Below are 56,517 nucleotides of genomic sequence, written 5' to 3' on the forward strand. Positions count from 1 at the left end.
GACAGCAACTATTCTATTGTTGGCTATCAAATTGGGAAAACACTATCTGACTTTGGATCTGTATCTCGTGGGGTTTGCAAAACCAATGATGCTGGATTCCTTGAAGAGATTACTGAACGTACTCAGGTTTATAAAAAAGATGGTGGAATTGTATATGAAGAAAATGGTTCTGAATATCCTTTAGAATATAACACCCCGGTTTCAATGAACTTCTGGGGCTTTACTCCAGCTGTTTTTAAATTAACTGAAGACTTATTTAGAGTATTTGCTTTAGAAAATAAAGACAAACCAAAAGCTGAGTTCTTTATCCCTTTGATTGGCGAAAATCTTGTAAAAAGTGGTGCAGCCTCTTTCAAAGTTATACCTACAGATAGCCAGTGGTTTGGAGTAACTTATAAAGAAGATAAGCCTTTTGTACAGGAATGTATAGATCAGTTAGTAAAAGATGGGACTTATCCTGAGAATCTTTGGAACTAGCTAAGCAATAAAAAAGCCCCTTGATAAATTATCAAGGGGCTTTTTATTGCTTAAAAGACTATTTTTTATCGTCTTTTACTTCTTCAAAATCAACATCAGTAACGTTATCGCCACCATCAGCTGACTGAGCGCCATCCTGAGCTTGAGCTCCTTCAGGTTGTGCACCGTCTTGTCCTGATTTATACATCTCTTCTGAAGCTGCATTCCACGCATTTTGCAATTCTGCTTGTGCTGTGTCAATATCAGCAAAGTTTCTTGCAGCATGTGCATCTTTAAGTTTTTTCAAACCTTCTTCAATAGGAGCTTTTTTATCAGCAGATAGTTTTTCTCCAAATTCTTTTAATTGTTTCTCAGTTGAGAAAATTAAAGCATCAGCACCGTTGATTTTTTCTGCTTCTTCTTTAGCAGTTTTATCAGCTTCTGCATTTTTCTCAGCTTCATCTTTCATTCTTTTGATCTCTTCATCAGTTAAACCTGAAGAAGCCTCAATACGAATCTTTTGCTCTTTACCGGTTGCTTTATCTTTAGCACTTACATGCAAGATACCATTTGCATCAATATCAAATGCTACTTCAACTTGAGGAACTCCACGAGGTGCTGGCGGAATACCATCTAATATAAAACGACCAATAGTACGGTTTTGAGCTGCCATAGGACGCTCTCCTTGTAAAATATGGATCTCTACTGAAGGTTGATTATCAGCTGCTGTAGAGAAAGTTTCTGCTTTTTTAGAAGGTATGGTTGTGTTAGCTTCAATTAATTTAGTCATTACACCACCCATTGTTTCAATACCTAAAGAAAGAGGTGTTACATCTAATAACAATACATCTTTAACTTCTCCGGTTAAAACACCACCTTGAATTGCAGCACCAATAGCTACTACCTCATCAGGGTTTACACCTTTAGATGGTTCTTTACCAAAGAAAGCTTTTACTGCTTCCTGGATAGCTGGAATACGTGTAGAACCACCAACTAATATAATCTCATCGATATCACTTGTTTTTAAACCTGCATTTTTCAAAGCTGATTTACAAGGATCAATTGTACGTTTAATTAAATCACCAGCCAATTGCTCGAATTTAGCACGGGTTAATGTTCTTACCAAGTGCTTAGGTCCTGTTGCATCAGCAGTGATGTATGGCAAGTTGATCTCAGTTGAAGTTGTGCTTGAAAGCTCAATTTTGGCTTTTTCAGCAGCTTCTTTAAGACGTTGTAAAGCCATTGGATCCTGGTGAAGATCCATGCCGTTTTCATTTTTAAATTCAGCAGCTAACCACTCGATAATGATATGATCAAAGTCATCACCACCTAGGTGAGTATCACCATCTGTAGATTTTACTTCAAATACACCATCACCTAATTCTAATACAGAAACGTCATGAGTACCACCACCGCAGTCAAACACAACAATTTTCATATCCTTGTGTGCTTTATCTAATCCATAAGCTAAAGCAGCTGCAGTTGGCTCGTTAATAATACGTTTAACAGTTAAACCTGCAATTTCTCCAGCTTCTTTTGTTGCCTGACGTTGAGCGTCATTAAAATAAGCAGGAACAGTAATAACCGCTTCAGTTACTTCATGACCTAAGAAATCTTCTGCAGTTTTTTTCATTTTCTGCAAAATCATCGCAGAAATTTCTTGTGGTGTATATTTACGGTCGTCAATTTCAACCCTTGGAGTATTGTTATCACCTTTAACTACCTTATAAGGTACACGTGATGATTCTTTAGAAACTTCAGCAAAGCTGCTTCCCATAAAGCGCTTTATTGAAGATATTGTTTTTGTTGGGTTAGTAATTGCCTGACGCTTTGCCGGCTCGCCTACTTTACGCTCACCATTTTCTGCAAAAGCAACAATRGAAGGTGTAGTGCGTTTACCCTCGCTGTTGGCTATAACTACAGGTTCGTTACCTTCCATTACGGCTACGCAAGAGTTTGTTGTTCCTAAGTCTATACCAATAATTTTTGACATGCTATTTTATCTATGTTTATGTTTATGAATCTTATTATTTACATCTGTTCAACAAGCAATGTGCCAATAGGGTTTTGGCAGAAAAAATAGTTTTTCTGTAAGATTTTCAATATAAAATTGTCCGAATTACATCATAAAAATGTGACAGTATGACAGAATGCTGTTACATTTCGTCTTTCAAGAGTCTTTCCAAATGATGGTAACCAATTCCGAAATAACTCTTAGTCTGCTGTATCTGAGCTAGTATTTCGGTTTTTCTACTCTTAGCAATCTCTCCTTTTATACCAACAACCAAAACATTTTTTGGAGTATGAACATCCGAAATGAATTCGAATATTTTAGTTTTATAACCAAAATACTCCAGTACCAGTGCCCTGATCCCGTCAGTTATCATTTCTGCCTGGCGCTCCATGAATATTCCATATTTAGTTAAAAAAGAAACATCGTTTTTAGTTTTACCTTTTTCCATTTCTCTTCTGATCTGCTTATGACAGCAAGGTGCAACAACAATTAATTCTGCATTAGTCTTAATTCCTTTATAGATCGCATCATCAGTAGCCGTATCACAAGCATGTAAGGCAATTAACAAATCAATTGAATCAGTATTATAATTATCAATGGTGCCCTCTACAAACCGCAATTGATTAAAGTTCGATTTTTCAGCAATGCTATTGCAGAGCTGTACCATGTCTTCTCTAAATTCAACGCCTACCATATTCACATTTTGATTAAGTACATTATGTAAATAATCATAAAGGGCAAAAGTAAGATACCCCTTACCCGACCCCATGTCCACAACATTTCGGACCTTAGCATCTGGCAGTTCTTTAATCAAAGAACTTAAAATTTCAATATACTGATTAATCTGTCTGTACTTATCCTGAGAATTTTTGAATACATTCCCCTCCTGATCAGTAACCTTTAGCTCTTGTAAATAAGTTTTTCCTGCTGGCTTTATAATTCTCTTCTTCTCTTTATCATGAGACAAACTCGGTTTAATATTAGAAGCATTTTGTCTTTCTCTTAAAGAAATGGTTCCCTTTTTCCCATGCTCTATAATTACTTCTTTATTTGTGGTGAAAAGGGTGCAGATTCTAAAATCATTACTAATCAAATTCTTAATTAGATCAGTGCCATCCTGTATGCTTAGGTTCTTAAATATATCACGGGTTTTATAACGATAATTAAAAGAAAGCATCTCAACTCGCTTAATCTTTACTCTTCGAACATAGATATTCTTAAGTTCTTTTTCATTTCCATGGTAATTCCCTAAAGACGCTTTTAGAAATAGATTTAATGAAATACTTTCTGATAATTGATCCAGAAATAGCTGGATACTAAGTTGATTCGACATGAAATATTATTACAGTACAAAGATAGGTTTTGAAAAGCAAAAAAAAAGTCGGCTCAAATTGAACCGACTCTTATATTCTGACTAGGGAATATTATTCTCCTTTATCTTCTTTTGTTTCTTCAGCAGCTGGTGCTTCTTCTACAACTTCTTCGGCCTTAACCTCTTCGGCTTTAACTTCTTCTGTTTTTGCTGCAGGAGCATCAGATTTTTTAGCTTTGCTTCTACCACGACGAGTAGTTTTCTTTTCAGCTGAATCTGCTTCTTTACCGTACACTTCGTTATAATCAACTAGTTCGATTAACGCCATTTCAGCRTTATCACCTARACGRTTGTTTAAYTTAATGATMCKAGTGTAACCACCTGGACGGYTWGCAACTTTAGCCGCAACATCACGGAACAATTCAGTAACAGTTTCTTTATCTTGTAAGTAACCGAAAACAATACGACGAGAGTGCGTAGTATCAGTTTTTGATTTTGTAATAAGAGGTTCAACATACATACGCAAAGCTTTTGCTTTTGCTAAAGTTGTCGAGATTCTCTTATGTTTAATTAACGATGAAGCCATGTTAGCCAACATCGCCTTACGATGTGAATCTGTTCTTCCTAAGTGATTTACTTTTCTACCGTGTCTCATTTTTAAATTTATTCAGTGTATACCGTCTCTATGAAATTAATCTGAGGGAATTATACACTATTAACAATATATAATTTATGCTTTTAGCTTATTATTCCTCGTCCAATTTGAACTTAGACAAGTTCATTCCAAAAGATAAACTCTTAGATTTAACAAGCTCTTGTATCTCTGTTAAAGATTTTTTACCGAAGTTTCTGAATTTTAACATATCAGCAACATCATAAGAAACCAAATCAGCTAAAGTACGAATATCAGCTGCTTTTAAGCAGTTCAATGCACGAACTGATAAGTCTAAATCAACTAATTCAGTTTTCAGGATCTTACGCATATGCAAGATTTCCTCATCAACTTCTTTAGTTTCTTCTTTAGCTTGAGATTCTAATACYAAATTCTCATCAGAGAACAACATAAAGTGCTGGATTAAAATCTTAGCAGCTTCTTTTAGCGCCTCTTCAGGATGGATAGATCCATCAGTAGAGATATCTAGTATTAATTTTTCGTAATCTGTTTTTTGTTCAACACGATAGTTTTCAATCGTATATTTTACATTTTTCATTGGAGTGAAAATCGAATCTATCGCTATAACTCCAACTACAGCATCATTAATTTTATTCTCTTCTGCTGGTACATAACCACGTCCTTTATTAATGGTCAATTCCACCTCTAAAGTAACAGATTTCTCCATGTTACAGATAACGAAATCTGGATTAAGAACCTCAAAGTTATTAGAGAATTTAGTAATGTCTCCTGCAGCAAATTGCTCCTGGCCATTTACTACAATAAAAACCTTCTCAGAATCACCTGAATCACCTACTTTTTTAAAACGCACTTGTTTTAAATTAAGGATAATTTCAGTCAAATCCTCTACAACACCTTTCATTGTAGAAAACTCATGAGATACGCCAGAAAAACGAATACTTGTAATGGCATAACCTTCTAAAGAAGAAAGTAATATTCTTCTTAAGGCATTACCAATTGTTACACCGAAACCGGGCTCTAAAGGACGAAATTCAAATATACCATCGAAATCAGTTGATTTCTGCATGATTACCTTATCGGGTTTCTGAAATGCTAAAATTGCCATTTATAATGTTTTTAGATCGTTATTAAAATTATGCAACGTAAAAAATTAATTGCCCGTAGGCAATTAATTAAATATATTACTTAGAGTATAACTCTACTATAAGGTTTTCTTTGATGTTTTCTGGTATCTCATCACGATTAGGATAAGCTAAAAATTTACCAGTTAACTCATTCGCATTCCAATCTAACCAATTGAATTTATTGATTACTCTTCCTGCTACAGAATTAGTGATTGCTTCTAATGTTTTTGATTTCTCGCGAACTGCAACAACATCTCCAGCTTTTAATTGATATGAAGGGATATTTACTACTTCACCGTTAACTGTTACGTGTTTATGGCTAACTAACTGACGAGCAGCTGAACGTGTAGTAGCAATACCTAATCTGTATACTGTATTATCTAAACGAGCCTCTAATAATTGCAATAAGTTATCACCTGTAATTCCTTCACGAGAAGACGCTTTGGTAAACAAGTTACGGAACTGACGCTCCAATACACCATAAGTATATTTAACTTTTTGCTTTTCCATTAATTGAACTGCGTATTCAGATTGTTTTCCTCTTCTTTTTGAGGCACCGTGTTGCCCAGGAGGATAATTTTTTCTATCTAATACTTTATCAGGGCCAAAAATTGGCTCTCTGAATTTACGCGCGATTTTGGACTTCGGTCCTGTATATCTTGCCATTGCTTTTTGTTTTAAAGTATCATGCAACCTGAAGCTGCAGACTCTTAGCTTTAAAAATTAATAAATTAAACTCTTCTCTTCTTAGGAGGACGACATCCATTGTGTGGAAGCGGCGTAATATCTTTGATAGAGGTTACTTCGATACCTGAAACCTGCAATGTTCTAATTGCAGACTCACGACCTGAACCTGGACCTTTAACAAAAACTTCTACTTTACGTAGACCTAAATCAAATGCTACTTTACCGCAATCAGATGCAGCTTGACCTGCTGCATATGGAGTGTTCTTTTTAGAACCCTTAAATCCCATTTTACCTGCAGAAGACCATGAAATAGTTTGACCGTTGTTATTTGTTAGGGTAACAATGATATTGTTAAAAGTAGCATTGATGTGCGCCTGACCAACAGGCTCAATAACAACAATACGCTTTTTGGTAACTTTTTTACTCTTAGCCATAATTATTATTCAGTACTAATTTTTATTTAGTAGCTTTTTTCTTGTTCGCAACTGTTTTTCTCTTGCCTTTACGTGTACGAGAGTTGTTTTTAGTACGCTGACCACGCACAGGTAAACCTTTTCTGTGACGTAAACCACGGTAACAACCAATGTCCATTAAACGTTTGATGTTTAATTGAACCTCTGAACGTAAAGCTCCTTCAACTTTTACGCCGTCGTTTATAATGGTACGGATTGCTGATAATTCATCATCAGACCAGTCCTGTACTTTTTTGCTTAAATCGATACCTGCTTCAGTTAATATACGTTGTGCAGTTGATCTACCTATTCCGAAGATATAAGTTAATCCAATTTCGCCTCTTTTGTTTCTTGGTAAATCAATACCTGATATCCTTGCCATATTTGTACTAAATGTTTGATTATTTGATTAAACGACAGATTGAGTAACCTGTACATTCAATCCAATCATACTTCAATAATTTCTTAACCTTGACGTTGCTTAAACTTAGGGTTTTTCTTGTTTATAACGTAAAGTTTACCTTTACGACGAATAACCTTGCAATCAGCACTACGTTTTTTAATTGATGACCTAACTTTCATTTTATTTATATCTATAAGTAATCCTGCCCTTTGATAAATCGTAAGGCGACATCTCTAATTTTACTTTATCTCCGGGTAAAATTTTGATGTAGTGCATCCTCATTTTCCCCGAAATATGAGCTATTATCTCATGTCCATTCTCTAGTTCAACTCTGAACATGGCATTCGATAATGCTTCTTTTATTACACCGTCTTGTTCAATTGAGGCTTGTTTAGCCATATAATATTGATTTTTACTTAATTAGCTGCTATTAAACAGGGTTGCAAAATTAAATAAAAAATTTTAATTATTTACTTTTTTTCTATTAAAACTTCTTCAATTAAAGAAAAGGTTGATAAAACATCTGCTTTTCCCTTTTTTACAGCCACTGTATGTTCAAAATGTGCAGAAGGTCTATTGTCATTACTGGTTACTGTCCAGCCATCAGACCAAAACTTCACTCCGGCTGTGCCGGCATTTATCATTGGTTCTATTGCTATAACCATCCCCTCTTCCAGTTTAATCCCGCTACCACGTTTACCGTAGTTAGGAACCTCTGGCTTTTCATGCAACTTAACTCCTACTCCGTGCCCTACCAGCTCTCTTACTACACCAAAACCATTCTTCTCTGCCAGGTCCTGAACAGCAAAACCAATATCTCCAATTCTGGAACCTACAACTGCCTTTTCTACAGCCAGTCGTAAACATTCCTGAGTTACTTCTACCAACTTCTTCTTCTCGGCACTTACTTCTCCAATTGAAAATGTATATGCTGAATCACCAAAGTAGTTGTTTTTAATAACCCCGCAATCCACTGAGATAAGATCACCTTCCTGAATCACATAATCGCTCGGAAATCCATGAACAACTTGTTCATTAGGTGAAATACAAAGCGAATAAGGAAAGCCGTTATAATTCAAAAAAGCAGGTATTGCGCCATGATCCTTAATAAAAGTCTCAGCCAGCTGATCTAACTTTTTGGTTGTAACACCTGGCTGAATAACTTTTGCTACTTCAGCTAGTGTTTTTGACACTAACAAAGAGCTTTCTCTTATTAATTCTATCTCCTCGAGGGATTTATAATAGATCTTAGACATTCTTTCTTCTACTATATCACTGCATTGCTTCCGCTAGCAGCTGGAATTCCTGTTCTTCCAGTAACACGACCTGTCTTCATCAATCCATCATAATGACGCATTAACAAATAACTTTCGATCTGTTGCAATGTATCCAAAACCACACCTACAAGAATTAGCAAAGAAGTACCGCCATAGAAATGAGCGAACTCAGATTTAATTCCAAACTTAACAGCGATTGAAGGAAGAATAGCGATGATAGCTAAAAAGACAGCACCCGGAAAGGTAATCTTTGAGATCACATCGTCTATAAAAGATGAAGTAGACAATCCAGGTTTAATACCAGGAATGAACCCACCGTTCTTTTTCATATCATCCGACATCTGAGTAGGATTAACTGTAATAGCGGTATAGAAAAACGTAAATGCAATAATTAAAAAAGCAAATGTTAAACTATATGCTAACGAAGTATAATCACTAAACTGAATTAGCCATGTATTTTGTAGTGAAGGAAAAAATTGCGTTAAAGTTGCCGGAATAAACATTAATGCCTGAGCGAAAATGATTGGCATTACACCTGCAGCATTCACCTTTAATGGTATGTACTGTCTTACACCACCAAATTGTCTGTTACCAACAATTCTTTTGGCATATTGAACTGGTACTTTACGTACACCCTGTACAATCATGATAGTGAACATAACTACTGCAAAAAGTGCAACTATCTCAATCACCAAAGCGATAAGTCCACCATCACCTACAAATCTAGAGCTGATCTCTTGTTGTAAAGCGATAGGTAAACGAGCGATAATACCAACCATAATGATCAGTGAGATACCATTACCGATACCTTTATCAGTAATTTTCTCTCCTAACCACATTACAAATAATGTACCTGCGGCCAATACAAACGTAGCCAGAACAAAGAATAATGTATGATTAATGATAATTGCCTCTGGCGGAACCTGAGTTTTTACATAACCAACTGCTTGTACAGCTGTAATAGCAACAGTTAGATAGCGTGTAATTTGATTCAGTTTATTTCTTCCACTTTCACCTTCCTTTTGCATTTTCTGAAACGAAGGTACAGCAATACCTAATAGCTGAACTACAATTGATGCAGAAATATAAGGCATAACTCCCAAAGCAAGAATAGATACTCTGGAGAATGATCCCCCAGCGAACATATCCAAAAGGCCCAAAAGGCCAGACTTCTCATTATCGCCTAAAAGAGTCGCATCAACACCTGGCAAAACCACATGCGATACAAATCTATATACCAAAAGAATCATGAGCGTAAATACTATACGCTCTTTTAATTCTTGAATTTTCCAAATATTACTTAAAGTAGTAAACAGCTTCTTCATTAATTACAATTTTTCGATTGAGCCTCCAACAGCCTCAATAGCTTTTTGTGCAGTAGCAGAAAAAGCATGTGCTTTAACTTCTAATTTAGATTTAACCTCACCACGACCTAATACTTTTACCAGATCATTTTTTGAAGCCAATCCGTGTTCTTGCAAGATAGCAAAATCAATGCTTGTTAAGTTAAACTTCTCAGCCAAACCTTGTAAAACATCTAAGTTTACACCTACATATTCAACACGGTTAATTGGTTTGAAACCTACCTTAGGCACACGACGTTGTAACGGCATTTGACCACCTTCAAATCCAATCTTAGTTGAATGTCCTGAACGTGATCCAGCACCTTTATGTCCACGTGTCGAAGTACCACCACGACCAGAACCAGTACCACGACCTATCCTCTTACTATTTTTAGTAGAACCTGCTGCAGGTTTTAAATTACTTAAGTTCATTTTTAAAACTTATTGTGTTGCCCTTCGCTTTCACTAATCAGGGACAACGGTTAAACAATATACAAAGGTTGCAAATGTAGTCATATAACTCACATCTGCAACCTTAAATAATTATATACTCTCGATAGCTATTAAGTGATTAACTTTTCTTACCATTCCAATAATGGCAGCAGTTGCTTCTACTTCTACACTTTGGTTCATTTTAGTTAAACCTAAAGCTTGCATSGTTCTTTTTTGGCGYTCGCTTCTRTCGATAATGCTTTTTACCTGGGTTATTTTGATCTTCGCCATAATATTATCCGTTAAAAACTTTATTTAAATCTACACCACGTTGCTGAGCTACAGTATAAGCATCACGCATCTTAGTTAAAGCATCAACAGTTGCTTTTACCACGTTATGTGGATTAGATGAACCTTTTGATTTGGCCAATACGTTATGTACTCCGGCACTCTCTAATACAGCACGCATTGCACCACCAGCAATTACTCCGGTACCTACTGCAGCTGGTTTGATTAAAACAAAACCACCTGAGAATTTACCAATTTGCTCGTGAGGAACAGTACCATTTAACAAAGGAACTTTTACCAAGTTCTTTTTAGCATCATCGATGCCTTTTGCAATTGCTTCTGTTACCTCTTTAGCTTTACCCAATCCGTAACCTACGATTCCGTTTTCATCTCCAACAACTACGATTGCTGAGAAGCTGAAAGTACGACCACCTTTGGTTACTTTGGCTACACGCTGTATGCTAACTAAACGATCTTTCAATTCGATTTCGCTAGTCTTAACTCTTTTTATATTGATAGTYGACATTCTTATCCTATTTTCAGATTAAAATACTAAACCAGCTTCGCGAGCACCTTCTGCCAACGATTTTATACGTCCATGGTATAAGTAGCCGTTTCTATCGAAAACAACTTCTTTAACACCAGCTGCGATTGCTTTCTCTGCAACTAATTTACCTACAGCTACAGATTGCTCCGATTTGTTTCCAGTACCTGAAAAATCTTTAGATAAAGATGAAGCTGATACAATTGTACTACCGGTTACGTCGTTAATGATTTGAGCATAAATTCCTTTATTGCTTCTATAAACCGATAAACGTGGACGGCTTTCAGAACCTGTTAATCTTTTTCTGATTCCTTTTTTTATACGATCTCTACGAGATAATTTTTTCCCTGCCATGATGATTATTTTTTAGAAGCTGATTTACCTGCTTTTCTTCTTAACACTTCTCCTACAAACTTGATACCTTTACCTTTGTATGGCTCTGGTGCACGTAACGAACGGATTTTCGCTGCTACTTGTCCTATCAGTTGTTTATCAATACTTTCCAAAATAATTTTTGGAGTCTGACCTTTTTCTGAAGTTGTCGTTACCTTAATTTCTTCCGGTAATTGGAATACATAGTGGTGAGAATAACCTAAAACAAGATMCAAAGTATTTCCTTGGTTAGTAGCACGGTAACCCACACCTACTAATTCTTGTTGAATTTTATAACCTTCTGTTACACCAACAACCATATTGTTTAACAAAGAACGATACAAACCGTGTAACGCTTTGTGTCTTTTTTGTTCTGAGGGACGTTGTACAGTTAATACACCATCTTCCTGACTTACTGTGATATCTGAATCTACTGCTTGAGTTAATTCACCTTTAGGGCCTTTAACAGATACTACGTTATCTTTAGATACAGTAATTGTAACACCTGAAGGGATACTAATTGGGGCTTTTCCTATTCTTGACATTTTGCTATCCTCCTTTAATTAATAAACGTGACACAAAACTTCGCCACCAATGTTTARTTTRGCWGCTTCTTTATCAGTCATWACACCYTTAGATGTAGATAAGATCGCGATACCTAAACCGTTTAATACTCTTGGCATATTCTCTACGCCAGCATATTGCCTTAAACCTGGTTTACTGATACGTACTAATGTACGGATTGCAGGTATTTTCGTAATAGCGTTATATTTTAAAGCTATCTTGATTGTACCTTGAGCAGTAGTATCCTCAAATTTGTAATTGGCAATGTAACCTTTATCAAAAAGTACTTTAGTAATTTCCTTTTTAAGGTTTGATGCAGGAATCTCTACAATTCTGTGATTTGCCTTGATGGCATTTCTTACCCTTGTAAGATAATCTGCTATTGGATCTGTATTCATTTTTTATATAGTTGTGATAGTGGTTTCCTTCCTGACCTATTCGGGACGACCTGCCATCGGTTAATATTTATTTTCTACTCAAGGAAAATACCTTAAGTACAAAGAAGCTGTGTTACCAGCTTGCTTTTCTAACTCCAGGTATTTTACCTGCTAAAGCCATATCGCGGAAAAGTACCCTTGATATACCGAAAGTACGCATATAACCACGAGGACGTCCAGTCAATTTACAACGATTGTGTAAACGTACAGCAGATGAGTTTTTTGGTAACTTATCTAATCCTTCATAATCACCAGCAGCTTTAAGTTCAGCACGTTTGTCTGCATACTTAGCTACTAATTTCTGGCGCTTAACTTCGCGAGCTTTTACTCCTTCTTTTGCCATTATAGATTTGTATTTTGATTTTTAAACGGTAATCCAAATTGTTTTAAAAGTTCCAATGCTTCAACATCAGTAGTAGCAGTAGTTACAAAAGTAATGTCCATACCTAAAATCTTGCTGATTTTGTCGATGTTGATCTCTGGGAAGATGATTTGTTCGGTAATACCTAAAGTATAGTTACCTTTTCCATCAAAACCTTTATCATTGATACCTTTGAAATCACGGATACGTGGCAAAGCTACGGAAATTAAACGATCTAAAAACTCATACATGTTATTATCACGCAAAGTAACACGTACACCTACTGGCATACCTTTACGCAATTTAAAGTTTGAGATATCTTTTTTAGATTTTGCTCCAACTGCCTGCTGACCAGAGATAGTAGTCATCTCCAAAATAGAGCTGTCCATTATTTTCTTATCAGTTACAGAGAAACGCCCAACACCTTGGTTAATAGCGATTTTCTCTAACTTAGGAACTTGCATAACGCTTTTATAATTGAACTTATCTTTAAGTGCAGTTACAATTTCCTCTTTATATTTACTTTTTAATCTTGGTACGTAAGCCATTATTTGATCTCCTCTCCTGATTTTTTACTAACCCTAACTAATTTCCCATCAGCATTAAGCTTTCTGCCAACGCGTGTTATGTCACCTGATTTAGGATCTATTAACGCAACGTTAGAAATATGAAGAGCAGCTTCTTTTTTAATGATACCACCATTTGGGGTAGCAGCATTTGGTTTTGTATGTTTTGATACAAGGTTAACACCTTCTACAAGGATTCTGCTTTTAGTAATTAATACTGAAAGAACTTTACCTTGTTGGCCTTTTGAATCGCCAGCTATAACCTTTACTAAATCTCCTTTACGGATTTTTACTTTTGGTGTAGTTACTTTATTTTTCATTTTATAATACCTCCGGTGCTAATGATACAATTTTCATGAATTGTTTTTCACGCAGTTCTCTTGCTACCGGGCCAAAAATACGTGTACCACGCGGCTCATCTTGTGCATTTAATAATACTGCTGCATTGTCGTCGAAACGGATGTAAGAACCATCTTTACGTCTGATCTCTTTCTTTGTTCTTACAACAACTGCTTTAGAAACGGTTCCTTTCTTGATGTTTCCAGAAGGCAATGCACTTTTAACGGTAACAACGATTTTGTCACCAATAGAAGCATATCTTTTTCCAGTACCACCAAGGACACGGATAACCAATACTTCTTTTGCGCCGCTATTGTCGGCTACGTTTAATCTTGATTCCTGTTGTACCATGTTATTTAGCCCTTTCTAAAATTTCCACTAATCTCCAGTTCTTGTTTTTACTCAGCGGACGAGTCTCCATGATCAGTACTGTATCACCAATACCGCAATCGTTTTTCTCGTCATGAGCCATAAATTTGGTAGTTTTCTTAACAAACTTACCATAGATCGGGTGTTTCACTTTACGTTCTACCGCTACAACAATAGATTTATCCATCTTGTTGCTTACCACTAACCCGGTTCTTGTTTTTCTTAATTGTCTTTCCATTTCGACTCTAAAGTTATTTAGTTTCACTAGCTGACTGAGCTTTACGCTTAGTCACTTCAGTATTTAATCGGGCGATATCTCTTCTTACCTTTTTAATGCGGGTAGGATTCTCTATAGCCGAAATTGTATGCGCAAATTTTAACTTTACTAAGTTTTCTTTTTCTTCTGCAATCCTGACTACTAGTTCTTCTTGTGAAAGCCCTGTGATTTCTGAGTTCTTCATTTTATTAATTTTTATGTTGTGGGCCTAGCGGTTGTAATAACAAGTTACTTACAACATTCAACCCATAACTTTTCTTATGCCTCTACGTAATCTCTACGTACTACAAATTTTGTTTGGATCGGTAATTTTTGAGCTGCCAATCTCATAGCTTCTTTAGCAATTTCTAAAGGAACTCCTTCGGCTTCAAAAATAATACGTCCTGGTCTAACTACGGCTACCCAGTATTCCGGAGCACCCTTACCTTTACCCATACGTACTTCGGCTGGTTTCTTAGTTACCGGTTTGTCCGGGAATATTCTAATCCAAACCTGACCTTCACGTTTCATGAAACGAGTCACGGCAATACGGGCTGCCTCTATCTGACGACTGGTAATCCATGTCGACTCTAAAGATTTAATCCCGAAAGATCCGAATGACAATTCAGCACCACGAGTTGCTAAACCTTTCATTCTGCCCTTTTGCATCTTTCTGAACTTCGTTCTTTTTGGCTGTAACATTTTATCTTAATATTATCGTTAAACGATCTGTTAACTAATTATTTACGAGGACCTCTATTCTGAGTATTTCCGCCTCTATTATCTCTTCCTGCACCAGGACCGCCTTGACCAGGACCTCTTCCGCCACGACCTTTGTCGTTTCTTCTGTCGCCACCGCCACGGTTATCTCTGTCTCTACCACCACCTGCAAAAGCACCTTCTGGTCTTCCACCTTTGCCTGGAGCATTGCTCGTAGCACCGATGTTTGGAGAAAGATCACGTTTACCGTAAACTTCACCTTTACAGATCCATACTTTAACACCTATTTTACCATAAGTAGTTAAAGCTTCTGCTAATGCATAATCAATGTCTGCACGGAAAGTATGCAAAGGAATTCTTCCTTCTTTATACTGTTCGCTACGAGCCATCTCAGCACCACCTAAACGACCAGAGGTCATAATTTTGATACCTTCAGCACCCATACGCATTGTTGATGCGATAGTAGACTTCATTGCTCTACGGAATGAAATCCTTGCTTCTAATTGTTTTGCAACACCTTCTGCTACTAATTGTGCATCAAGCTCAGGACGTTTAATTTCAAAGATGTTGATCTGAATTTCCTTCTTAGTCAATTTTTTCAACTCTTCTTTGATCTTGTCAACTTCCTGTCCTGCTTTACCGATCACAATCCCCGGACGAGCTGTATGAATAGTAACAGTGATACGTTTCAACGTACGCTCTATTACCACTTTAGCTACACCGCCTTTTGCAATACGTGCAGAAAGGTATTTTCTTATTTTTTCGTCCTCAACTAATTTATCAGCATAGTTGTTGCCACCGAACCAGTTAGAATCCCAACCTTTGATGATTCCTAACCTGTTACCTATTGGATGTGCTTTTTGTCCCATTTCTGTTAATTAGTTTGAGTTTCAACGTTTTTACTATCTACTATCAAAGTTACGTGGTTTGAACGTTTACGTATTCTGTAACCGCGTCCTTGAGGTGCTGGTCTTAATCTTTTTAACTGACGACCACCGCCTACCATTATCGTTTTCACGTATAATTGGTTTTCTTCAGGGCGAGAACCTTCATTTTTAGTTTCCCAGTTTTTGATAGCCGATAATAATAGTTTCTCAACTCTTATTGCTGCTTCTTTATTGGTAAACTTTAAAATATGTAAAGCTTTCTCAACACGCTCACCTCTGATAAGATCTACAACCAAACGCATTTTACGTGGTGAGGTTGGACAATTGTTTAATTTCGCTACTGCTTCCATCTCTTAATTATTTTTTCTTTTCAGAGTGACCCCTAAATGTTCTGGTTGGAGCAAACTCTCCCAGCTTATGACCAACCATGTTTTCTGTTACGTATACCGGTATAAATTTATTACCGTTGTGTACTGCAAATGTATGACCCACAAAATCTGGTGAAATCATTGATCTGCGTGACCAAGTTTTAATTACAGACTTCTTGCCTGAATCATTCATAGATACTACTTTCTTCTCTACGTTATGGTCAATATAAGGTCCTTTTTTTATCGAACGAGCCATTATTTCTTCCTTTTCTCTATGATGAAACGATTTGAGTATTTTTTAAGTGTACGGGTTTTGAAGCCTTTAGCATACATACCGTTCCTTGAGCGAGGCTGACCTCCTGATGAGCGACCCTCACCACCACCCATAGGGTGATCGACTGGGTTCATCGCTACTGGACGTGTTCTTGGACGACGTCCCAACCAGCGGCTGCGACCTGCTTTACCTAATACCTCATTTGCATGATCTGAATTGGAAACTGCTCCTATTGTAGCCAAACATGCAGTCAAGATTAATCTTGTCTCACCTGAAGGCATTTTCAATGTAGCATATTTACCATCACGAGCTGCTAATTGTGCATAAGCACCTGCACTACGTGCTAACTGTGCTCCACGGCCTGGATGAATCTCTACATTGTGCACAATAGATCCCAAAGGAATATTGGCCAATTTAAGAGTGTTTCCTACCTCTGGAGTAGCTGTTTCTCCCGAAACTACTGTTTGTCCTACTTGCAACCCTTCAGGTGCAATAATGTAACGCTTCTCGCCGTCTGCATAATGTAATAGTGCAATACGTGCGGTACGGTTTGGATCGTATTCAACAGTAGCTACTGTTGCAGGAATATCAAATTTCTCACGTTTAAAGTCAATCAAACGATAAGATTTTTTGTGACCACCACCCATGTAGCGCATAGTCATCTTTCCTGTATTGTTACGTCCTCCCGATTTCTTAGAAGATACAACCAATGATTTTTCGGGCTTGGTTGCTGTAATCTCCGTAAAACTGGCACCAACTCTAAAGCGGGTTCCCGGAGTAACTGGTTTAAATTTTCTTAAGCCCATAGTTATAAATAATTCAATTCTTATTAAATATTCGCGTAATAATCTATTGTTTCACCTGCTTTCAAGGTTACAATAGCTTTTTTATATTTCGGGGTACGACCACTAACTAATCCACCTTTAGTATTTCTAGATTTAAGTTTACCATTTACTACCATTGTATTGATAGCTAAAATGTTAACACCATACATCTTTTCAATAACTTGCTTAATCTGCAATTTATTTGCTTTATGATCTACTTGAAAAGTAAAGCGGTTAGATTTTTCTGTTAATGCCGAAGCTTTTTCTGTTAATATTGGTTTTCTTAAAAGTTCCATATTACTTGGCAAATGCCTCCTCCAATGTTTTAAGAGATTCAGTCGTCAACAAAAGCTTACCGCAATTTAATACATCATAAGTATTCAATTGATCTGCAGTAATAACTTTAGCTTTCTGAATGTTTCTGCTTGATAAATAGATATTGTTATTTTGTGAAGGTAAAACCAACAATGTCTTTTCGCCAGCTAAATTTAATGCGCTAACTAAGTTCAAGTAGTTTTTAGTTTTGATTGAATCAAAAGTGAAACCTTCTAAAACCACAACACTTTGATCTTGTGCTTTGTATGATAATGCAGACTTACGAGCCAACACTTTCAGTTTCTTATTCAATTTAAAACTATAATCGCGTGGTTGAGGACCAAATACACGACCACCACCATTAAACAATGGAGATTTAATACTTCCGGCACGAGCACCACCAGTACCTTTTTGTTTATATAATTTACGGGTTGAACCTGCAATCTCATTACGTTGTTTAGACTTGTGAGTACCTTGACGTTGATTAGCCAAATACTGTTTAACATCTAAATAAATTGCGTGGTCAACAGGCGTTATGCCAAATACCGACTCAGGAAGCTGCACCTTGGCACCTGTCTCTTTTCCTGAAATGTTTAATACTTTAACTTCCATCTGCTTACTTATCTAAGATTACGTAAGAACCCTTAGCTCCTGGTACGGAACCACTAACTACAACTAGATTTTGATCAGCATAAACTTTCAAAACTTGTAAGTTCTGAACTTTTACTCTATCTCCACCCATTCTTCCCGCCATACGCATGCCTTTAAATACACGTGAAGGATAAGAAGCAGCACCTAATGAACCTGGCGCACGCATTCTGTTATGCTGTCCGTGAGTTTGACCACCAACACCGCCGAAACCATGGCGTTTAACAACACCTTGGAAACCTTTACCTTTTGATGTACCAACTACATCCACAAAATCTCCTTCGTTAAAGATGTTTACCGTTACAGTATCACCTAAATTTAACGATTCTTCAAATGGCTCAAATTCAACCAATTTACGTTTTGGAGTGGTGTTTGCTTTCGCAAAGTGCCCTTTTAGAGGCTGAGTGGTGTTTTTTTCTTTAGCTTCGTCGAAACTCAACTGAACTGAAACGTAACCGTCTTTTTCTTCGGTCTTTACCTGTGTAACTACACAAGGCCCAGCTTCGATCACCGTACAAGGAATATTCTTTCCCTCGGCGTCGAAAATGCTGGTCATTCCTACTTTTTTTCCAATAATACCTGACATTTTCTATTTTAATTTAACACCCATCGAAGCAGTAGGGCTTCGTTCAAGGTGGATACACATCCCTATTAAGGGAGGGCAAAAATAAGAAAGAAATCTTAATTTTCAAATAGTTAGCTCATTATTTTTTCAAATAAATGCAAAAAAATAATTACATGCGGTAACGTGCAATTAAAACAACATTTACCCAACCAACTTATTACTTAAACTAAATAGAATTACACATAAAACGAATGCTCCAATCAAAACGTATAAATAATCACGCTCAATTAAGAAGCTAAAAATCGAAAAAACCACGCGCATGATTGGTGTAAATATCAGCAAGAGAACTCCAAATTGAATAATAGCACTCCCTTTTAAATGCCCCAATCCTATAAAAATATCTGATACAGTAGAGAAGCCGGCCTTAACAGAATCAAAATGGCTATAGTTTACCATTTCAGAATGATTAAAGGCAAGGTACACCAAACCTCCTATAAAAACCACTGTCATAGAAGCAATTACACCAACCCTAAGTAATGTCCCAAGGATGATCTGAATATCCCTGTCTGCAAAGAAGTTCTTCTCTTCACTCATAATCTACCAGTTAATCCATTATAAATCATTTGCAGCGCCAAAAAAGCAACAACAACAGCAAAGATAATTTTAAGTTTATCTGTTTTAGTCTTTACCAATATTTTCGAGCCAACCGTTGCTCCTGTTAAAACACCTAGTGCCACAGGCATCGCAATTCCCGGATCAATCTGTCCTCTATGTAAATATACGATAGCACTGGCCGCCGCAGTAACCCCCATCATGAAATTACTTGTAGTAGTAGATACCTTAAAAGGGATACGCATTATGTTATCCATTGCAATAACCTTTAGTGCTCCGGAGCCAATTCCAAGCAATCCGGAAATTATACCCGCAACAAACATCATCAAAAAACCACCAATCACATTATGCACTGCATAATTTTGCATACCGTTTTCTGTCGGATAAGTACCGTTCAATTTTAAAAAAACTGCTAATCTCCCCGATGTATCATTATCAGAATGGTCAATTTTTTTCCTTATCATCATTACCGCCGAGAACAACAGAATAAGACCAAAAATTATTGCAATATAGCTGGGGTTAATATATACTGTAACAACTGCACCTATAATTGCGCTTATTGTGGTAGCAATCTCCAGGAACATCCCAATTCGAATATTGGTGATCCCCTCTTTTACATAAGCAGCCGCAGAACCTGACGAGGTAGCTATAACGGAGATAATTGAAGCTCCTATTGCATAGTGAATATCAACACCCAATACCAGGGTCAACAATGGAATGATAATTACCCCTCCCCCCAAGCCGGTAAGAGACCCAACTAATCCGGCCAAGAAAGCTCCCAGCAAGACAATAATTGTAAATAGTAATACCGACATTGCTGCAAATATACTATCTCCAAACAAAACACAATAAAATTAAAATATGAATGTTAAATTAGGGGTGAATCACTTGTGAAACCGCAAACTGAATAAACAACTACCAATATTTAAAAACAAAATACCATCAATGAGAAAAATCTTACTACCAATCATCACTATTCTATTAATTAATTTTACGGCTCAAGCGCAGTTAAAAGCGGATACAAGTAAAATTGATCCCTCTTTAAGGGGGCAGTACCAGCTTCTGCTGTCAAAATCTAAAACCTTAAATGGCTATAAATTAGTAAATCCATCCAGGTTATCGGTATTCTGGCAAAATGTGAGAGATAGTTTAAACACAGATCGCAAACAATTAGTGATAACAAGAAAAAAAATCGAGGATCAAGGAAAAGAGATCTCAGATCTAAAAAAGCAAATTTCTGGCACAGAATCATCACTTGCCAATTCCAATGCTAAGTTAAATGAGATCAGCTTTCTTGGAATAGGTTTTACCAAATCAAACTATAACCTGGTTGTATGGGGCCTAATAATTGCCTTAGGCGCAGCTTTGGCTATTATCATATTAAGATCAGCTAAGCATATCCATGAAGCCAAATACAGAAGCACCTTATATGATGAGATATCACAAGAATATCAAAACTATAAAGTTAAGGCTAATGATAAAGAGAAAAAGCTGGCCAGAGAACTGCAGGATGAACGTAATAAACTGGACGAGCTTAAAAATCGCGGTAAATAAACAATTTGCTGCAATAACAAAAAAGCCCTTGAAAATAAATTTCAAGGGCTTTTTTGTTAACCGTTAAAGTATAGTTATACTTTAATTTCTACTTCAACACCGCTAGGTAATTCAAGTTTCATTAAAGCATCAACTGTTTTAGAGTTAGAGCTATAAATGTCTAACAAACGTTTGTATGCGCATAATTGAAACTGCTCACGTGCTTTTTTGTTCACGTGTGGTGAACGCAAAACTGTGAATATTTTCTTTTCTGTTGGCAACGGAATCGGTCCGCTAACCACTGCACCCGTAGGTTTAACAGTCTTTACGATTTTCTCAGCAGATTTATCTACCAAGTTGTAATCGTAAGATTTTAATTTAATTCTGATTCTTTGGCTCATGGTATTTATTTAATTAAGGCGCCGGTTAGAGCTATTAATAACCGGCTGCCAATTTATTTTTATTCTACAGATTTAATTCTGCCTTTTGATTTAGCAATTACTTCGTCCTGAACGTTTTTCGGAGCTGGCTCGTAGTGATCAAACTCCATTGTAGAGGTTGCACGACCAGAAGTAATAGTACGTAACTGAGTTACATAACCAAACATCTCAGAAAGAGGTACAGTTGCTTTAATTACTTGAGCACCGTTACGTGTATCCATTCCTAAAAGTTGACCACGACGACGGTTCATATCACCGATTACATCTCCCATGTTTTCTTCAGGAGTAAGGATCTCGATTTTCATGATTGGCTCCATCAACACAGGGTTACATTTAGGTAATGCCTCACGATATGCCATTTTAGCTGCAAGTTCAAAAGATAAAGCATCTGAATCGACTGCGTGGAATGAACCATCAATTAAGCGAACTTTCATGTCTGGTAGTGGGTAACCAGCCAATACTCCGTTAGCCATAGATGCAGCAAATCCTTTTTCTACAGATGGGATAAATTCACGAGGAATTGAACCACCAGTAATTTCGTTAACAAACTGCAATCCACCTTTTTCCCAATCAGCATCGATAGGAGAAATAACAACTTGGATGTCCGCAAATTTACCACGACCACCAGATTGTTTTTTATATGTCTCACGATGTTGAACAGTTCCATTAATTGCTTCTTTGTAAGCAACTTGTGGTGCACCTTGATTAACCTCAACTTTGAACTCACGTTTTAAACGATCGATCAAAATATCTAAGTGAAGCTCACCCATACCAGAGATAACAGTCTGGCCAGTTTCCTGATCAGTTTGAACTCTAAAGGTAGGATCCTCTTCAGCTAATTTAGATAAGCCCATACCTAATTTATCAATATCAGCCTGAGTTTTAGGCTCAATTGCTAAACCGATAACCGGCTCTGGGAAATCCATTGATTCAAGAACAATTGGATGTTTCTCATCACAAAGTGTATCACCTGTTTTGATATCTTTAAATCCTACTACCGCAGCAATATCACCAGCACCTACATTAGGAATTGGATTTTGCTTGTTAGCATGCATTTGGAAGATACGAGAAATACGCTCTTTGTTTTCAGAACGTGCATTATAAACGTATGAACCAGCTTCTAGGTTACCTGAATAAACACGGATAAAGCACAAACGACCTACGAAAGGATCCGTTGCAATTTTAAATGCTAAAGCTGCAAAAGGCTCATTAATGTCTGGCTGACGAGTTACTTCCTGACCAGTTTCTGGGTTAGTACCTGTGATACCATCCACATCCATTGGCGAAGGCAATAATTCCATTACCAAATCAAGCATGGTTTGAACACCTTTATTTTTGAAAGATGAACCACACACCATAGGAACGATTTTAGCATCTAAAGTAGCTTTACGCAATGCATCAAGAATCTCACGCTCAGTGATTGAACTTGGATCTTCGAAGAATTTCTCCATCAAAGACTCATCGTAATCAGCAACTGCTTCTAATAAATTCTCTCTCCATTCAGCAACTTCATCAACCATATCTGCAGGAATTGGAACCTCAGTAAAGGTCATACCTTTATCATGCTCATTCCAAACAATACCACGGTTATTGATCAAATCAACAACACCAGTAAAGTTATCTTCAGCACCGATTGGTAACTGCAAAGGAACAGCATGACTGCCCAACATATCTTTAACCTGTTTAACAACTTTTAAGAAGTCAGCTCCAGAACGGTCCATTTTATTAACGAAACCTATACGAGGAACTGCATAGTTGTTAGCTAAACGCCAGTTAGTTTCAGATTGAGGCTCAACACCATCAACTGCTGAAAATAAAAACACCAATCCGTCAAGTACACGCAATGAACGGTTTACCTCTACGGTAAAATCCACGTGTCCAGGAGTATCGATAACGTTTACCTGATATTTATTACCACGGTAAGGCCAGAATACAGTTGTTGCAGCAGACGTGATTGTTATCCCGCGTTCAGCTTCCTGTACCATCCAGTCCATGGTTGATGCACCTTCGTGTACCTCACCAATCTTGTGGTTTACCCCAGCATAATAAAGGATACGCTCTGTTGTTGTAGTTTTACCTGCATCAATGTGAGCTGCGATCCCGATATTTCTAGTAAATTTTAAATCTCTTGACATTATAATAATTTCAAATATTAGAAACGGAAATGTGAGAACGCTTTGTTAGCCTCAGCCATTTTATGCGTATCTTCTTTCTTTTTCACTGCTGCACCTTCACCTTTAGCTGCTGAAACAATTTCACCTGCTAATTTTTCTTTCATGGTTTTTTCACCACGTTTACGAGCGTAAGAAATTAACCATTTCATGCCTAAAGCAATCTTACGGTCTGGTCTTACTTCTGTAGGTACCTGAAAGTTAGCACCACCAACACGGCGTGACTTAACCTCTACTGCAGGCATTACATTTGCTAAAGCACGTTTCCATACTTCTAAACCATTCTCACCAGCTTTTTTCTCAGCTAATTCAACAGCATCATAAAAAATATCATATGCGATAGATTTTTTTCCATCGTACATCATATTATTTACAAATCTCGTCACCTGAACATCGTTAAATTTTGGATCAGGAAGGATAATTCTCTTTTTTGGTTTTGACTTTCTCATTTTTCTTTCCTCCTAATTATTTCTTTTTACCTTTTGTTGGTGCCGCTGCTACTTGTCCTGGCTTAGGACGTTTAGTACCATATTTTGAACGACGTTGGTTACGACCAGCAACTCCTGAAGTATCTAATGCTCCACGGATGATGTGATAACGTACACCTGGTAAATCTTTAACACGTCCACCACGTATCAATACGATTGAGTGCTCCTGTAAATTGTGACCTTCTCCAGGGATGTAAGCGTTAACCTCTTTACCATTGGTTAAACGTACACGTGCAACTTTACGCATTGCTGAGTTTGGTTTTTTAGGGGTAGTGGTATATACACGTGTACATACACCTCTTCGCTGTGGACAGCTGTCCAACGCCGGAGACTTACTCTTGAACTCCAGTGCTACTCTACCTTTTCTAACTAATTGTTGAATGGTTGGCATTGTTCTTTTTTGTTTTTCTTATTTTATGTTTAAAAACTTTACCCCTCAATAAGGGACTGCAAAGGTAAGACAATACATTTTATAAATCAAGGGGTTAACACAAAATTATTCAAACCATAAGATTCACAGAATAAATAATAAGAGTTCTATATGGGGTATTCGGGTTTGGGATGAAAGCAGATTAAGAATTGGTATGGGATCCCTTTGGAAAACAGATACTTTTTTCAGAAGCACCCTCGAACAAACCTCGAAGCAGCATCGAACCTGTCTTAAAGTAATCGCGTTAATGAAAGGTGTTCAAGTATAATTTCTCTACTTTTTTCCTGGCCCAGTCAGTTTTACGTAAAAACTTAAGGCTCGAATTCATAGTAGGATTATTATTAAAACAAGCAATTTTAACAAGAAGACCCAATTCTTCCCAGCCATAGTGCCATACAAGTTGTTTTAGAATAAACTCGAGTGTTTTTCCGTGTAATGGATTATTTTTCTGCTCTTCTATGGCCATGCCACAAAAATAATAAGAATAACTAAATTTGGACATAAATAAAAATATATGAATTTCAAACTAGGAGACTTTGTTCGTTTTGTTGACGAGAATTTAGAAGGGTACATTACCAGAATTATCGACAAAGATACCATCGGTGTTACTGATGCCAATGATTTTGAAATACCGGTTTTGGCATCTAAAGTAACATTAGTACATGGTGAAATTATAGAAAATGACATTGTTACCAACCGCCCTGCCCCTGTTATACCTCAGGCAGAGTTTATAAAAGATGGTGTATTTCTTGCCATCGTAACAGATCAGCACAGTAATTCTGTAGCACACTTTCATATCGTAAATGAAACGTCTTTCCAATTACTTGTTAGTTTAACTACTGAAAAAGGTGGAAATTTTAAAGGTGAGTTCGCAAACATTTTGGCTCCTCATTCAGCTAAAAAAATCTATTCAGATCAACTTGGCGACATACAGATCTGGCCTAAGTTTAATATTGAAGTGTTGTTTCATACAACAGCTAATGTTGAACCTAAACCTCCTATCGTTATAAATAGAAGCATAAAAGGCAAGGATCTTTCTGTTGCTAAAGAAGATATTAGTTTGCTGAAGCAAAAAGGATGGTTAATTCGTCTCGATGAGCCTGAACCATTAATTGATGCTCAAAAGCTGAAAGAAAGTTTTTTCAAAAGCCACTAAATAAAAGTAGCTGCGTCATGCTGCAGCACAAACCGTCATCTCGACGATAGGAAAGATTCTTGAATGAATATAACCAAGAGATCTCTCCTATCGTCGAGATGACGGCCGCTTTAAAAACAACCCATTATTAGTTTTTCTTCCATTTATTATTATCGTTATTCACATCGGGCAATAGATTCTCCGGATCCAAAACAACCGACACTACCTCTTCAGTTGTAGGGTAAGGTACGGTCCATACATTATTCCGCATCCAAACATCAACCGGGATTTTTACACGGTCAGTTTTACCACTTTTGGTTTTAATCTCCAAAATAATCGGCATTGGCATTTTTTCCAGATTGGCAACAACTATGTTATACCCTCTGGCCTCATCCCTGTTAGATTCTGTTACGCTAACAATAGCCTGATCCATTTTCCAGTTTTCAAGAAACCATCCTCTCCAGAACCACGAAAGGTCTTCTCCTGCACCATTTTCGATAGAACGGAAAAAATCATCTGGCATTGGGTGCTTAAAAGCCCAATGATCTATGTATTGTCTAAAAGCATAATCAAAACGATCCGCCCCTAGTATTACGTTTCTCAATATATTCAATCCCTGAGCGGGTTTATAGTATAAATTCCCTCCAATATTACGTTCTCTCATAGCATCGGGGCTCAGCATTATATATTCTACTTCCGGACTTTGCTGCTTGTCGGCAATCTTATGCATATCATCAGGAGTTTTTTTGTACTCGCCATTATTAAATGCAGCCGATGAAATTCCATTAATAAAAGTATTAAAGCCTTCGTCCATCCAGCCATATTTACGCTCATTACTGCCCACAATCATAGGAAACCAAGTATGCCCAAATTCATGATCTATAACTCCCCAGGCACTCCCTTTTTTGGCTTTCCAGCCACAAAAAACAATTCCCGGATATTCCATCCCCCCAACATTACTGGCAACATTTACAGCCATAGGGTACGGATATTCAAACCATTTATCGGAATAATGCTCTATTGATGTTTTAACATATTCAACCGCTCTGCCATAACCATCGCTGCCGTTACTTTCAACAGGATGAGCAGAAACAGCCAGTGCTTTCTTGCCACTTGGCAAATTGATACGTGCAGCATCCAAAACAAATGCTTTTGACGATCCCCAGGCAACATCCCTGGCATTTTTAATTTTAAATTTCCAGGTGAGTTTATCTTTAGCAGGGCGGGATTTTGGATCCTTAACTTCAGATTCAGATCTTATAGATATTGTTTTATCGCTAGCCTTTGCTTCATTCCATCGTTGTAATTGCACAGGCGTAAAAACCTCTTGTGGATTCAACAACTCACCAGATCCCATAACAATATGATTTGCTGGCGCGGTTACAGCGAAATCAAAATCACCATACTCGCAATAGAACTCCCCTGCTCCCCAATAAGGTAAGGTATTCCATCCTAGAACATCATCATACACACACATGCGAGGGAACCACTGCGCTATCGCGAATATTTCACCATTTTTAGTTGTTAAATGCCCCATACGATCAGATCCATTAATGGGAATAACGAAAGAGAAATTCATTTTTATTGTTACTACATCTCCTGCAGCAGCCATTGGTTCGGCTAGTCGTATTTGCATACGGGTATCTTCTATCAAAGAGGTAAACTTAACTTCTTTCTGTTTTTGCAATACAGTTAAGCCTTCTATTTTATATCCGCCGTTTAGCTTTTCACCTCTGGCCCCATACCTACTTCCTGCAGCGATAAGTGCATTTCCTCTAGAATCCGGTGCAAATAGATTTTGGTCAAGCTGTAGCCATAAATAAGGTAATTTATCTGGGCTATTATTTTTATACGTAATAGTAACGGTACCAGTTATTTTATTATTTCCTTCATCCAAATCTGCAGTAATAGAATAATCGGCATGATTCTGCCAGTATTTTGGCCCCGGATAACCACTTGCTGATCTGTATTCATTTCCATTTTTAGTATAAAAAAGTGGACTAAATGCAGCATGTGCATCGTAATTACCAGCATTTGGATCTGTTTGCTGCGCTACTGTAGTCAAAGCAAATGCGCACAACAATACCACTAGTATGGTTGACTTGTAAGACATATAAAAGTTTAAGTTTATAGATTTGGAAATAAAGGTATAAAATCCAACCTATCCCCTGGTAATGTAACGACTTTATTAATTTTTCTTTAACCTTGGTACCTGAGGTGGTTTTCTTTGAGATGGAGGCAATTTTAGCCACTTATGGTAGGCCTGAACAGTATAATATTTATAGTCGAATGGCCTGTTGCTTTGCACTGTTGCAACAGGTGGCCTGTACATGGTCATAAAATCTTTTAATTCCTGACCCTTTAACTTTACCAGATCTGAAACATAGGCTTCAGTAAAAACACTTTTTATCTCATTTTCGTATTGATCCTTCTCTTCCAGATCCTTTACTTTGGCCTGCTGCTCTTTATACTTGCCATATCCCAAATTTAGCTTAAGGCCACCAGCTCTTGAAACATTAGGTTTACCTTTATAATCATCCGCCTCAACCCTTTTAAATTCTTTAGCCTCAGGATCCGGAGCTAAAATTGTAGGATTTATTTTTGCACTTAAGATCTTTACCTCCTTTAAACTGGTTGAACTGCCAGGAAGGAATACTGTTTTTGGAGAAAGGTTGGTAAGATAAAGTGTGTCTTTATGATAACCATTTAAAGAAAACTCCAATACATCCCCAATCTTAGCTGCAAGCGAAAAATTACCCGAGGCTTTCGTTTTTGTGCTTTGGTTATTATTAAAATTCTTAACATTTACCTCCTGAAGCGGCAAAGTCTTTATCTCAAAATCATAAACAGTTCCCGAAACAACATCTTGCGCCCAAAGTGATAGAGGAGCCATTAAAATCAATGCAAACAAAAGTTTCTTAAGCATATTCAAATATAACGCTGTTTAAGTGTCACGTTAACTATTTAACAAACATTAACAGCAAAATGTTCCTTTATTAAGATGATTTTTTCGAAATACTATTTTAAAGCGTTTTGGTAATTTTCTTCACTAAAGCTAATTAAAATGGGCTTTCCATCAACTTCTATTATTGGACGTTTAATGGCACTAGTATAAATCATTAAAACTTTAATAGCACTTTCTTTACTGTTTACCTCTTGTTGTTCCTCGGTACTTAGTTTTTTCCAGGTAGTACCTTTTTTGTTAAGTACATTCTCCCAACCAAATGTATCACACCAGGTATTTAGTTTTTCGGCACTGATTCCCTTTTTTTTAAAGTCATGAAATTCAGGTTTAAATCCATTTTCAGTTAACCAGGTCATGGCTTTTTTAACAGTATTGCAATTTGGTATTCCGTATACGATCATAATGGCAAACTTAAAAAAAAGATTTCAAATCATAATTCGTCACATTTTTTAAAGGTTTCATCACATTTTAAATTTTGTAACCCATAGTCGTTGTACTATTGCATCAACAAAGTGTATTGAAAATTAAAAAATATTAATCAACAGCAAATGAAATTATCAGAACTAACGAAGGTTGAATTTTGGATAGCTACCAGCCTTTATGGGTTTGCCATCCTTTTACTGGTTTCAAATTCGGGAGACAGCACTCCAAGTCACCTGGAGTATTTAGCCAAAGGTGCCAATATGCAGTATTCATATGTTTCGAATTATCTTATTCCGGAACTGTTCCGTTTTTCAATACTATATTTTAGTTTTCTCTTATTGAATTTCTGCATTATACCTGCTCTTTTTAAACCAAATAACAGAGCCTTGTCGCTGGTTATTTTAGTAGGCCTGTTTCTGGGGATCGGATTAATCACCAGCATCACCTATACCTATAGCAAGGTATATATGTTCCCCGATTTCAATAGCACTCAGGATGCCTACAACCACTTCTTTTTTAAAGGATTTACGTACTCTGCATGGTTGATATTAGTCATTACCATCTATGTAGCTCTTAAAAAACTGATTGTTAGTATTAAGGAAAATGAAAACACAGGTAATGATCCGTATAACCGTACTAAGTTAGAGGCAGTTTTCGGAGCAGCATTTTGGTTTGTGGGCCTGTTGTTACTAATAGCTACATCATCGCCGTTTGAGGTTATAGTATGCTGGACACTTGTGATTTGTTCAACAATAGCTCTTGTTATCTTTTCATTATACTATCTTATCCCCCAGGTCAAAGAATCTGGAAAGCGCTTTTGGAACTACTTCTGGAAGATATTTTTCATTACCATCGCATCTTGTCTGCCACTTGCGCTTATTGCACTAATGTTTAGCAACCATGCCGAAATGGCTGGTGTTGTAATAGCCTTCCATATCCCTACCCAACTCATTATAAGCGCACCTCTATCTTGGTATATTTATAAAAAAAGGAATGATTCTAACATAGAGCTTAACAGCTTAAAAACTGAACTTGGAAAGTCTGATGCGAGCTTAAGTTTCCTGCGGTCGCAAATTAATCCACACTTTTTATTTAATGCACTAAACACGTTGTACGGAACTGCTTTGCAAGAAAAAGCCGAACGTACCGGCGAGGGTATTCAGAAATTAGGCGATATGATGCGGTTTATGCTTCAGGAAAACCTACAAGACAAAATTTCCCTGACCAGAGATGTGGATTACCTTAATAACTACATTGCTTTGCAGAAGTTAAGAACTTCCCGTTCAGCTTCGATTTCAATAGAAACTCAAATTGAAGAGCAACTAAACAGTCAGCAGATTGCTCCCATGTTACTCATCCCTTTTGTAGAAAATGCCTTTAAACATGGGGTTAGTTTACAGCATCCATCGCATATAAAAATCACATTGCAGACCAAAGAGAACACCCTGTATTTTGATGTAAATAACAGCATCCACATTAAACCGGATAATGACCCCGAGAAACTTAAAAGTGGTATCGGCTTACAAAATGTAAAACAAAGGCTTGCACTGCTGTATCCTAGGAAGCATGAATTGATCATTAGGGAAAGTGCCAATGAGTTTTTTATTCATTTAACACTACAATTATAATAATTACATCAAGGCAAACTTATTAAAGATGTGTTATATTGTGCCAACAAAAGCTCTACTATTAGATAACAAATGATATTAAAAAATGCTGGCAATAGCAATTGATGATGAACCGATAGCACTGGATATAATAGAATCGCATGCGTCTAAAGTTCCGTTTATTGAACTCAAAGCTACATTTGTAAATGCTTTTGAGGCTATCTCCTATCTGCAAAACAATAAAATCGATTTAATTTTTCTAGATATAAAGATGCCCGATATTAGTGGCATTGATTTTTTGAATAGCCTAACGAATCCTCCAATGGTTATTTTTACAACCGCATATTCTGAACATGCGGTTAAGGGTTTTGAACTAGACGCTGTAGATTATTTATTAAAGCCATTTTCACTTGCCCGCTTTTTAAAAGGATGCAACAAAGCTCAAGAATTCTATAATCTTAGAAATAAGACAGAAAATGAAGAGCAACCTGCTGCCATTTTTATTAAAGACGGCTATGAGCAAATAAAGGTACAAATTGAAGACATATTATATATAGAGGCTTCGGGTAACTATACCCTTATTCACCTTGCAAACAAGCCACTTCTTAGTACTCGGATCCCTATAAGTGAAATGCTCCTGTTGCTTCCTGCAAAATCATTTATTAGAACACACCGCGCTTTTATAGTTTCAAAGGACAAGATTAGTAAGTATGATCGCACTCAAATCTGGATTGGCGAGCAAATTATCCCAATTGGGGTAACTTATAATCAATGTTTAAGGGAATTACATTAAATTTATCTTACAATAGTTAGTCAACTTGTCTTAACAAGTACTATCATTGTATTTATTTTTTAAGAGCTTCAATATTTATTAACTTAATATATGTTTAAATTATCTTTTAAACAACAAGTGTTAACAGGATTTGCTGTATCCTTGTTATTTGTTTTGGTATCAGCAATCACATCCTATCTAAGTATTGATAAGCTAAATCAAGATACAAAATGGCAGAGCCATACTTACGATGTGATCAATCTGATAAAAGACGTCGAGTTTCAGGTTTTAAACTCAGAAACCAGCATCAGGGGGTTTGTTTTGTCTGGCGACAAACAATACCTTAAGCCTTACGATGCCAATGCATCAAAGATTCTACCTACAATAGCCGAATTAAAGAGGTTAACAAATGACAACGCTGAGCAACAGATCAGAATTGATTCTMTAAACCAATATGCACACGCTAAAACTGAAGAGATGAAAGGGGTGCTTAGCGCTTATGAATCAAATGGGAAAGAAGCTGCCGTATCCCGTGTAATGGCAGGGCTAGGCCAGCTTTATAAAACTCAAATCTTAAAAACAGGCAACAAAATAATTGAAACCGAGCTTAACCTCCTTGCCAAAAGAAAAGCCGCCATTGTAAATAGCAGCAAGCAAAGCGAAGGAGTGGTTATGATAAGTGCGGTAGTCATTTTTTGTTTAATCTTGTTTCTATTCTCCTATATTAGAAGAACTTTTGACCAGCAAAAACTAACAGAAAATCACATCAGAGACTCTAATATAGAACTGGAACGGATTTCGGCTGAAAACGAACAAAAAAACTGGTTGCTATCTGGCGCAACAGCTGTAAATGAGGCTATGCGTGGAGAGCAGGGGGCTGATGAGCTATGCACAAAAATAATAACCTCAATATGTAATTATATACATGCACCTGTTGGTTCAGTATTTCTGGTTAATCGTTCAAAAAAAACCATCAAATTTATTGGTGGTTATGCATTTGAAAATACAAAAGGAACCATAAAGGAATATCAATTTGGTGAAGGATTGGTTGGACAGGCAGCTCTTGAGCAGCAATCCAAACTGCTTAACAAAGTTCCTTCAGATTATATAAAGATTCAATCGGGGTTAGGCAGCACCCTTCCAAGCCATATCTTTCTGCTTCCAATACTATTCGAAAACGAAACGCTAGCGGTAATAGAGTTAGGTTTAAATAAAGAACCAGATTCATCTACGCTAGTGTTTTTAAACACAATTGCCGAAAGCATTGGTGTAGGAATAAACAGTGCAGTAGCACGTGTTAAATTAAGGGCCTTGTTTGAACAAACTCAACAGCAGGCCGAAGAGTTGGAAAGTCAGCAGGAAGAGCTTCGCACAACAAATGAAGAACTGGTGTATAAATCAGAACAGCTACAGGCATCAGAAGAAGAACTTAGGGTACAACAAGAGGAACTGCGCCAAACCAATGCCGAACTGGAAGAAAAAGCTCAATTGCTTGAAGAACGTAATATTCTAGTAAACCAGGCCCGGGAAGCAATGAGCTTAAAGGCTGAAGAGCTGGAAGTTTCAAGCAAATACAAATCTGAGTTTTTGGCCAATATGAGTCACGAGTTAAGAACTCCTTTGAATAGCATATTGATTCTGGCAAGAATATTAAAAGAGAACAGACCTGAAAATTTAAACGAAGATCAGATTAAATATGCAGGGGTTATACATAATGCGGGCTCCGACCTGTTAACGCTTATTAACGACATTCTTGATCTTTCGAAAATTGAATCAGGCAAAATAGATCTGACAATAGAACACGTCTCGCCTAAGGCCATTCAACAAGATATGGATGCATTGTTTAGCGAATTGGCCAGAAGTAAGAAAATCACTTTTAAAACCACTCTTGAACAAAACTTACCCGAATCTATATTTACTGATCAGGCAAGGCTGGAACAAATTGTGAAGAACCTCCTTTCAAATGCCTTTAAATTTACTCCAGAGCATGGAGAGATATCTTTAAATCTAAGCAGTGCGGCAAAAGGGACGAAGTTCTACTCTGAGCAGTTGAGAAACTTAAATAAGAATATAATAGCTATAACGGTAAAGGATTCTGGAATTGGAATACCGGAAGATAAGCAGAAGCTAATATTTGAGGCATTCCAACAGGCCGATGGATCGACAAGCAGAAAATATGGTGGCACGGGCTTGGGCTTATCTATTAGCAAGGAACTTGCATATATACTTGGAGGCGAAATTCAGGTAATAAGTGATCCTGGTTTAGGAAGCACCTTCACACTTTTTATCCCTGAGGAAAATACCTCAAATAATCCGAAAGAGATAATTAACCAAATAAATGAAGAGGCTAAAATTATTCCTTTAATTCCTGAGCCTGTACTACTTCCAGTCAAGAACGGCACAGTTCAAACATTACTAATAGTGGAAGATGACGTTGTCTTTGCAGACGTACTGAATGATTACGCTATAGAAAAGGGTTTTAAACCTCTTCTTGCTCATAGTGGAGATGTTGGATTGGAAATGGCTATATCTGAACTTCCAGATGCTATTGTTTTGGATATTATGCTGCCCGTTATGGACGGATGGACAATACTTAAAAAGCTAAAAGAAAACCCCAAAACAAAACATATCCCTGTACACATGATGTCGGCAGGTAATGAAAAGGAAAGTAAGGCAAAAAAAGAAGGCGCAATAGGCTTCCTCAAAAAACCTATTGAAAAGGATAGACTTGACGAGGCGTTTGAACTATTAAGTTCAGCGTACATAAAATATAATTTTAATACAGTCTTAGTAATTGAAGACCAGGAGCTTCATAGTAAAGTTTTAACCCAGCAGCTTACCGATAAAGGTGTTGATGTAAAACAAGCCTTTACAGGTAAAGAGGCATTAGCCCTGCTGGAAGAACATACATTTGATTGTATTATCCTCGACCTAAAGCTTCCAGATATTTCCGGATTCGATCTGCTGGATACGATTAAATCGCAACCGGCCCTTGCCCACGTGCCTGTAATCATAAATACAGCGATGGAATTAAGCGATGAAAAAATGGCTCATATCATGAGATATACAGAAGCCATGGTTCTGAAATCAAACAAATCAAATGACAGATTAATTGATGAGGTCAGTCTTTTCATGAACAAGCTTAAACAAAGCGACCGATCCACGATTCAAACACAAAATAAAAGTAAGGGCCTATCCACTATTGAAAAAGCATTAAAAGACAAAACCATTCTAATTACCGATGATGATATGCGTAATATTTTTGCTCTTTCCAGTGCCTTGCAACTCTACGATATAAATATTGTAATTGCAAACAACGGAAGAGAGGCGCTTGAACGATTGGCCGAGAACGAACAGATTGATTTGGTTCTAATGGATATTATGATGCCCGAAATGGATGGATACGAAGCGATGAAAGCAATTAGAAGCGAGAAGCGCTTTTCGAAACTTCCAATTATTGCTTTAACAGCAAAAGCCATGAAAAATGATAGGGAGAAATGTATTGAGGCGGGTGCCAATGATTACATATCTAAACCGGTAGATATGGATAAACTGCTATCAATGCTAAGAGTTTGGTTAAGCTAATATGGATCAATCATCAGACACAATAACGTACGAGCAACTAGCCGATCTGGTAGATTTTATCAGAAATGTTCATGGTTTTGATTTTGGAGATTATTCTGCTGCTTCTCTAAAAAGAAGGGTTACCAGAATTATGCAACTTCAAAGGCTATCGCTGTTTGACTTGCGCATATTATTAACAAATGATCCTGATTATTTTGAGAATTTTTTAGTTGAAGTGACGGTAAACGTAACTGAAATGTTTAGGGATCCTTTATTTTTCAAATCAGTAGCTACTAATGTAATTCCTTATTTAAGATCTTATCAAAGAATCAAAGTTTGGAATGCTGGATGCTCTACCGGAGAAGAACTTTATTCTTACGCCATACTTTTCTCTGAAGAAAACTTGTACGAACGATGCTTTTTTTATGGGACAGACATCAATGTAGATGTCCTGGAATATGCCCGGAATGGAATCTATGATTTGCAAAAAATGAAGCAATATTCTGAAAACTTCCATAAAACCGGCACAATACATACACTGTCTGATTATTATACGGCAAAATATGATGCTGCAAAAATTAATCATTCTTTAAAGAAAAATGTGCTATTCTCTGTTCATAATTTGGCTTCTGATGGGGTATTCAACGAATTTCAAGTAATATCCTGCCGGAATGTACTTATCTACTTTAATACAGACTTACAAAAAAGAGTAATTGAATTATTTTACAATAGTTTAGCTAATTTTGGCTTTTTATGTTTAGGATCCAAGGAAACACTAAGAAGCACTGAAATAGGCAGATTTAAAATCATAGACAAAAAAAACAACATTTACCAGAAAATAGGTTAACATTAACACTCAGATAAGATAAAACATGGAGAAGATTAATATATTGATTGTTGATGACAGGCCTGAAAACATAATAGCGCTTGAGGCACTGCTACAGAGAAATGATATTAATATAATTAGTACCACAAACCCAAATGAAGCACTTAGAATTTCCTGGGAAATGGATATTGCAATTGCTTTGGTTGATGTTCAAATGCCAGAAATGGATGGATTTGAACTTGTTGAAATACTAAAAAGTAATCCTCGAACAAAAGACATATTAATCATATTTGTAACAGCAATTTCTAAAGAAACAAAATATGCGGTAAAAGGATTAAATTCCGGCGCTGTTGACTATTTATATAAACCATTAGATCCGTTTATCACTTCAGCTAAAGTTGATTCTTTTATACAATTTATAAGAAACCAACGTGAGATAAAAACAAAGAACAAAGAACTGGAAGCTTATCAAAAGGAACTTATAAAAGCTAAAGAAGAAGCTGAGCAGGGCAAAAGAATAAAAGAAAATTTTCTTGCCAATATGAGCCATGAAATCCGCACTCCTATAAACGGGATCATTGGTCTTGCCCATCTGCTGGAAAGAACCACTTTAACCGAGGAACAAAGAGAGATGATTTCATTACTTGAAATATCTTCTAGTTCATTGTTGGGCGTTATTAATGACATATTGGATTTATCAAAAATTGAGGCTGGCAAATTTAGAATTAATAGAACTCCAACTGATATCCAAAACGTTTGCAATTCAGTTATTAATCTTTTACGTATAAGGGCAAAAGAGAAGAAACTGAATTTAGAAATGGAATTAGCCCCTGAACTTCCAGTCCATGTACTTGCAGATTCATTGCGTTTAAACCAGATTTTAATGAATCTGATAGGTAATGCAATTAAATTTACATCTCAAGGCAGTGTTACATTAAGGGTAGAAATTCTTAATAGCAAAGGGAATAATATTCAGGTTAAATTTTCTGTAATTGATACAGGCATTGGAATAGCTTCGGAAAACATTGAGAAAATATTCGAGACGTTTGAACAGGCCGATGAGCAAACTACGGTAAAGTTTGGCGGCACAGGTTTGGGGTTATCTATAGTAAAAAACCTTGCCAAACTCAAAGGCGGCTACCTTGAAGTATTTAGTGAAGAAAATAAAGGAAGCACATTCTGTTTTACAAACTGGTACGAAATTGTAAAAGAAACACTACCCATTCAGAAAGTAGCTAAAGAAAATTTCACTCCTTTCGATAATGTCAAAATTCTTGTAGCAGAAGATAATCCAATCAATAAATTTCTTATTGTGAAGATATTAAAGGATTGGATGATTGATGCAGACGTTGTAGAAAACGGGAAAGATGCAATAAACAAGCTAAAAGAGAATCATTATGACCTTATCTTGATGGATACCTTTATGCCTGTTTTAAATGGCTTAGACGCAATCAGGATGATTAGAAATGGTTATGCCAAAGGGAAAGAAAACATCCCAATAATTACATTTTCGGCTGCAGTTATGGAAACGGATACTAAAACTGCTATGGATGCGGGGGCAAATGATGTAATAAGCAAACCCTTTGAACTTGCCACCCTACATGAGAAAATAACCAAATATACTACAGTTACTTATTAAAGGCTGTCATAGTTTTTGCCGGGCCAATGGTTACAAAGCTTTTAATTAGTTCTACGCTTGTATCTATCAGTGCTGGCAATTCCGGCTGCTCTTCTTTATAAAAGTTTGAAAGGACATAATCGGCTTGTCTACCTTTGGGAAAATCATCACCAATCCCAAAGCGTAAACGAGGATATCCTTGTCCACCGCACAAACCTTCAATACTTCTTAAGCCATTGTGTCCTGCGCTGCTACCCTGCATCTTTAATCGCAGCTTGCCAAGTGGCAAGGCAAGATCATCTACAATAACCAGAACATTTTCTAAGGGGATACGCAGCTCCTGCATCCAATAATTTACTGCCTTACCACTTAAATTCATAAAAGTAGTTGGYTTTATTACGTGTAGCTTCTTGCCTTTAAACGAAACTTCAGAATAATAGGCAAGCCGTAAATTAGAAAAAGTACCACCCAGCTGCTTAACTAACTCATCAGCTATATTAAATCCAATATTATGCCTTGTATAAGCATATTCAGGTCCTATATTTCCTAAACCAACTATTAAGTATTTCATTGCTGCAAAGATAATAGTTTACGCGACATGCATTTTCTGTAATTCTATTTTCACAAAAAAAGCAGCACTAATTATCTTAGTGCTGCTTTTTATATTTAGCTAATTCGAATTATTTCTTGTTAGCTTCTTGCTCTGCTTGTTTTAATGCTCTTGACATACCTACAGAAACGATAGTATCTTCAGGAGTGTTAGTAATAACGTATGCGCCTTTTTGAAGGTCACGAACACGGAATAAATTACCCACTTCTAATTTCGCAATACTTACTTCAACTGTTTGAGGCATATCTTTAGGCAATGCTTTAACACGAAGTTTACGTAATTTTTGAACTAGTTTACCACCCATTTTAACACCTGGAGAAGTTCCGGTTAATTTAACAGGGATTTCCATTAGAATTTCTTTGTCATCAAATAACTGAAGAAAATCTACGTGTAATAATAAATCAGTTAATGGGTGAAATTGTAATTCTTTGATAATAGCTTTGATTTTCTTACCACCTAAGGTAATCTCAACAAAGTTAGCTTCTGGTGTATAAATAGCATCCTTTAATTCAGTTGTTACTACAGCAAAATGTGCTTGTTCTTTACCACCATACAATACTGCAGGAACTTTGCCTTCATAGCGAAGCTCTTTAGCATCGCGTTTCCCTACGTTCTCTCTTGGAGAACCGCTAATTGCGATTGTTTTCATTTTTTTGTTTTTTAAATGTTTTGAAACCTTAACGGCTTCATTATATATAGTTATTAATATTAAACGTTAAAAAGATCACTAATTGATCCATGCTCATTCACATTAGCAATTGCTTTTGCAAACAATGGAGCTGTTGAAAGCACTCTTATTTTTGGGCTATCTTGTTTCAAAGGAATCGTATCTGTTACAATCAATTCGGTTAGCATCGAATTTTCAACAGTTTCATATGCCTTGCCTGATAATACCGGATGTGTACAAACCGCTCTTACACTTTTCGCACCCTTTTCCATAATTAAAGCTGCAGCCTTAGCTAATGTACCTGCAGTATCACAAATATCATCAATAAGCACCACATCTAACCCTACTACGTCTCCAATTATAGACATAGATTCTATTTCATTAGCACGCTTACGGCGCTTATCGCAAATCACTACCTCAGCATTAAAGAACTTAGCAAAAGTACGCGCACGGTAAGATCCACCCATATCTGGTGATGCTATGGTTAAGTTTTCAAGCCCTAAACTCTTTATGTAAGGAACAAAAATTACTGAACCATCAAGGTGATCAACCGGAATATCAAAAAATCCCTGAATCTGAGCTGCATGTAAGTCCATGGTCATGATCCTGTGGATACCTGCAGATTTTAAAAGATTTGCTACTAATTTAGCTCCGATTGCAACCCTTGGTTTATCTTTCCTATCTTGTCTGGCTAATCCATAATAAGGAACAACCGCAGTTATATAATGTGCAGATGCTCTTTTTGCAGCATCAATCATTAATAACAGTTCCATTAAATTATCAGAAGGCTGATAGGTAGATTGGATAAGAAATACATCACACCCCCTTACAGTTTCATCATAAGAAGGCTGAAACTCACCATCGCTAAACTTGCTTAAGGTTACATTACCAAGAGGCTTGCCGTAACTTTCGGCAATTTTATGTGCTAAATCTTTAGTACCGGTTCCGGCAAAAAGTTTAACTGGGTTAAATTGCAATGGCATTATTGAAAAGTTTCAATACTGGTTAAAAAAAATCGGATTGCGGTTTAATTCACAATCCGAATATTGTTTAGTTGTCCGACCTGGATTCGAACCAAGACAAACGGTACCAAAAACCGTTGTACTACCCTTATACTATCGGACAATCTTCCATTAAAAAGGTTGCTTTGAAATGGAATGCAAATCTACGCACATTTTTCAATTTTGCAAGGGGCAAATAAAAAAAATATAAAATATTTTATATCAAATAGCCCACCCTGCTTATTACTCCCAATAAATCAATCAGTTAATCTAATCATATTTTTATAATTATTTTTTCACTACATGAACGTTACTTAAATAATGTATACAGAATACAGCATATACTAAGGAATAAAGCCATGTTTTAATCTAATCGTACATTTTTACAATAACTGAATTCATACAATATCGTCTATATTATAAGTAGTGATTATCTTAAGCAGGAACGTTAAATTTGTTAAACACAGCTTTAGATTATACGATTATCAATCTTATTCTTTATTTTCGGACGCAATTAATTGCCTTTACATTAGTAACTACTTGATAACGAAATGAATTATTCAAAAATCAATAACATTACCGGTTGGTTCTGTTTTGCCATTGCTACCTTAACCTATATTTTAACTCTAGAGCCCTCTGTTAGTTTTTGGGACTGTGGCGAATTCATAGCTTCTGCTCTAAAAATGCAGGTGGTGCATCAACCAGGAGCGCCTTTATTTTTAATGATCCAGAGATTCTTCTCTTTACTTGCTCTTGGCGATGTTACTAAAGTAGCATATTTCATGAACGTGGGTTCTGCAGTTGCAAGTGGTGCTACTATATTATTTTTGTTCTGGACAATTACTGCCCTAGCCAAAAAGATCTTAATAAAAGATAAAGAAGAGATTTCTAAAGCCAACCTAATCTCTATTATGGGAGCTGGTGTTGTTGGAGCCCTTGCTTATACATTCTCTGATAGCTTCTGGTTTTCGGCAGTTGAATCTGAAGTATATGCGCTATCTTCACTATTTACAGCTATAGTTTTCTGGGCTATATTAAAATGGGAAGCACATGCCGACGAACCTCGTGCTGACAGGTGGTTGTTATTTATCGCCTACATTATGGGGCTTTCAATAGGCATCCACTTACTAAACTTGCTAACCATACCTGCAATTGCTTTTGTTTATTACTTTAGGAAAACTAAAAAAGCTACTACTTCAGGTATTGTAAAAACGGGATTAATTGGCATTCTAATTTTAGCCTTTATACAATACGGCATCATTCAATACCTGGTTTCTTTCGGTGCTTATTTTGACTTGTTCTTTGTAAACACCTTAGGTTTTGGTTTTGGGTCGGGTGTTATTTTCTTTGCAATATTATTAATAGGTGGTATTGTTTGGGGTATTAGATATTCGATAAAACACCAAAAGAAGATCCTCAACCTTGCGCTATTATCTACAGTATTAATCATATTCGGATATGGCTCTTTTGCAATGATCATTATTCGTGCGAAGGCAGATCCTAATCTAAATAATAGTGATCCCGATAATGCTTTTTCATTTCTGGGATACCTTAACAGGGAACAATATGGCGATAGACCATTACTATTTGGGCCTAACTATAACTCACAAAAGGTTGATATTAAACAGGGTAAAACCCTATACAGAAAAGGTGCTGAAAAATATGAAGTAGCTGGAAGAAAAACTGATTACGAGTACGACAGAACTACCCCTTTTCCGAGAATGTATAGTGATGATGCGCGACATATAGGTTATTATAAGGATATGATGGGCTTTGATGATACCCATTTCCCTAATCTTATAGATAATATTGGATTCTTTTTTGGCTATCAGACCGGCCAGATGTACATGAGATACTTTATGTGGAACTTTGTTGGTCGTCAAAATGACGATCAGGGACAAGGAAGTTTGTACGAAGGTCAATGGTTAAGTGGGATTAAACCGATAGATGCTGCTCGCCTGGGCGATCAAACTCACCTCCCTCCAACTATAACCGACAATAATGCATACAATAGATTCTTCTTTTTGCCGCTTATATTAGGACTGCTGGGAGCAATATGGCATTTCCAACGTAATCAAAAAGATGCAGGTATAATAGCCTTGTTATTCTTCTTTACTGGTATGGCTATTGTATTGTATCTTAATCAAAAGCCTATGGAGCCAAGGGAGCGGGATTACGCCTATGCCGGATCCTTTTATGCCTTTGCTATATGGATAGGTCTGGGAGCATTGGCTTTAAAAGAGTGGCTATTTAAGAAGGTCACCCCTGCTACAGGTGCTGTTCTGGCAACAGTTGTTGGATTGTTTGCTGCACCCGTAATTATGGCGGCACAAGGATGGGATGATCATGATCGTTCTACTAAGCTTGTTGCTCATGATATAGCGGTTGATTATTTAGAGTCTTGTGCACCAAATGCAATTCTATTTACCTACGGTGATAATGATACCTATCCGCTTTGGTACATACAGGAAGTTGAAAATGTTAGACCAGATATCCGTCTGGTAAACCTAAGCTTATTTGATACTGATTGGTATATAAATGGAATGAAGCGTAAGCAAAATGAATCTGAGCCATTGCCGATAAGCATGAAAGAATCTCAATATGTACAAGGCAATAGAGATGTAATGTATTATCAGGATTATAAAATTGCAGGTTCAATTGAACTGAGTAAGATTTTTGAAGTATTAACTTCTGATAATGATGAAGATAAACTTCCCTTAAATGACGGTACAAAAGAAAACTTTATCCCAACCAAAAATTTTAAACTTACTGTAAACCGTGCTGACGTCATTAAAAACGGGGTAGTTAATGCCGCAGACTCAGCTAAAATTGTTCCTGCTCTTGAATGGAAATTTAATAAGAACTACGTTACTAAAGGTACTTTAGCAATGTTTGACATCCTTGTTCACAATAACTGGAAAAGACCAATTTATTTTGCCAGTACAGTGCCTTCAGAGCAATACAATGGCCTGGACAACTATTTATATAACGAAGGGCTTGCGATACGACTAATGCCTTTAAAAATAGATAGCGCCGCTGGAAAAAGCGATTTGGTAAATACGCCTGTTCTATACAATAACCTGATGAATAAATTCAAATGGGGCAATGTAAAGAATGCGCGTTATCTTGACACGCAATCATCAGACGATATCTCTATTTTTACAAGCATGTTTAATAATGCTATTACCGGTCTTGTTAAAGAAGGAAAAATTGAAGATGCTAAAAAAGTTGCGAACCGTTATTTCGAAGTAATGCCTGATAAGTTCTATGGTATGCGTTCTATGATGGGGGCATATTTTATGGCTGAGAATCTGTATACTTTGAATGACAGCAAGAGAGCCAATGCTCTAATCGAAAAATCTGCAGCCTATATACAAAAGGAACTTACTTACCTTGCCGATGTATCTAAGAGCAAAAACAAATTTATTGGCGGACAGAACGTACAACTTGGTATGTCGTTCCTAAATCAAATGGCAAAAATAACTGAGGCAAATAAGGAGACTAAATTAAGTCAGAGTTTGACAAAACAATTCAATGAATTAGAAGGAAGGTTTTCACAATATTTTGCACAACAATAAGAGGTAAGCTCTCATTCTGCTCCCCGGCTGCATTAATTTGGCTCAGAAAAAGAGCCAAATGAACGCTAGGTCGGTTCACAGAAAACTCGCTTACTACCAAACAAAAACAAATCAGGAATGAGTGCTGATTAATTAGCCAGATCCCTTTCCAAAATTTAGAAAATTATTAAAAAACATAACAGAAAAAGGCCCCGATAAAATTTCGGGGCCTTTTTCTGTTATTACAAATTTAATTATATAATCCTTTGATTATTTTAGGCGGTAGGAAGCGAGTTTTCTGTGAACCGACCTAGCGTTCATTTGGCTCTTTTTCTGAGCCAAATTAATGCAGCCGGGGAGCAGAATGCGAGCTTACCCTTCTACAACAACTCCCATTGTGCAGAATTTATCAATCCTAGTGGCAATCATCTTCTCAGTTTTCTCCTTAGTAAGCGTTTTCAAATCATCGAGAATCTGCTTTTTAATAGTTCCAGCCATTTGTTCTGGGTTTTGATGTGCACCACCAAGTGGTTCTTTTATAATACCATCGATAAGTTTGTTTTCGAACATATCATCAGAAGTCAGCTTTAAACATTCTGCGGCTCTTTCTTTATAATCCCAGCTTCTCCATAGAATTGAAGAACAAGATTCCGGAGAGATTACCGAATACCAGGTATGCTCTAACATATACACTTTATCTCCAATACCAATACCCAAAGCTCCCCCAGAGGCACCTTCACCAACAACAAAACAAAGGATTGGTACTTTTAGCACAGACATCTCTAATAAGTTTCTGGCAATTGCCTCTCCCTGTCCGCGCTCTTCAGCCTCAAGCCCAGGATATGCACCCATCGTATCTATAAAAGAAATAACAGGTTTGTTGAACTTCTCAGCCAGTCTCATTAGGCGAAGTGCTTTTCTGTAGCCTTCAGGATTAGCCATTCCGAAATTACGGTATTGACGCTCTTTTGTGTTTTTCCCTTTCTGATGGCCGATAATCATCACCGTTTTACCATCAATAGTAGCAAATCCACCAATAATTGCTTTGTCGTCTCCTACAGTCCTGTCGCCATGCATTTCAATAAAATCATCGCAGATCATGCTGATGTAATCTAAAGTCTGAGGCCTTTCCGGATGACGAGACATTTGAACTTTTTGCCAGCCTGTTAAATGGCTGTAAAGTGTCTTCTGCGTTTGTTCCAATTTTTCTTCAAGCTCTGCCAAGGTAGCAGACATGTCTACTTTTGTCTTATCAGCAACCTGTTTAACCTTTTCAATTTGCTGAACAAGTTCAGCTAAAGGTTTTTCAAAATCAAATGATGTTTTTATCTGTTCCATAAGCGGGCTGTAAAAATAGGTATTTTATTTTACCTGTTCAACTCCTTTTTATTGTAGATACAAGTTTACGGTAAGTTTATAATCAGGTCAACCTTTATGTTATAAATCTGTACTTACATGTTTAATAACCTTTGGATCAGTAATCAGAAAATTAGCCAACCCTCCGATAATTAATGAAGTGCCTGCAAGTAACATGGCATTAATGGCTTCCTTACCAAAAATTAAATGATAAAGAAAATTTAACCCTCCAGTTGCCGCTATAATTTGTGGAATAACAATAAACATATTAAAGATCCCCATATACATCCCCATTTTCTTTGCATGTATCGCACTTGAAAGCATCGCATAAGGCATAGAAAGTATACTACCCCACGAAATTCCGATTAATATAAAAGAATAAATCAGATATTCCGGATCACGAATAAAGTACATCGAGATAAACCCAATGCCACCTGCAAGCAAGCTAATCATATGAATATATTTTCTATTGATATCCCGCTTTGCCGCATATAGTGTTAATATTAAGGCAAAAGCCATCGATGATAAGCCATACATCCCCATATAAGAACCTACAAGATCAGCCGCATTGTTATATGCCTTACTGGCATCAGCAAACAGTGCTTTTGATGCAACATTACTCATATTATAGGCTTGTTCCATAGGCAATGGTGCTTTAAAAACATGATCAGTTAATGCGGGCGTAGCCAAACTCCACATAGCAAAAAAAGCGAACCAGCTAAAGAACTGTATTATTCCAAGAAGTGCCATAGTTTTTGGCATATTGGATATACTTTGAAAAATTTCCTTAACTCCGTTTAAAAGTCCCCTACTCTCATGGTTTGACTTCTTTAGTTCTGCGAGATCTTCCGGAGGATATTCTGAGGTCGTAAAAATGGTGTATAATATTGATAAGAGAAAGACTGCTCCTCCTATAGCAAATGCTATTTTAATTGAAAGAGGAACTATGCCAGGATCAGCAACATTTGATACACCTAATTTATTCACTAACCAAGGTAAATTACTAGCGATCCATGTGCCTACCCCGATAATTAAAGTTTGCATTACAAAACCGTAAGACCGTTGAGATTCAGGCAACTTATCGGCTACAAGGGCTCTAAAAGGCTCCATACTTATATTTATAGATGCATCCAGAACCCACAAACATCCCGCTGCAACCCAAAGTACAGGTGAATGTGGTAAAAAGAATAAGGTTAAGGTGCTTAAAATGGCTCCTATTAGAAAGAAAGGTTTCCTGCGTCCCCACGTTGGGTGCCATGTCCTGTCGCTTAAATAACCAATTATTGGCTGCACAAGTAAACCTGTTAGCGGCGCAGCTACCCAAAGCATCGGAATTTCGCCTTCGCTTGCCCCCAGGGTTTGGAAAATTCTTGACATGAACCCACCTTGTAATGCAAATCCAAATTGTATTCCTAAAAATCCAAAGCTCATATTGAAGATATTCCAAAAGGATAATCTTGGTTTAGCTAGTTTAATGCTACTCTTTTCCATATTAAAATTCAATCATTTGTGCAGATGAAGACATAACTTTAACTCTTATCATACCACTGTTCCATTATAAGAAATCACCTTTTCACCTTTGGGAATACTATATAATTCATTGAATATAAGCACTTCAAGGGTTTGCCCTGAATTGTTGGTGATGATAATTTGGCGTATAGTTATCTTTATTTTTAATTGTACTCCTCTAAAACCAATGGTAAACGAAAAAGAATCCCACTGTTTAGGTAAAAACGGACTGAACTTTAGTTGATTGTTTCTTACACGCATTCCTGCAAATCCTTCAACAATACTCATCCAGGTACCTGCCATAGAAGTGATGTGCAGGCCGTCTTCTGTATCATTATTATAATCATCCAAGTCCAAACGCGCTGTACGTAAGTAAAATTCATAAGCTCGTTGCTCGTCGTTAAGTTTTGCTGCTAATATGCTATGCACACAGGGTGAGAGCGAGCTTTCATGAACAGTTCTGCTTTCATAAAAATCGAAGTTCTTCCTTAAGGTTTCCAATTCATAATCATCTTCAAAGAAATACATTCCCTGTAGCACATCCGCCTGTTTAATGAAACCCGATCGTAATATTCTATCCCAACTCCATTTTTGATTAAGAGGCCGTTCTTCCGCCGCCAAGTCCTTAACCAGAATCTGCTCCTTATCCATAAAACCATCCTGTTGTAAAAATACTCCTGTATTTTCATCATAAGGATAATACATATTGGTAACTATTTTGGTCCAGTCGGCAAACTCCAGCTCCGCATTCAGATTTGCATTTAATATTACGTTCTGGTATTGCTCAGGGTATTTTTCCTTCACTATTTCCGCCACTTCAACAGTATATTTCAGGCACCACGCTGCTAGTGTATTGGTATACCAGTTGTTATTAACGTTATTCTCGTATTCGTTTGGCCCAGTTACCCCCAGCATTACATACTTATTCTTTTCTGTACTCCAATTAACCCTTTGTTTCCAAAAACGAGCAATGCCAATCAAAACTTCTAATCCATATTCACTTAAGTAACTTTCATCACCAGTATAACGGACATAGTTAAATATGGCAAATGCTATGGCTCCATTTCTATGAATTTCTTCGAAAGTTATCTCCCATTCATTGTGGCACTCTTCTCCGTTCATTGTTACCATCGGATATAGGGCGGCCCCATCTTTAAAACCAAGCTTTGATGCGTTTTCAATTGCCTTTTGAAGATGTTTATAGCGATATACCAATAAGTTTTTAGCTACTTCCTGAGGAGCTGTTGATAAATAGAAAGGAATACAATAGGCTTCGGTATCCCAATAAGTTGAGCCACCATACTTTTCTCCCGTAAACCCTTTAGGTCCGATATTTAACCTTGCATCTTTACCCGTATAAGTTTGATTTAATTGAAATATGTTAAATCTAATTGCTTGCTGAGCAGCAACATCACCAGCAATGACAATATCGCTTTCCTGCCATTTAACTGCCCACGCATCTGAGTGTTCTTTCAGCAACTGTTCAAAACCCTTGGCAGAAGCTTGATCGATTACTTGTTTTGATCTTTCAATTAGCACCTGCTTCTCGTGATTCTCGGAAGTTAGATTGGATACAATTTTATAAACATCAATCACATCGCCCTGCTTAACATTTACCTTAACTGTTTGGCCAAGGTATTTTTCACTCATAACCGGACTTAAGCTTACACTTTCATTATTTATCAGTATGGTTGATCTTGCACTCGTGCAAACATCAAAATCAGTTTTTTTTGTTTTTAGTAATAAATAATCGGTATTCTTATCCTGCTCTTTACTTACCTCATTCCAGAACTTTTCATCATAATTGGAGTCTTCATTCTTTACATCTCCATCAATAAAAGAAGTAACAGATAATACAATGTTTTCAAAGTTTAGTGGCACCAATTGATAATGTAATGCTCCCACTTCATCATCTATAATACTGCAAAATCGTTTGGCAATAACTTTAACAGCTTTCCCATTTTTATTTTCGGCAATAAATGAGCGTGTAAGATACCCCTCCTTCATATTTAATACACGTTTGAAGGCTGTAACCTTACAGTTATTGAGGTCAAGGGTCTCATCCCCAATCCTAATATCAATACCTACCCAGTTTGTGGCATTAAGAACTTTAGCAAAATATTCAGGATAGCCATTTTTCCACCATCCAACACGGGTTTTATCTGGATAATAGATTCCTGCCACATAATTTCCCTGAAGGGTTTCTCCTGAATAAGCTTCCTCAAAATTAGCACGCTGTCCCATCCGACCATTGCCGATGCTAAAAATGCTTTCTGATATTTTATTTAAATGTGGATCAAAGCCTTCCTCTATAATATTCCATTCATCTGGTTTTATATAATTCTTCATCGTCTATTCTTCTCTGGTAGTTAATGTTAATTGGCCTTATGCATTTTCAAATTAATTATTCCTTAGGGCAAGGATTTTACCAAGTGTAATCTCTGACAAGTCTTTTGCTATTAAGTGCGTTTCTTTCAGATGTTCTTCATCACCTATTCCAATAACTTTCATATTTCCAGCAAGTGCAGCCATTACCCCTGCTTGCGCATCTTCAAATACAACACAGTTTTCAGGTTCTGTATTTAACATTTCTGCCGCTTTCAAAAAAACTTCTGGATCTGGTTTGGAGGTTGTTACTGAATTACCATCCACAATTGCATCAAAGAAATGTGCAAGATTGGTACGCTGTAAAATAATAGATGAGTTTTTACTTGCCGATCCTAAAGCGATTTTTATACCTGAAGATTTTAATTCGGTTAATAATGTTAAAGAACCAGGCAGCACCTCATCTGTTGTCATTTTATTGATCATAGCTACATACCATGAATTTTTGAGACTTGCTAATTCTTCTTTTTCTTCAGCAGATTTCTGCATACCACCCCAATCCAAAATCATTTCTAATGAACGCATTCTGTTTACTCCTTTTAATTGCTCATTTTGCAATTGAGTAAAATCAAAGCCCAATGAATTGGCCAGCTGTTTCCATGCTTTATAATGATAAACTGCTGTATCTACCAATACTCCATCAAGATCGAATATGCAGGCTATTTGTTGTGTATGTTGCATCTAGTTTAATTCTAAAACAAGTGTTGTTTTTGCGGGAACTGAAATGGTTTTAATACTGCCTAATTTTTCTTTTGTGAGGACATTAGTGGCAGAAGTAAACTTTGAGAGACGCTGCTCAAAACGAGAGGTATCTAACTCTTTTACTTTATCTTCCGTGTTAACAACAATCATGACATCTTTTTTACCAACTTCAGTATATCTGAAATAAGTGTACAATCCATCTTCAGGTACAAATTGCATTAACTTACCTGTTTGCAATGCTATACTCCCTTTTCTATAGTTGGCAAGAATACTGATATGATTCCATGCTTCATTTTCCTGAACCGTGCGACCGTTCTTTGTAAATTTATCAGTCTTATCTCCCTCCCATCCACCTGGAAAATCAGAGCGCACCAATCCATCAGGGTTAGAAAAGTTTTTCATTAGTATTTCTGTGCCATAATAGATTTGAGGTATTCCGCGCATGGTTAATAAAATAGACATACCTGTTTTGAATTTATTAAGGTCTTCACCAACCATAGAATAAAACCTACTCATATCATGATTGTCAAGGAAGACTACATTCTGGTCTGCATCCTTATAAAGGAAGTCTTGAGCAATGGTGGTGTAAAGCCTAAAGATCCCATCAGTCCATCCCGACTTCCCATTCAAGGCTTCATAAATTGCATTTTTGATAACCGCATCGGTTATTCCTGGCAATTCGGTATCAAAGCCTGGCCTTACGGTGCTTCCCCCAGTAAAAAAAGCTTGAGCTGCAACAGAATTCACAAGCGTTTCACCAAAAATAGATAGGGTCGGGAATTCGGCCTTTAGTTTTTTAGCCCAATCTCTCATATATTCAGGTTCATTATACGGATAAGTATCTAATCTTAATCCATCAATACCTGCATATTCAATCCACCAGATGTGATTTTGAGTAATGTAATTTTGAACGTATAGGTTTTTCTGATTGAAATCTGGCATTGAAGGCACGAACCACCCGTCAAGCATTTTTTTCTTATCTGTTTCAGAAGCATGCGGATCCATTACAGGCTCATCACGATAGCTGGTTTGTGTATAAGTCGGCCATTGATTAACCCAATCTTTCATTGGCATATCATTATAGAACCAATGACCGGTTCCCATATGGTTATGCACAACATCCTTAATCACCTTTAGCCCTTTTTCGTGTGCTTTATTAACATATGTTTTGTAAAGCTCTAAGGTGCCATAGCGCGGATCAATTTTATAATGATCGGTAGCAGCATAGCCATGATATGAAGCAAGTGGCATATCATTTTCAATTTCCGGTGTCATCCAGATGGTGGTAATACCGAGGTCTTTTAAATAATCGAGTTTACCAATTAATCCTTGCAGGTCACCACCATGACGGTAATACATCGAATCGCGATTCAACTTAGTTTCGCGCATGCCCTTTATTACATCATTAGATTTATCACCATTTGCAAAACGGTCTGGCATTAACAGATAAATAAGATCTTTACTTGTTACTCCCTGAATTCGGGACGAAGATTGTTCTTTGTTTTTAAGTTCGTAAACATATTGCAGCTTCTTTTTGCCATTTTTATTAAATACAATCGGGAATTTACCTGCCTTAGCTTCTGCGGATATTTCAAGATCAAGGAAAAGATAATTTGGGTTTTCAACTTTATGAATTTCTGCAAGTTTCACTCCAGGATAGTTGATCTCTGCCTCTAAAGCAGCTATCTCAGTGCCATGTACAAGAAGTTGTAACTTGGGATTGTACATTCCAACCCACCAAAACATAGGTTCAACACGTTCTAGCTTTTGGGCATTAACCCTTGTCGTTAATAAGACTAGAAACAATAGAATAAATGATTTCCTCATTTTTTAAGTTTAATCGGTTATAAAAAATATGAGATTAGGCGATATATACCCCGCAAAGATTGAGCATTGCGGGGTAATATCTATATATGAAAGTTAGTTTTTAACCAGGGTATACTTCAAATTGTTTACGTCGAATGTAACGGTATAACTACCTCCCGAAGTAACTTTAATATTGCCTCCATTAAAAACTGCAGTTCCACCACTACCGCCATAGTTCACATCCCATTTATGATCTTGCCTGAATTTCATTTCACCAATTTTTAAATCAGCTGTAACTGTCCAAACGCCATGGGCATAGGCCATATCTGTATCTCCATCCCATCCTTTTGGTGTTGCATCTCCAATAAGTGCAAACACTATTGGAGTAATTTCTATTTGATTTTTGTTTAAATCAACAAAAAGCTGAAATGCACCTGCAGCAGGAGCTTTAAAATTATCACCTGCAGTCGGACTTATTTTACCACCCCCCGCATCTCAATGATAAATTCAGTGCCAGCAACAAATTATTAAAATCAACACCCTTAAATACTTTAGAGAGTGCATTTGCTTCTAAGGCAACTTCTTTAGGTGTTTTAAAGTCCGTCCCTTTAACTGCCAATTGAAGCACATTTGTAATACCAGCCTGATATCCGAATGATGCATTAGTTAAATCAAGTGTAATTACATCGGTATTTAGCTTAGCCTTATCCAATACCAATGTAGATACAGATGACTTTAAAGTTCCCGGGGTACCCGAGGAGGCAACTACCTTTGTTTCCTCTTTTTTACAAGACCAAAGCCCTATGGTTATTAAACCTAAAGCAATGGATTTTATGATTAGTGATTTCATCTCAATAATTCTTCTTTATGTTAAATTAATAACCTGCGTTTTGGACTAAATTTGTATTAGCAATAAGATCTGCAGATGGTATCGGGAACAAATTCCTTGTATCAGATACTCCGGTACCAGCTTTAGCACCACCTTTAAATGGCCATACATACGAAGCATTTGTATATTTACCATAACGGATTAAATCTGTTCGACGAAAACCTTCCCAATACAACTCCCTGGCTCTTTCATCCAAGAAAAAAGGAATTGATAGAGAGGCCACATTTCCGGAAGTGTTACCATAAGCACGTTCACGTAGGTTATTTACATAAGTAAGGGCCTGAGCTGCATTACCGCCAGAGCCTCCTCTGGTAACAGCTTCGCTATAAATCAAATATTGTTCAGCCAGGCGGAATAATGGAAAATCAAGAGAAGAAAACTTGCCCTCAATCGAAGGAGCTGGAACCCCTGCTGAGTTTACATTTCTAAATTTAGTAACTCTTAAACCATCAGAGAAAACACCCATTTCATCGTTGGCAAGCTTTGTTCCAAAGAACATCGCTCTTTTATCAGTGTTACCGCTGTAATCTCCAAAAATCAGAGGAAGGGGGTTCTTAGTACGGTTGCCCGCCCACCCACCGGTTGGCACACCAAAAGAAGCCGGATTCATATCTCCATTGATAGCTGCGTTGATAAGATATGTTGTTCCTCCATCATTCTGAGTATGAATGCCATCATAATTAATGGTTAGAATTAATTCATTTTTACTTGTAACGTTATTATCTGTTAGAAATAGGTTTTTATAAGTACTGGCAAGAGAATAACCGCCATTAATAACTTTACTCGAATAGGTAATTGCTTCTGTGTATTTTGCCGTGCCGGTGTATATTTCTGCATTTAGATATAGCCTTGCCAATAGGGCCCAATCAGCACCTTTATCAGCTCTGCCGTATTCATTCGTTTGGGCATCAGCAAGATCAGATTCAATTGCTTTTAGTTCTGATTCAACATAATTAAACAAGTCTGTACGCTTGATTTGTTTAGGCGGAACTTTACCAATAACATCGTTTTCAGTTATAAACGGAGGATTCCCAAAACCATCTAATAATACCCAATACTGAAATGCTCTTAAGAATCGGGCTTCGGCGCGGTATTTCTGAATAGCCGTAGCATCAGCCCCTGAAATCCCTCTTGATGAAAGTTTCTCTGGTGTACTTTCACGAAGGAATTCATTACAAACAGTAATCTGATAAATACTGCGTGAATATAACCCTCTTAAAAATGTAGTTTCTGAAGTCCAGGTCATCTGATTCAAATCAGGAATTCCAGTATCATTCCAAGAACAAATTGCTTCATCTGAAGTTAGCTCTTGCGACATCCAGAACAATCTTAAAAAATCGGTAAAACCAGGATTCAGGCCACCTATATCACTTTCAGCAGTTGCGCCACTTGAATGGGTTAAGGCATAGCTTGCATACAATTTCACCAATTCTTGCTTATAACCTGCCGGTGTTGAATAAACGCTGGACGCTATTTGATCATTGGTGGGTGTTAAGTTCAAATCACTCTTCTTACATGAAGAAACAGACAGCCATACAATGGTTGAAACTGCTAATACTTTATATAAATTTTTCATTCTATTTCTCTAATTAAAAACCAACATTAAAACCTAAAGTATATGTTCTTGGTCGTGGATACAGGTTATAATCAATCCCTAGAATTGATTCCGGATCCAGGCCTTTATACTTTGTAACTACGAATACGTTCTGACAATTAGCCGATATACGCAAAGTCATATTATTACTTTTGGATATTCTTCCTGCGTCGAAAGCAATCCCGGCATTATCCATCTTTAAAAAAGATGCATTTTTTATATAATAATCACTTAGGTACTGGTTATTAGTAAAGTTTGTATTATAGATATCGGTAGTGGCATTGTTTATCAAACCTGTAGGGCTTAGGATATTTCTTTTAACACCAAAATTTGAAGAAACATTATCATAGATGTAATTGCCTAGATTAGCTCTTAGAACTGTGCTTAAAGTCCATTTTTTGTAATTGAAAGAAGTATTAAAACCAAATGTGAATTTAGGATCAGGTGCTTTGTAGAAATACTGGTCACCCGTATTAATAATACCATCTCCATTTAAATCTGCATAAACACCCTCCAGTGGTTTATCATTTGAGTCGTAAACTTGTTTATACACATAAAAAGAACCCGGAATCTGGTTGATTGCATTGTATTTTAGGTTTATTCCTGTACCACCTGTGATACCACCMGCATCAATTATAAACTTAGGGTCAGGGTTTAGAGAAAGATTGGTTACCTTTCTTTTATTGTAGGCAGCATTTACTCCAAAATCCCAGTTGGCATTTTCACCTTTGATTACCGAAAAGTTCAAATTAACCTCTGCTCCTCTTACATCCATATTACCAACATTGGTTAACAACCTGTTGTTAAAATTGGTTCCAGAAGGAATATCAACAGTCGATAATAGATCTTTTGTTTTTTTATAATAAACATCAATCCCACCATAAATGCGTCCATCAAAGAAACCGTAGTCTAAACCAGCGTTATAGGTTGTAGTGGTTTCCCATCTTAAATCAGGATCGTAAGCTGCTGGTGTATAATAGTCGTAAAGAGTATCTCCAATCTGGTATTGTCCTTGCCCGGTATTTGAATAGTACTTTGACAAATAATTATAGTTACCAATTCCATCTTTATTTCCGGTTTCTCCATAACTTAATCTCAATTTCAAGTCAGACAAAACTTTACTGTCTTTAAGAAAATCCTCGCCAATTATTCTCCAGGTAAAACCTACAGAAGGGAAATAACCCCAGCGATTTTCTTCTGCAAATCTCGAGGAACCATCGGCACGCATAGTTGCTGATAGAATATATTTATCTGCAAGGGTGTATACAAACCTGCCATAATATGAAAGCAATTTTTCACGCTCTACTGCAAACGGGAAAGTTGGCGTTGATATAACTTCTCCGGTACCTTTGTAACTAGCAAAGTTATATGTAGTAGATGAGTTGTCATAATATCCATAACCTGCAGTTACATCGAACTTGCTTTTAATACTTTCGACATATTTGGCATAATTTAAATAGAACTCCGAAACTTTATTTCTTTGAGTGCCTACTGATCGTGTAAATGAGCCTTGTGTGGCTGCACTCTGAGCTGCATATATTGGCACACGAACGGTTCCATAACCTTTTGAAACATCATAGCCTAAATTAAGGTTAGCGTGTAATTCAGGTAAAAAATGAAAAGAGTAATCAAATTGCGCGTTACCAAAGCTTCTCTCAGTTTTTCCGTTATTATCTTTTAATCTGATCAATCCAACTGGATTTCTTGGCGCATTCGGATTAGGAACATCCCCCTGAATCCATTCAAAATAGTTACCGTACTTATTCTCTGCATAAACTGATTGGGTAGGATCAAATTGGATAGCATTTTGTATCGCATCCTGATTTGCAAAATGAGCTTCTGTTAATGATCCTTTTAAATTCAGGTCAATTTTCAGGTGGTCACCAAATAACTTTGGTGAAATTCCGAACCCACCAGTAGCGCGTTTTAATCTGTCTGTTATTAGCAATCCTTTTTGGTCTAAATAGCCCCCAGAAACCCTATATGGCACTCCATGGAAAGCTCCAGAAAGACTTAAATTATTATCTGTTGTGAATGAATTATTATAGATTTCATCTTGCCAATCCGTATTGGAATTCCCTAGCAAAGCTTTAAATGTATGATCAGGATTGTCATCATATTTAACATCTGGATTATCATTAACAACTGTTCTTATCTGATCGGCAGAAAGTACTCCTACTTTTTTTGCAATAGTTGCATATGAATTATTTGTGCTGAAATTAATTACCGGCGTACCTGCAGAACCCTTTTTAGTAGTGATCAAAACTACTCCATTAGAAGCCCTTGATCCATAAATTGCCGTTGCATTTGCATCTTTTAGTACAGTAAAGCTTTCAATCTCATTTGGGTTTATTAACGCAAGTGGACTTGGAGCATTACCAATAGTATTACCACTTAATGGCACCCCATCAATTACAATAAGGGGGTCATTACTTGCATTAAGAGATGCCCCCCCTCTAATCCTAATAACACTTCCAGCACCGGGTGCCCCACCATTTGAGGTAATGTTTACACCCGAAACCTTGCCTTGGATTAACTGCTCTGGGGTAGTAATTGCTCCTTTCTGGAAATCTTTGGCACTAACAGTGGTAATTGATCCTGTTAGGTTCTTCTTCTCCGAAGTACCATAACCGATTACAACCACTTCGCTAAGATTTTGAGCGTCTGGCTTTAAATTAAAATCTACATTCGTGTTTCCGCTGATAGTAACCTGCTGATTAAGGGTCTCATAACCTATGTAGGTAACAGTAACAATTACAACACCATTCTTTAGCCCACCTAGCTGAAAAATTCCAGTGGCCGGAGTAGTGGTACTTTTATTTAAACTTTTGATCTGTATTGATGCTCCTGGCAAAGGCAATCCAGTTTCATCGAGCACTTTTCCAGTTAGTGAACTGGTTTGTGCATTTGCTGCAAAAACAGCTAGTGTTAAAAGCACCAGAAGACAGTGCTTCGTAAGGTAAAATACTTTCATATTTGGGCTCGTTTTTTAGTGTAATATTTGGTTAATGTTAACAGTATGTAAC

General features: G+C 36.9%; 61 protein-coding genes and 1 pseudogene. 9 read left to right on the forward strand and 53 right to left on the reverse strand.

The window, feature by feature from the left end; genetic code table 11:
• Positions 1–477, forward strand: a pseudogene (locus AC1DG9_RS04015) (nucleotidyltransferase); the annotation flags it as partial.
• 58 nt (positions 478–535) lie between these two features.
• On the opposite strand, the gene dnaK reads toward AC1DG9_RS04015, so the two are convergent.
• From dnaK to AC1DG9_RS04180, 33 genes are all read right to left on the reverse strand, one after another.
• Positions 536–2,449, reverse strand: a complete 1,914-nt coding sequence (gene dnaK / locus AC1DG9_RS04020; RefSeq protein ID WP_172661510.1) for a molecular chaperone DnaK — start codon at positions 2,447–2,449, stop codon at positions 536–538.
• Positions 2,450–2,612: 163 nt separating this feature from the next.
• On the reverse strand, positions 2,613–3,803 hold the full coding sequence (locus AC1DG9_RS04025) for a class I SAM-dependent methyltransferase (RefSeq protein WP_337717212.1): 1,191 nt from the start codon (positions 3,801–3,803) through the stop codon (positions 2,613–2,615).
• A 91-nt stretch (positions 3,804–3,894) separates the two neighbouring features.
• Entirely contained in the window at positions 3,895–4,437 is a 543-nt protein-coding gene (rplQ, locus tag AC1DG9_RS04030; RefSeq protein ID WP_477634328.1) for a 50S ribosomal protein L17, read from the reverse strand.
• 91 nt (positions 4,438–4,528) lie between these two features.
• Positions 4,529–5,521 carry a DNA-directed RNA polymerase subunit alpha gene (locus AC1DG9_RS04035; protein WP_048907425.1) on the reverse strand — a complete coding sequence of 331 codons (993 nt, stop codon included), beginning with the start codon at positions 5,519–5,521 and terminating at the stop codon, positions 4,529–4,531.
• Between the two features lie 76 nt (positions 5,522–5,597).
• On the reverse strand, positions 5,598–6,206 hold the full coding sequence (gene rpsD, locus AC1DG9_RS04040; RefSeq protein WP_048907704.1) for a 30S ribosomal protein S4: 609 nt from the start codon (positions 6,204–6,206) through the stop codon (positions 5,598–5,600).
• Between the two features lie 65 nt (positions 6,207–6,271).
• A complete protein-coding gene (rpsK, locus tag AC1DG9_RS04045; RefSeq protein WP_048907426.1) occupies positions 6,272–6,661 on the reverse strand; it encodes a 30S ribosomal protein S11 in 390 nt (129 codons plus the stop codon).
• A gap of 22 nt (positions 6,662–6,683) precedes the next feature.
• A complete protein-coding gene (gene rpsM / locus AC1DG9_RS04050) occupies positions 6,684–7,061 on the reverse strand; it encodes a 30S ribosomal protein S13 (protein WP_048907427.1) in 378 nt (125 codons plus the stop codon).
• An 83-nt stretch (positions 7,062–7,144) separates the two neighbouring features.
• Positions 7,145–7,261 (reverse strand): type B 50S ribosomal protein L36, encoded by a 117-nt coding sequence (gene ykgO, locus AC1DG9_RS04055; RefSeq protein ID WP_008244551.1) that lies wholly within the window; start codon positions 7,259–7,261, stop codon positions 7,145–7,147.
• A 1-nt stretch (position 7,262) separates the two neighbouring features.
• The gene (infA, locus tag AC1DG9_RS04060; protein ID WP_048907428.1) at positions 7,263–7,481 is read right to left on the reverse strand and encodes a translation initiation factor IF-1; all 219 of its coding nucleotides are present in this window, start codon (positions 7,479–7,481) and stop codon (positions 7,263–7,265) included.
• Positions 7,482–7,552: 71 nt separating this feature from the next.
• Positions 7,553–8,338 (reverse strand): type I methionyl aminopeptidase, encoded by a 786-nt coding sequence (map, locus tag AC1DG9_RS04065; protein WP_172661513.1) that lies wholly within the window; start codon positions 8,336–8,338, stop codon positions 7,553–7,555.
• An 11-nt stretch (positions 8,339–8,349) separates the two neighbouring features.
• Positions 8,350–9,684 carry a preprotein translocase subunit SecY gene (secY, locus tag AC1DG9_RS04070; RefSeq protein WP_048907430.1) on the reverse strand — a complete coding sequence of 445 codons (1,335 nt, stop codon included), beginning with the start codon at positions 9,682–9,684 and terminating at the stop codon, positions 8,350–8,352.
• 3 nt (positions 9,685–9,687) lie between these two features.
• Positions 9,688–10,134 (reverse strand): 50S ribosomal protein L15, encoded by a 447-nt coding sequence (gene rplO, locus AC1DG9_RS04075; RefSeq protein WP_048907431.1) that lies wholly within the window; start codon positions 10,132–10,134, stop codon positions 9,688–9,690.
• A gap of 111 nt (positions 10,135–10,245) precedes the next feature.
• Positions 10,246–10,425 carry a 50S ribosomal protein L30 gene (gene rpmD / locus AC1DG9_RS04080; RefSeq protein WP_048907432.1) on the reverse strand — a complete coding sequence of 60 codons (180 nt, stop codon included), beginning with the start codon at positions 10,423–10,425 and terminating at the stop codon, positions 10,246–10,248.
• Between the two features lie 4 nt (positions 10,426–10,429).
• On the reverse strand, positions 10,430–10,948 hold the full coding sequence (gene rpsE / locus AC1DG9_RS04085; RefSeq protein ID WP_008244566.1) for a 30S ribosomal protein S5: 519 nt from the start codon (positions 10,946–10,948) through the stop codon (positions 10,430–10,432).
• Between the two features lie 18 nt (positions 10,949–10,966).
• On the reverse strand, positions 10,967–11,320 hold the full coding sequence (gene rplR, locus AC1DG9_RS04090) for a 50S ribosomal protein L18 (RefSeq protein ID WP_048907433.1): 354 nt from the start codon (positions 11,318–11,320) through the stop codon (positions 10,967–10,969).
• A 5-nt stretch (positions 11,321–11,325) separates the two neighbouring features.
• Positions 11,326–11,883, reverse strand: coding sequence for a 50S ribosomal protein L6 (rplF, locus tag AC1DG9_RS04095; protein ID WP_477634329.1), 558 nt, complete (start codon positions 11,881–11,883; stop codon positions 11,326–11,328).
• A gap of 18 nt (positions 11,884–11,901) precedes the next feature.
• Positions 11,902–12,300, reverse strand: coding sequence for a 30S ribosomal protein S8 (rpsH, locus tag AC1DG9_RS04100; protein WP_048907435.1), 399 nt, complete (start codon positions 12,298–12,300; stop codon positions 11,902–11,904).
• Positions 12,301–12,412: 112 nt separating this feature from the next.
• Positions 12,413–12,682 carry a 30S ribosomal protein S14 gene (gene rpsN / locus AC1DG9_RS04105; protein WP_048907436.1) on the reverse strand — a complete coding sequence of 90 codons (270 nt, stop codon included), beginning with the start codon at positions 12,680–12,682 and terminating at the stop codon, positions 12,413–12,415.
• Complete coding sequence (gene rplE / locus AC1DG9_RS04110; RefSeq protein WP_288882897.1) at positions 12,682–13,248, reverse strand: 50S ribosomal protein L5; 567 nt, start codon at positions 13,246–13,248, stop codon at positions 12,682–12,684. Before rplE ends, rpsN begins: the two co-directional genes overlap by 1 nt.
• A complete protein-coding gene (gene rplX, locus AC1DG9_RS04115; RefSeq protein WP_048907438.1) occupies positions 13,248–13,586 on the reverse strand; it encodes a 50S ribosomal protein L24 in 339 nt (112 codons plus the stop codon). Before rplX ends, rplE begins: the two co-directional genes overlap by 1 nt.
• 1 nt (position 13,587) lies before the next feature.
• Positions 13,588–13,956: a 50S ribosomal protein L14 gene (gene rplN / locus AC1DG9_RS04120; RefSeq protein WP_008244575.1), complete on the reverse strand. Its 369-nt coding sequence runs from the start codon at positions 13,954–13,956 to the stop codon at positions 13,588–13,590.
• Between the two features lies 1 nt (position 13,957).
• Positions 13,958–14,212, reverse strand: a complete 255-nt coding sequence (gene rpsQ / locus AC1DG9_RS04125) for a 30S ribosomal protein S17 (RefSeq protein WP_048907439.1) — start codon at positions 14,210–14,212, stop codon at positions 13,958–13,960.
• A gap of 13 nt (positions 14,213–14,225) precedes the next feature.
• Positions 14,226–14,435 (reverse strand): 50S ribosomal protein L29, encoded by a 210-nt coding sequence (rpmC, locus tag AC1DG9_RS04130; protein WP_172661515.1) that lies wholly within the window; start codon positions 14,433–14,435, stop codon positions 14,226–14,228.
• Positions 14,436–14,509: 74 nt separating this feature from the next.
• Positions 14,510–14,932: a 50S ribosomal protein L16 gene (gene rplP / locus AC1DG9_RS04135; protein WP_008244578.1), complete on the reverse strand. Its 423-nt coding sequence runs from the start codon at positions 14,930–14,932 to the stop codon at positions 14,510–14,512.
• Between the two features lie 38 nt (positions 14,933–14,970).
• Positions 14,971–15,819, reverse strand: a complete 849-nt coding sequence (rpsC, locus tag AC1DG9_RS04140; protein ID WP_048907442.1) for a 30S ribosomal protein S3 — start codon at positions 15,817–15,819, stop codon at positions 14,971–14,973.
• Between the two features lie 5 nt (positions 15,820–15,824).
• Positions 15,825–16,187: a 50S ribosomal protein L22 gene (gene rplV, locus AC1DG9_RS04145; protein ID WP_037442604.1), complete on the reverse strand. Its 363-nt coding sequence runs from the start codon at positions 16,185–16,187 to the stop codon at positions 15,825–15,827.
• Positions 16,188–16,194: 7 nt separating this feature from the next.
• Positions 16,195–16,461 (reverse strand): 30S ribosomal protein S19, encoded by a 267-nt coding sequence (gene rpsS, locus AC1DG9_RS04150; RefSeq protein WP_008244581.1) that lies wholly within the window; start codon positions 16,459–16,461, stop codon positions 16,195–16,197.
• Entirely contained in the window at positions 16,461–17,285 is an 825-nt protein-coding gene (gene rplB / locus AC1DG9_RS04155; protein ID WP_048907443.1) for a 50S ribosomal protein L2, read from the reverse strand. Before rplB ends, rpsS begins: the two co-directional genes overlap by 1 nt.
• Positions 17,286–17,308: 23 nt before the next feature.
• On the reverse strand, positions 17,309–17,599 hold the full coding sequence (rplW, locus tag AC1DG9_RS04160; protein ID WP_172661516.1) for a 50S ribosomal protein L23: 291 nt from the start codon (positions 17,597–17,599) through the stop codon (positions 17,309–17,311).
• A gap of 1 nt (position 17,600) precedes the next feature.
• A complete protein-coding gene (gene rplD, locus AC1DG9_RS04165) occupies positions 17,601–18,230 on the reverse strand; it encodes a 50S ribosomal protein L4 (protein ID WP_048907445.1) in 630 nt (209 codons plus the stop codon).
• A gap of 4 nt (positions 18,231–18,234) precedes the next feature.
• Positions 18,235–18,852, reverse strand: coding sequence for a 50S ribosomal protein L3 (gene rplC, locus AC1DG9_RS04170; RefSeq protein ID WP_048907446.1), 618 nt, complete (start codon positions 18,850–18,852; stop codon positions 18,235–18,237).
• A gap of 180 nt (positions 18,853–19,032) precedes the next feature.
• Entirely contained in the window at positions 19,033–19,425 is a 393-nt protein-coding gene (locus AC1DG9_RS04175) for a DUF1634 domain-containing protein (RefSeq protein ID WP_337717214.1), read from the reverse strand.
• Complete coding sequence (locus AC1DG9_RS04180; RefSeq protein WP_172661518.1) at positions 19,422–20,258, reverse strand: sulfite exporter TauE/SafE family protein; 837 nt, start codon at positions 20,256–20,258, stop codon at positions 19,422–19,424. Before AC1DG9_RS04180 ends, AC1DG9_RS04175 begins: the two co-directional genes overlap by 4 nt.
• A gap of 130 nt (positions 20,259–20,388) precedes the next feature.
• Here AC1DG9_RS04180 and AC1DG9_RS04185 point away from each other — a divergent pair, with 130 nt between their 5' ends.
• A complete protein-coding gene (locus tag AC1DG9_RS04185) occupies positions 20,389–20,997 on the forward strand; it encodes a hypothetical protein (RefSeq protein ID WP_172661519.1) in 609 nt (202 codons plus the stop codon).
• 74 nt (positions 20,998–21,071) lie between these two features.
• On the opposite strand, the gene rpsJ is transcribed toward AC1DG9_RS04185, so the two are convergent.
• From rpsJ to AC1DG9_RS04210, 5 genes are all read right to left on the reverse strand, one after another.
• Positions 21,072–21,377 (reverse strand): 30S ribosomal protein S10, encoded by a 306-nt coding sequence (gene rpsJ, locus AC1DG9_RS04190; protein ID WP_008244591.1) that lies wholly within the window; start codon positions 21,375–21,377, stop codon positions 21,072–21,074.
• Between the two features lie 59 nt (positions 21,378–21,436).
• Complete coding sequence (gene fusA, locus AC1DG9_RS04195; protein WP_048907450.1) at positions 21,437–23,551, reverse strand: elongation factor G; 2,115 nt, start codon at positions 23,549–23,551, stop codon at positions 21,437–21,439.
• Between the two features lie 17 nt (positions 23,552–23,568).
• Complete coding sequence (gene rpsG, locus AC1DG9_RS04200; protein WP_048907451.1) at positions 23,569–24,036, reverse strand: 30S ribosomal protein S7; 468 nt, start codon at positions 24,034–24,036, stop codon at positions 23,569–23,571.
• 16 nt (positions 24,037–24,052) lie between these two features.
• On the reverse strand, positions 24,053–24,466 hold the full coding sequence (rpsL, locus tag AC1DG9_RS04205) for a 30S ribosomal protein S12 (RefSeq protein WP_008244597.1): 414 nt from the start codon (positions 24,464–24,466) through the stop codon (positions 24,053–24,055).
• A 283-nt stretch (positions 24,467–24,749) separates the two neighbouring features.
• Complete coding sequence (locus AC1DG9_RS04210; RefSeq protein WP_394367893.1) at positions 24,750–25,007, reverse strand: VF530 family protein; 258 nt, start codon at positions 25,005–25,007, stop codon at positions 24,750–24,752.
• Between the two features lie 12 nt (positions 25,008–25,019).
• Between AC1DG9_RS04210 and AC1DG9_RS04215 the strand changes: the two genes are divergently transcribed.
• Complete coding sequence (locus AC1DG9_RS04215; protein ID WP_288882859.1) at positions 25,020–25,661, forward strand: hypothetical protein; 642 nt, start codon at positions 25,020–25,022, stop codon at positions 25,659–25,661.
• Positions 25,662–25,788: 127 nt separating this feature from the next.
• Here the strand turns inward: AC1DG9_RS04215 and AC1DG9_RS04220 are convergent, their stop codons facing one another.
• The 3 genes from AC1DG9_RS04220 to AC1DG9_RS04230 form a co-directional block, all read right to left on the reverse strand.
• Positions 25,789–27,753, reverse strand: a complete 1,965-nt coding sequence (locus AC1DG9_RS04220) for a M1 family metallopeptidase (RefSeq protein ID WP_288882857.1) — start codon at positions 27,751–27,753, stop codon at positions 25,789–25,791.
• A gap of 75 nt (positions 27,754–27,828) precedes the next feature.
• Positions 27,829–28,566, reverse strand: a complete 738-nt coding sequence (locus AC1DG9_RS04225) for a hypothetical protein (protein WP_288882855.1) — start codon at positions 28,564–28,566, stop codon at positions 27,829–27,831.
• Positions 28,567–28,658: 92 nt separating this feature from the next.
• Positions 28,659–29,006, reverse strand: a complete 348-nt coding sequence (locus AC1DG9_RS04230; RefSeq protein WP_172661524.1) for a Spx/MgsR family RNA polymerase-binding regulatory protein — start codon at positions 29,004–29,006, stop codon at positions 28,659–28,661.
• Positions 29,007–29,153: 147 nt separating this feature from the next.
• On the opposite strand from AC1DG9_RS04230, the gene AC1DG9_RS04235 reads away from it, so the two are divergent.
• The 5 genes from AC1DG9_RS04235 (at position 29,154) to AC1DG9_RS04255 (ending at position 37,436) form a co-directional block, all read left to right on the forward strand.
• Positions 29,154–30,656, forward strand: coding sequence for a sensor histidine kinase (locus tag AC1DG9_RS04235; RefSeq protein WP_288882853.1), 1,503 nt, complete (start codon positions 29,154–29,156; stop codon positions 30,654–30,656).
• Between the two features lie 85 nt (positions 30,657–30,741).
• Entirely contained in the window at positions 30,742–31,428 is a 687-nt protein-coding gene (locus tag AC1DG9_RS04240; RefSeq protein WP_288882852.1) for a LytR/AlgR family response regulator transcription factor, read from the forward strand.
• 90 nt (positions 31,429–31,518) lie between these two features.
• Positions 31,519–34,992, forward strand: a complete 3,474-nt coding sequence (locus tag AC1DG9_RS04245; protein WP_477634330.1) for a hybrid sensor histidine kinase/response regulator — start codon at positions 31,519–31,521, stop codon at positions 34,990–34,992.
• Position 34,993: 1 nt separating this feature from the next.
• Positions 34,994–35,818 carry a CheR family methyltransferase gene (locus AC1DG9_RS04250; RefSeq protein WP_288882848.1) on the forward strand — a complete coding sequence of 275 codons (825 nt, stop codon included), beginning with the start codon at positions 34,994–34,996 and terminating at the stop codon, positions 35,816–35,818.
• A 25-nt stretch (positions 35,819–35,843) separates the two neighbouring features.
• Entirely contained in the window at positions 35,844–37,436 is a 1,593-nt protein-coding gene (locus AC1DG9_RS04255) for a response regulator (RefSeq protein WP_172661529.1), read from the forward strand.
• Here AC1DG9_RS04255 and pth read toward each other — a convergent pair.
• The 3 genes from pth to AC1DG9_RS04270 all read right to left on the reverse strand — a co-directional run bounded on the left by pth (position 37,426) and on the right by AC1DG9_RS04270 (position 39,675).
• The gene (gene pth / locus AC1DG9_RS04260; protein WP_172661530.1) at positions 37,426–37,986 is read right to left on the reverse strand and encodes an aminoacyl-tRNA hydrolase; all 561 of its coding nucleotides are present in this window, start codon (positions 37,984–37,986) and stop codon (positions 37,426–37,428) included. The genes AC1DG9_RS04255 and pth overlap by 11 nt on opposite strands.
• Before the next feature lie 109 nt (positions 37,987–38,095).
• Positions 38,096–38,674, reverse strand: coding sequence for a 50S ribosomal protein L25/general stress protein Ctc (locus tag AC1DG9_RS04265; RefSeq protein WP_172661531.1), 579 nt, complete (start codon positions 38,672–38,674; stop codon positions 38,096–38,098).
• Between the two features lie 59 nt (positions 38,675–38,733).
• Positions 38,734–39,675 (reverse strand): ribose-phosphate pyrophosphokinase, encoded by a 942-nt coding sequence (locus tag AC1DG9_RS04270; protein WP_172661532.1) that lies wholly within the window; start codon positions 39,673–39,675, stop codon positions 38,734–38,736.
• A gap of 569 nt (positions 39,676–40,244) precedes the next feature.
• Between AC1DG9_RS04270 and AC1DG9_RS04275 the strand changes: the two genes are divergently transcribed.
• Complete coding sequence (locus AC1DG9_RS04275; RefSeq protein WP_337717218.1) at positions 40,245–43,271, forward strand: glycosyltransferase family 117 protein; 3,027 nt, start codon at positions 40,245–40,247, stop codon at positions 43,269–43,271.
• A gap of 351 nt (positions 43,272–43,622) precedes the next feature.
• Here AC1DG9_RS04275 and AC1DG9_RS04280 read toward each other — a convergent pair whose 3' ends face one another.
• From AC1DG9_RS04280 to AC1DG9_RS04320, 9 genes are all read right to left on the reverse strand, one after another.
• Positions 43,623–44,588, reverse strand: coding sequence for an acetyl-CoA carboxylase carboxyltransferase subunit alpha (locus AC1DG9_RS04280; RefSeq protein WP_288884399.1), 966 nt, complete (start codon positions 44,586–44,588; stop codon positions 43,623–43,625).
• A 99-nt stretch (positions 44,589–44,687) separates the two neighbouring features.
• The gene (locus AC1DG9_RS04285) at positions 44,688–46,097 is read right to left on the reverse strand and encodes an MFS transporter (RefSeq protein WP_288884398.1); all 1,410 of its coding nucleotides are present in this window, start codon (positions 46,095–46,097) and stop codon (positions 44,688–44,690) included.
• Positions 46,098–46,145: 48 nt separating this feature from the next.
• Positions 46,146–48,464, reverse strand: a complete 2,319-nt coding sequence (locus AC1DG9_RS04290) for a glycoside hydrolase family 65 protein (protein WP_337717220.1) — start codon at positions 48,462–48,464, stop codon at positions 46,146–46,148.
• A gap of 51 nt (positions 48,465–48,515) precedes the next feature.
• Complete coding sequence (pgmB, locus tag AC1DG9_RS04295; protein WP_288884395.1) at positions 48,516–49,181, reverse strand: beta-phosphoglucomutase; 666 nt, start codon at positions 49,179–49,181, stop codon at positions 48,516–48,518.
• A complete protein-coding gene (locus AC1DG9_RS04300) occupies positions 49,182–51,029 on the reverse strand; it encodes a glycoside hydrolase family 13 protein (protein WP_337717222.1) in 1,848 nt (615 codons plus the stop codon).
• A gap of 93 nt (positions 51,030–51,122) precedes the next feature.
• Positions 51,123–51,386 carry a hypothetical protein gene (locus tag AC1DG9_RS04305; RefSeq protein ID WP_477634331.1) on the reverse strand — a complete coding sequence of 88 codons (264 nt, stop codon included), beginning with the start codon at positions 51,384–51,386 and terminating at the stop codon, positions 51,123–51,125.
• Between the two features lie 100 nt (positions 51,387–51,486).
• Positions 51,487–51,858, reverse strand: coding sequence for a SusE domain-containing protein (locus AC1DG9_RS04310; RefSeq protein ID WP_477634332.1), 372 nt, complete (start codon positions 51,856–51,858; stop codon positions 51,487–51,489).
• Between the two features lie 25 nt (positions 51,859–51,883).
• Positions 51,884–53,473, reverse strand: coding sequence for a RagB/SusD family nutrient uptake outer membrane protein (locus tag AC1DG9_RS04315; RefSeq protein ID WP_172661540.1), 1,590 nt, complete (start codon positions 53,471–53,473; stop codon positions 51,884–51,886).
• Positions 53,474–53,486: 13 nt separating this feature from the next.
• Entirely contained in the window at positions 53,487–56,465 is a 2,979-nt protein-coding gene (locus AC1DG9_RS04320; RefSeq protein ID WP_172661541.1) for a SusC/RagA family TonB-linked outer membrane protein, read from the reverse strand.
• Between the last annotated feature and the right edge of the window lie 52 nt (positions 56,466–56,517).

The organism is Pedobacter sp. 05L430, assembly GCF_056397585.1.

Coding starts and splice junctions, on each gene's coding strand:
- AC1DG9_RS04025 (WP_337717212.1), bottom strand. CDS start 3,803: ATGTCGAATCAACTTAGTATCCAGCTATTTCTGGATCAATTATCAGAA.
- rpsD (WP_048907704.1), bottom strand. CDS start 6,206: ATGGCAAGATATACAGGACCGAAGTCCAAAATCGCGCGTAAATTCAGA.
- rpsK (WP_048907426.1), bottom strand. CDS start 6,661: ATGGCTAAGAGTAAAAAAGTTACCAAAAAGCGTATTGTTGTTATTGAG.
- rpsM (WP_048907427.1), bottom strand. CDS start 7,061: ATGGCAAGGATATCAGGTATTGATTTACCAAGAAACAAAAGAGGCGAA.
- ykgO (WP_008244551.1), bottom strand. CDS start 7,261: ATGAAAGTTAGGTCATCAATTAAAAAACGTAGTGCTGATTGCAAGGTT.
- infA (WP_048907428.1), bottom strand. CDS start 7,481: ATGGCTAAACAAGCCTCAATTGAACAAGACGGTGTAATAAAAGAAGCA.
- map (WP_172661513.1), bottom strand. CDS start 8,338: ATGTCTAAGATCTATTATAAATCCCTCGAGGAGATAGAATTAATAAGA.
- secY (WP_048907430.1), bottom strand. CDS start 9,684: ATGAAGAAGCTGTTTACTACTTTAAGTAATATTTGGAAAATTCAAGAA.
- rplO (WP_048907431.1), bottom strand. CDS start 10,134: ATGAACTTAAGTAATTTAAAACCTGCAGCAGGTTCTACTAAAAATAGT.
- rplR (WP_048907433.1), bottom strand. CDS start 11,320: ATGGCAGGGAAAAAATTATCTCGTAGAGATCGTATAAAAAAAGGAATC.
- rpsN (WP_048907436.1), bottom strand. CDS start 12,682: ATGGCAAAAGAAGGAGTAAAAGCTCGCGAAGTTAAGCGCCAGAAATTA.
- rplE (WP_288882897.1), bottom strand. CDS start 13,248: ATGGCTTACGTACCAAGATTAAAAAGTAAATATAAAGAGGAAATTGTA.
- rplX (WP_048907438.1), bottom strand. CDS start 13,586: ATGAAAAATAAAGTAACTACACCAAAAGTAAAAATCCGTAAAGGAGAT.
- rplN (WP_008244575.1), bottom strand. CDS start 13,956: ATGGTACAACAGGAATCAAGATTAAACGTAGCCGACAATAGCGGCGCA.
- rpsQ (WP_048907439.1), bottom strand. CDS start 14,212: ATGGAAAGACAATTAAGAAAAACAAGAACCGGGTTAGTGGTAAGCAAC.
- rpmC (WP_172661515.1), bottom strand. CDS start 14,435: ATGAAGAACTCAGAAATCACAGGGCTTTCACAAGAAGAACTAGTAGTC.
- rplP (WP_008244578.1), bottom strand. CDS start 14,932: ATGTTACAGCCAAAAAGAACGAAGTTCAGAAAGATGCAAAAGGGCAGA.
- rpsC (WP_048907442.1), bottom strand. CDS start 15,819: ATGGGACAAAAAGCACATCCAATAGGTAACAGGTTAGGAATCATCAAA.
- rplV (WP_037442604.1), bottom strand. CDS start 16,187: ATGGAAGCAGTAGCGAAATTAAACAATTGTCCAACCTCACCACGTAAA.
- rpsS (WP_008244581.1), bottom strand. CDS start 16,461: ATGGCTCGTTCGATAAAAAAAGGACCTTATATTGACCATAACGTAGAG.
- rplB (WP_048907443.1), bottom strand. CDS start 17,285: ATGGGCTTAAGAAAATTTAAACCAGTTACTCCGGGAACCCGCTTTAGA.
- rplW (WP_172661516.1), bottom strand. CDS start 17,599: ATGGAACTTTTAAGAAAACCAATATTAACAGAAAAAGCTTCGGCATTA.
- rplD (WP_048907445.1), bottom strand. CDS start 18,230: ATGGAAGTTAAAGTATTAAACATTTCAGGAAAAGAGACAGGTGCCAAG.
- rplC (WP_048907446.1), bottom strand. CDS start 18,852: ATGTCAGGTATTATTGGAAAAAAAGTAGGAATGACCAGCATTTTCGAC.
- AC1DG9_RS04175 (WP_337717214.1), bottom strand. CDS start 19,425: ATGAGTGAAGAGAAGAACTTCTTTGCAGACAGGGATATTCAGATCATC.
- AC1DG9_RS04180 (WP_172661518.1), bottom strand. CDS start 20,258: ATGTCGGTATTACTATTTACAATTATTGTCTTGCTGGGAGCTTTCTTG.
- AC1DG9_RS04185 (WP_172661519.1), top strand. CDS start 20,389: ATGAGAAAAATCTTACTACCAATCATCACTATTCTATTAATTAATTTT.
- rpsJ (WP_008244591.1), bottom strand. CDS start 21,377: ATGAGCCAAAGAATCAGAATTAAATTAAAATCTTACGATTACAACTTG.
- fusA (WP_048907450.1), bottom strand. CDS start 23,551: ATGTCAAGAGATTTAAAATTTACTAGAAATATCGGGATCGCAGCTCAC.
- rpsG (WP_048907451.1), bottom strand. CDS start 24,036: ATGAGAAAGTCAAAACCAAAAAAGAGAATTATCCTTCCTGATCCAAAA.
- rpsL (WP_008244597.1), bottom strand. CDS start 24,466: ATGCCAACCATTCAACAATTAGTTAGAAAAGGTAGAGTAGCACTGGAG.
- AC1DG9_RS04210 (WP_394367893.1), bottom strand. CDS start 25,007: ATGTCCAAATTTAGTTATTCTTATTATTTTTGTGGCATGGCCATAGAA.
- AC1DG9_RS04215 (WP_288882859.1), top strand. CDS start 25,020: ATGAATTTCAAACTAGGAGACTTTGTTCGTTTTGTTGACGAGAATTTA.
- AC1DG9_RS04220 (WP_288882857.1), bottom strand. CDS start 27,753: ATGTCTTACAAGTCAACCATACTAGTGGTATTGTTGTGCGCATTTGCT.
- AC1DG9_RS04225 (WP_288882855.1), bottom strand. CDS start 28,566: ATGCTTAAGAAACTTTTGTTTGCATTGATTTTAATGGCTCCTCTATCA.
- AC1DG9_RS04230 (WP_172661524.1), bottom strand. CDS start 29,006: ATGATCGTATACGGAATACCAAATTGCAATACTGTTAAAAAAGCCATG.
- AC1DG9_RS04235 (WP_288882853.1), top strand. CDS start 29,154: ATGAAATTATCAGAACTAACGAAGGTTGAATTTTGGATAGCTACCAGC.
- AC1DG9_RS04240 (WP_288882852.1), top strand. CDS start 30,742: ATGCTGGCAATAGCAATTGATGATGAACCGATAGCACTGGATATAATA.
- AC1DG9_RS04250 (WP_288882848.1), top strand. CDS start 34,994: ATGGATCAATCATCAGACACAATAACGTACGAGCAACTAGCCGATCTG.
- AC1DG9_RS04255 (WP_172661529.1), top strand. CDS start 35,844: ATGGAGAAGATTAATATATTGATTGTTGATGACAGGCCTGAAAACATA.
- AC1DG9_RS04265 (WP_172661531.1), bottom strand. CDS start 38,674: ATGAAAACAATCGCAATTAGCGGTTCTCCAAGAGAGAACGTAGGGAAA.
- AC1DG9_RS04270 (WP_172661532.1), bottom strand. CDS start 39,675: ATGCCATTGCAATTTAACCCAGTTAAACTTTTTGCCGGAACCGGTACT.
- AC1DG9_RS04275 (WP_337717218.1), top strand. CDS start 40,245: ATGAATTATTCAAAAATCAATAACATTACCGGTTGGTTCTGTTTTGCC.
- AC1DG9_RS04280 (WP_288884399.1), bottom strand. CDS start 44,588: ATGGAACAGATAAAAACATCATTTGATTTTGAAAAACCTTTAGCTGAA.
- AC1DG9_RS04285 (WP_288884398.1), bottom strand. CDS start 46,097: ATGGAAAAGAGTAGCATTAAACTAGCTAAACCAAGATTATCCTTTTGG.
- AC1DG9_RS04290 (WP_337717220.1), bottom strand. CDS start 48,464: ATGAAGAATTATATAAAACCAGATGAATGGAATATTATAGAGGAAGGC.
- pgmB (WP_288884395.1), bottom strand. CDS start 49,181: ATGCAACATACACAACAAATAGCCTGCATATTCGATCTTGATGGAGTA.
- AC1DG9_RS04300 (WP_337717222.1), bottom strand. CDS start 51,029: ATGAGGAAATCATTTATTCTATTGTTTCTAGTCTTATTAACGACAAGG.
- AC1DG9_RS04310 (WP_477634332.1), bottom strand. CDS start 51,858: ATGAAATCACTAATCATAAAATCCATTGCTTTAGGTTTAATAACCATA.
- AC1DG9_RS04315 (WP_172661540.1), bottom strand. CDS start 53,473: ATGAAAAATTTATATAAAGTATTAGCAGTTTCAACCATTGTATGGCTG.